Origin of the sequence: Kitasatospora sp. NPDC001547, assembly GCF_042894165.1 — a bacterium.
Classification (GTDB): Bacteria; Actinomycetota; Actinomycetes; order Streptomycetales; family Streptomycetaceae; genus Kitasatospora.
On the sequence record NZ_JBIAVL010000006.1, the window covers coordinates 54,679 to 111,097 of the forward strand.

53 protein-coding genes (2 of these 53 running past the window's edge) are annotated in these 56,419 nt (G+C 74.5%); 35 read left to right on the forward strand and 18 right to left on the reverse strand.

Features of this window, described 5'->3' with window-relative positions; translation table 11 throughout:
* The 4 genes from ACFY0X_RS13740 to ACFY0X_RS13755 all read right to left on the reverse strand — a co-directional run.
* Positions 1-644, reverse strand: partial view of a 4'-phosphopantetheinyl transferase family protein gene (locus ACFY0X_RS13740; protein ID WP_387753367.1) — the 5' portion only. It extends 34 nt beyond the left edge of the window; only the first 644 of its 678 coding nucleotides appear in the window; the start codon lies at positions 642-644; the stop codon falls past the left edge of the window.
* Positions 641-1,426 (reverse strand): hypothetical protein, encoded by a 786-nt coding sequence (locus tag ACFY0X_RS13745; RefSeq protein WP_387753370.1) that lies wholly within the window; start codon positions 1,424-1,426, stop codon positions 641-643. The genes ACFY0X_RS13740 and ACFY0X_RS13745 overlap by 4 nt, the downstream gene beginning before the upstream one ends.
* A gap of 4 nt (positions 1,427-1,430) precedes the next feature.
* Positions 1,431-1,721 (reverse strand): phosphopantetheine-binding protein, encoded by a 291-nt coding sequence (locus ACFY0X_RS13750; RefSeq protein ID WP_387753373.1) that lies wholly within the window; start codon positions 1,719-1,721, stop codon positions 1,431-1,433.
* A gap of 127 nt (positions 1,722-1,848) precedes the next feature.
* Positions 1,849-2,781: a 3-oxoacyl-[acyl-carrier-protein] synthase III C-terminal domain-containing protein gene (locus ACFY0X_RS13755; protein WP_387753375.1), complete on the reverse strand. Its 933-nt coding sequence runs from the start codon at positions 2,779-2,781 to the stop codon at positions 1,849-1,851.
* Between the two features lie 142 nt (positions 2,782-2,923).
* Between ACFY0X_RS13755 and ACFY0X_RS13760 the strand changes: the two genes are divergently transcribed.
* The 4 genes from ACFY0X_RS13760 (at position 2,924) to ACFY0X_RS13775 (ending at position 6,375) form a co-directional block, all read left to right on the forward strand.
* Positions 2,924-3,223, forward strand: coding sequence for a hypothetical protein (locus ACFY0X_RS13760; protein WP_387753377.1), 300 nt, complete (start codon positions 2,924-2,926; stop codon positions 3,221-3,223).
* Positions 3,220-4,365, forward strand: coding sequence for a glycosyltransferase (locus tag ACFY0X_RS13765; protein WP_387753380.1), 1,146 nt, complete (start codon positions 3,220-3,222; stop codon positions 4,363-4,365). The genes ACFY0X_RS13760 and ACFY0X_RS13765 overlap by 4 nt, the downstream gene beginning before the upstream one ends.
* Positions 4,366-4,592: 227 nt before the next feature.
* Entirely contained in the window at positions 4,593-5,567 is a 975-nt protein-coding gene (locus tag ACFY0X_RS13770; protein ID WP_387753382.1) for an ATP-binding cassette domain-containing protein, read from the forward strand.
* A 43-nt stretch (positions 5,568-5,610) separates the two neighbouring features.
* A complete protein-coding gene (locus tag ACFY0X_RS13775; protein ID WP_387753385.1) occupies positions 5,611-6,375 on the forward strand; it encodes an ABC transporter permease in 765 nt (254 codons plus the stop codon).
* 102 nt (positions 6,376-6,477) lie between these two features.
* Here ACFY0X_RS13775 and ACFY0X_RS13780 read toward each other — a convergent pair whose 3' ends face one another.
* From ACFY0X_RS13780 to ACFY0X_RS13795, 4 genes are all read right to left on the reverse strand, one after another.
* A complete protein-coding gene (locus ACFY0X_RS13780; protein WP_387753387.1) occupies positions 6,478-7,764 on the reverse strand; it encodes a PLP-dependent aminotransferase family protein in 1,287 nt (428 codons plus the stop codon).
* Positions 7,761-8,696, reverse strand: coding sequence for an alpha/beta hydrolase (locus ACFY0X_RS13785; protein ID WP_387753390.1), 936 nt, complete (start codon positions 8,694-8,696; stop codon positions 7,761-7,763). Before ACFY0X_RS13785 ends, ACFY0X_RS13780 begins: the two co-directional genes overlap by 4 nt.
* A gap of 26 nt (positions 8,697-8,722) precedes the next feature.
* A complete protein-coding gene (locus ACFY0X_RS13790; RefSeq protein ID WP_387753393.1) occupies positions 8,723-9,499 on the reverse strand; it encodes a class I SAM-dependent methyltransferase in 777 nt (258 codons plus the stop codon).
* A gap of 109 nt (positions 9,500-9,608) precedes the next feature.
* Positions 9,609-10,775 (reverse strand): alpha-hydroxy acid oxidase, encoded by a 1,167-nt coding sequence (locus ACFY0X_RS13795; RefSeq protein WP_387753396.1) that lies wholly within the window; start codon positions 10,773-10,775, stop codon positions 9,609-9,611.
* A 114-nt stretch (positions 10,776-10,889) separates the two neighbouring features.
* Between ACFY0X_RS13795 and ACFY0X_RS13800 the strand changes: the two genes are divergently transcribed.
* The 11 genes from ACFY0X_RS13800 (at position 10,890) to ACFY0X_RS13850 (ending at position 22,816) form a co-directional block, all read left to right on the forward strand.
* Positions 10,890-12,317: a class I adenylate-forming enzyme family protein gene (locus tag ACFY0X_RS13800; protein ID WP_387753398.1), complete on the forward strand. Its 1,428-nt coding sequence runs from the start codon at positions 10,890-10,892 to the stop codon at positions 12,315-12,317.
* Positions 12,318-12,402: 85 nt separating this feature from the next.
* On the forward strand, positions 12,403-12,678 hold the full coding sequence (locus tag ACFY0X_RS13805) for a phosphopantetheine-binding protein (RefSeq protein WP_380449672.1): 276 nt from the start codon (positions 12,403-12,405) through the stop codon (positions 12,676-12,678).
* Positions 12,675-12,941 (forward strand): acyl carrier protein, encoded by a 267-nt coding sequence (locus ACFY0X_RS13810; protein WP_387753400.1) that lies wholly within the window; start codon positions 12,675-12,677, stop codon positions 12,939-12,941. Before ACFY0X_RS13805 ends, ACFY0X_RS13810 begins: the two co-directional genes overlap by 4 nt.
* Entirely contained in the window at positions 12,938-14,095 is a 1,158-nt protein-coding gene (locus ACFY0X_RS13815) for a beta-ketoacyl synthase N-terminal-like domain-containing protein (protein WP_387753403.1), read from the forward strand. The genes ACFY0X_RS13810 and ACFY0X_RS13815 overlap by 4 nt, the downstream gene beginning before the upstream one ends.
* A gap of 11 nt (positions 14,096-14,106) precedes the next feature.
* On the forward strand, positions 14,107-14,676 hold the full coding sequence (locus ACFY0X_RS13820; protein ID WP_387753406.1) for a beta-ketoacyl synthase N-terminal-like domain-containing protein: 570 nt from the start codon (positions 14,107-14,109) through the stop codon (positions 14,674-14,676).
* A gap of 208 nt (positions 14,677-14,884) precedes the next feature.
* Positions 14,885-16,501 carry a class I adenylate-forming enzyme family protein gene (locus ACFY0X_RS13825; RefSeq protein WP_387753409.1) on the forward strand — a complete coding sequence of 539 codons (1,617 nt, stop codon included), beginning with the start codon at positions 14,885-14,887 and terminating at the stop codon, positions 16,499-16,501.
* 73 nt (positions 16,502-16,574) lie between these two features.
* On the forward strand, positions 16,575-17,831 hold the full coding sequence (locus ACFY0X_RS13830) for a beta-ketoacyl-[acyl-carrier-protein] synthase family protein (protein WP_387753411.1): 1,257 nt from the start codon (positions 16,575-16,577) through the stop codon (positions 17,829-17,831).
* Between the two features lie 82 nt (positions 17,832-17,913).
* Positions 17,914-19,896, forward strand: coding sequence for a 4-hydroxyphenylpyruvate dioxygenase (hppD, locus tag ACFY0X_RS13835; RefSeq protein ID WP_387753413.1), 1,983 nt, complete (start codon positions 17,914-17,916; stop codon positions 19,894-19,896).
* Positions 19,893-21,005, forward strand: a complete 1,113-nt coding sequence (locus tag ACFY0X_RS13840) for a thiamine pyrophosphate-dependent dehydrogenase E1 component subunit alpha (RefSeq protein ID WP_387753415.1) — start codon at positions 19,893-19,895, stop codon at positions 21,003-21,005. Before hppD ends, ACFY0X_RS13840 begins: the two co-directional genes overlap by 4 nt.
* Positions 21,002-21,970 (forward strand): alpha-ketoacid dehydrogenase subunit beta, encoded by a 969-nt coding sequence (locus ACFY0X_RS13845; RefSeq protein ID WP_387753418.1) that lies wholly within the window; start codon positions 21,002-21,004, stop codon positions 21,968-21,970. The genes ACFY0X_RS13840 and ACFY0X_RS13845 overlap by 4 nt, the downstream gene beginning before the upstream one ends.
* A 60-nt stretch (positions 21,971-22,030) precedes the next feature.
* Positions 22,031-22,816, forward strand: a complete 786-nt coding sequence (locus ACFY0X_RS13850; protein WP_387753421.1) for a DUF3050 domain-containing protein — start codon at positions 22,031-22,033, stop codon at positions 22,814-22,816.
* A 70-nt stretch (positions 22,817-22,886) separates the two neighbouring features.
* Here the strand turns inward: ACFY0X_RS13850 and ACFY0X_RS13855 are convergent, their stop codons facing one another.
* The gene (locus ACFY0X_RS13855) at positions 22,887-24,236 is read right to left on the reverse strand and encodes an acyltransferase (RefSeq protein ID WP_387753424.1); all 1,350 of its coding nucleotides are present in this window, start codon (positions 24,234-24,236) and stop codon (positions 22,887-22,889) included.
* Positions 24,237-24,394: 158 nt separating this feature from the next.
* Here ACFY0X_RS13855 and ACFY0X_RS13860 point away from each other — a divergent pair, with 158 nt between their 5' ends.
* From ACFY0X_RS13860 to ACFY0X_RS13880, 5 genes are all read left to right on the forward strand, one after another.
* Complete coding sequence (locus ACFY0X_RS13860) at positions 24,395-26,839, forward strand: FHA domain-containing protein (RefSeq protein WP_387753426.1); 2,445 nt, start codon at positions 24,395-24,397, stop codon at positions 26,837-26,839.
* A gap of 7 nt (positions 26,840-26,846) precedes the next feature.
* Complete coding sequence (locus ACFY0X_RS13865) at positions 26,847-27,407, forward strand: hypothetical protein (RefSeq protein WP_387753429.1); 561 nt, start codon at positions 26,847-26,849, stop codon at positions 27,405-27,407.
* An 86-nt stretch (positions 27,408-27,493) separates the two neighbouring features.
* Positions 27,494-28,492 (forward strand): protein kinase, encoded by a 999-nt coding sequence (locus ACFY0X_RS13870; protein ID WP_387754056.1) that lies wholly within the window; start codon positions 27,494-27,496, stop codon positions 28,490-28,492.
* Positions 28,489-28,863, forward strand: a complete 375-nt coding sequence (locus ACFY0X_RS13875; protein ID WP_387753431.1) for a DUF1304 domain-containing protein — start codon at positions 28,489-28,491, stop codon at positions 28,861-28,863. Before ACFY0X_RS13870 ends, ACFY0X_RS13875 begins: the two co-directional genes overlap by 4 nt.
* Before the next feature lie 172 nt (positions 28,864-29,035).
* Complete coding sequence (locus ACFY0X_RS13880) at positions 29,036-29,449, forward strand: hypothetical protein (RefSeq protein WP_387753434.1); 414 nt, start codon at positions 29,036-29,038, stop codon at positions 29,447-29,449.
* Positions 29,450-29,540: 91 nt separating this feature from the next.
* Here the strand turns inward: ACFY0X_RS13880 and ACFY0X_RS13885 are convergent, their stop codons facing one another.
* Entirely contained in the window at positions 29,541-30,881 is a 1,341-nt protein-coding gene (locus ACFY0X_RS13885) for a streptophobe family protein (protein ID WP_387753437.1), read from the reverse strand.
* A gap of 530 nt (positions 30,882-31,411) precedes the next feature.
* Between ACFY0X_RS13885 and ACFY0X_RS13890 the strand changes: the two genes are divergently transcribed.
* A complete protein-coding gene (locus ACFY0X_RS13890; protein WP_387753439.1) occupies positions 31,412-32,677 on the forward strand; it encodes a DUF6777 domain-containing protein in 1,266 nt (421 codons plus the stop codon).
* A 98-nt stretch (positions 32,678-32,775) separates the two neighbouring features.
* Here the strand turns inward: ACFY0X_RS13890 and ACFY0X_RS13895 are convergent, their stop codons facing one another.
* The gene (locus tag ACFY0X_RS13895) at positions 32,776-33,219 is read right to left on the reverse strand and encodes a winged helix-turn-helix transcriptional regulator (RefSeq protein WP_387753441.1); all 444 of its coding nucleotides are present in this window, start codon (positions 33,217-33,219) and stop codon (positions 32,776-32,778) included.
* A gap of 142 nt (positions 33,220-33,361) precedes the next feature.
* Between ACFY0X_RS13895 and ACFY0X_RS13900 the strand changes: the two genes are divergently transcribed.
* A complete protein-coding gene (locus ACFY0X_RS13900) occupies positions 33,362-34,648 on the forward strand; it encodes an MFS transporter (RefSeq protein ID WP_387753444.1) in 1,287 nt (428 codons plus the stop codon).
* Between the two features lie 22 nt (positions 34,649-34,670).
* Here the strand turns inward: ACFY0X_RS13900 and ACFY0X_RS13905 are convergent, their stop codons facing one another.
* The gene (locus ACFY0X_RS13905; RefSeq protein ID WP_387753447.1) at positions 34,671-35,093 is read right to left on the reverse strand and encodes a DUF4259 domain-containing protein; all 423 of its coding nucleotides are present in this window, start codon (positions 35,091-35,093) and stop codon (positions 34,671-34,673) included.
* A 121-nt stretch (positions 35,094-35,214) separates the two neighbouring features.
* Between ACFY0X_RS13905 and ACFY0X_RS13910 the strand changes: the two genes are divergently transcribed.
* The 8 genes from ACFY0X_RS13910 to ACFY0X_RS13945 all read left to right on the forward strand — a co-directional run bounded on the left by ACFY0X_RS13910 (position 35,215) and on the right by ACFY0X_RS13945 (position 42,900).
* The gene (locus ACFY0X_RS13910) at positions 35,215-36,024 is read left to right on the forward strand and encodes a nucleotidyltransferase domain-containing protein (RefSeq protein WP_387753450.1); all 810 of its coding nucleotides are present in this window, start codon (positions 35,215-35,217) and stop codon (positions 36,022-36,024) included.
* 175 nt (positions 36,025-36,199) lie between these two features.
* Positions 36,200-37,216 carry a LacI family DNA-binding transcriptional regulator gene (locus tag ACFY0X_RS13915; protein WP_387753453.1) on the forward strand — a complete coding sequence of 339 codons (1,017 nt, stop codon included), beginning with the start codon at positions 36,200-36,202 and terminating at the stop codon, positions 37,214-37,216.
* Positions 37,213-38,733 carry a sugar ABC transporter ATP-binding protein gene (locus ACFY0X_RS13920; RefSeq protein WP_387753456.1) on the forward strand — a complete coding sequence of 507 codons (1,521 nt, stop codon included), beginning with the start codon at positions 37,213-37,215 and terminating at the stop codon, positions 38,731-38,733. The genes ACFY0X_RS13915 and ACFY0X_RS13920 overlap by 4 nt, the downstream gene beginning before the upstream one ends.
* On the forward strand, positions 38,723-40,669 hold the full coding sequence (locus ACFY0X_RS13925) for a substrate-binding domain-containing protein (protein ID WP_387753458.1): 1,947 nt from the start codon (positions 38,723-38,725) through the stop codon (positions 40,667-40,669). Before ACFY0X_RS13920 ends, ACFY0X_RS13925 begins: the two co-directional genes overlap by 11 nt.
* Before the next feature lie 81 nt (positions 40,670-40,750).
* The gene (locus tag ACFY0X_RS13930; protein ID WP_387753460.1) at positions 40,751-41,656 is read left to right on the forward strand and encodes a ribokinase; all 906 of its coding nucleotides are present in this window, start codon (positions 40,751-40,753) and stop codon (positions 41,654-41,656) included.
* On the forward strand, positions 41,653-42,042 hold the full coding sequence (gene rbsD / locus ACFY0X_RS13935; protein ID WP_387753463.1) for a D-ribose pyranase: 390 nt from the start codon (positions 41,653-41,655) through the stop codon (positions 42,040-42,042). The genes ACFY0X_RS13930 and rbsD overlap by 4 nt, the downstream gene beginning before the upstream one ends.
* Before the next feature lie 145 nt (positions 42,043-42,187).
* Positions 42,188-42,679 (forward strand): DUF2975 domain-containing protein, encoded by a 492-nt coding sequence (locus ACFY0X_RS13940; RefSeq protein WP_387753470.1) that lies wholly within the window; start codon positions 42,188-42,190, stop codon positions 42,677-42,679.
* Positions 42,679-42,900: a helix-turn-helix domain-containing protein gene (locus tag ACFY0X_RS13945; protein ID WP_387753472.1), complete on the forward strand. Its 222-nt coding sequence runs from the start codon at positions 42,679-42,681 to the stop codon at positions 42,898-42,900. Before ACFY0X_RS13940 ends, ACFY0X_RS13945 begins: the two co-directional genes overlap by 1 nt.
* A gap of 97 nt (positions 42,901-42,997) precedes the next feature.
* On the opposite strand, the gene ACFY0X_RS13950 is transcribed toward ACFY0X_RS13945, so the two are convergent.
* The 4 genes from ACFY0X_RS13950 to ACFY0X_RS13965 all read right to left on the reverse strand — a co-directional run bounded on the left by ACFY0X_RS13950 (position 42,998) and on the right by ACFY0X_RS13965 (position 46,413).
* Entirely contained in the window at positions 42,998-43,483 is a 486-nt protein-coding gene (locus ACFY0X_RS13950) for an iron chaperone (protein ID WP_387753475.1), read from the reverse strand.
* A gap of 59 nt (positions 43,484-43,542) precedes the next feature.
* Entirely contained in the window at positions 43,543-44,235 is a 693-nt protein-coding gene (locus ACFY0X_RS13955; RefSeq protein ID WP_387754059.1) for a glyoxalase, read from the reverse strand.
* A gap of 196 nt (positions 44,236-44,431) precedes the next feature.
* Positions 44,432-45,109 (reverse strand): response regulator transcription factor, encoded by a 678-nt coding sequence (locus ACFY0X_RS13960; protein ID WP_387753478.1) that lies wholly within the window; start codon positions 45,107-45,109, stop codon positions 44,432-44,434.
* Positions 45,106-46,413, reverse strand: coding sequence for a sensor histidine kinase (locus tag ACFY0X_RS13965; RefSeq protein WP_387753481.1), 1,308 nt, complete (start codon positions 46,411-46,413; stop codon positions 45,106-45,108). The genes ACFY0X_RS13960 and ACFY0X_RS13965 overlap by 4 nt, the downstream gene beginning before the upstream one ends.
* A 124-nt stretch (positions 46,414-46,537) precedes the next feature.
* Here ACFY0X_RS13965 and ACFY0X_RS13970 point away from each other — a divergent pair, with 124 nt between their 5' ends.
* From ACFY0X_RS13970 to ACFY0X_RS13980, 3 genes are read left to right on the forward strand one after another with little or no spacing between them, the layout of a single operon-like run.
* On the forward strand, positions 46,538-47,485 hold the full coding sequence (locus tag ACFY0X_RS13970; RefSeq protein WP_387753483.1) for an ATP-binding cassette domain-containing protein: 948 nt from the start codon (positions 46,538-46,540) through the stop codon (positions 47,483-47,485).
* Positions 47,482-49,044 carry a hypothetical protein gene (locus ACFY0X_RS13975; RefSeq protein WP_387753485.1) on the forward strand — a complete coding sequence of 521 codons (1,563 nt, stop codon included), beginning with the start codon at positions 47,482-47,484 and terminating at the stop codon, positions 49,042-49,044. Before ACFY0X_RS13970 ends, ACFY0X_RS13975 begins: the two co-directional genes overlap by 4 nt.
* Positions 49,041-49,877 (forward strand): ABC transporter permease subunit, encoded by an 837-nt coding sequence (locus tag ACFY0X_RS13980; protein WP_387753487.1) that lies wholly within the window; start codon positions 49,041-49,043, stop codon positions 49,875-49,877. The genes ACFY0X_RS13975 and ACFY0X_RS13980 overlap by 4 nt, the downstream gene beginning before the upstream one ends.
* Before the next feature lie 97 nt (positions 49,878-49,974).
* Here ACFY0X_RS13980 and ACFY0X_RS13985 read toward each other — a convergent pair whose 3' ends face one another.
* Both ACFY0X_RS13985 and ACFY0X_RS13990 read right to left on the reverse strand, forming a co-directional pair.
* On the reverse strand, positions 49,975-50,868 hold the full coding sequence (locus tag ACFY0X_RS13985; RefSeq protein WP_387753489.1) for an SDR family oxidoreductase: 894 nt from the start codon (positions 50,866-50,868) through the stop codon (positions 49,975-49,977).
* A 187-nt stretch (positions 50,869-51,055) separates the two neighbouring features.
* Positions 51,056-52,435, reverse strand: coding sequence for an erythromycin esterase family protein (locus ACFY0X_RS13990; protein WP_387753492.1), 1,380 nt, complete (start codon positions 52,433-52,435; stop codon positions 51,056-51,058).
* Between the two features lie 569 nt (positions 52,436-53,004).
* On the opposite strand from ACFY0X_RS13990, the gene ACFY0X_RS13995 reads away from it, so the two are divergent.
* Together ACFY0X_RS13995 and ACFY0X_RS14000 are read left to right on the forward strand one after the other, a co-directional pair.
* On the forward strand, positions 53,005-53,712 hold the full coding sequence (locus ACFY0X_RS13995) for a DUF4232 domain-containing protein (RefSeq protein ID WP_387753495.1): 708 nt from the start codon (positions 53,005-53,007) through the stop codon (positions 53,710-53,712).
* Positions 53,713-54,008: 296 nt separating this feature from the next.
* Positions 54,009-56,419: the 5' portion of a LodA/GoxA family CTQ-dependent oxidase gene (locus ACFY0X_RS14000; protein ID WP_387753498.1), read on the forward strand. 1,876 nt of this gene lie beyond the right edge of the window; 2,411 of the gene's 4,287 nt are visible here — the first part of the coding sequence; its start codon is at positions 54,009-54,011; its stop codon lies off the right edge, out of view.

The following is a 56,419-nucleotide window of genomic DNA, read 5'->3' on the forward strand; positions in this document are numbered from 1 at the left end:
ATCGGTGAATCCCCGAGGGCGGCGACGGCAGCCCGGAACGGCTCGGCGACGGGGACGTCGCAGAGCCGGGCCGGGCCGGTGCCGAGCCCGCCCGGATCGGCCACCAGCACCGGCGACGGACCGGACACGGGCACGCCGAACGACTGCGCGAGCCGCCCGCCGTACGCCTTCACGCAGGCCTCGCGGCGGCACCACAGCGCGGTGAACCGCGCCGCCCGCTCGGCCGGTTCGACGGGCTCGGCGACGAACCGCGCCTCCTCGGCCGGGAACCAGCGGGCAGCCATCCGTTCGGCCGTCCGGGGATCGTGGAGCCGCTCGACGTCGACGCCGACCGCCCGCCCCTCGGCGAGGGCCAGCGCCGCGAACGCCTCCGAGGCCGACCAGTTGACCCGCAGCCCCCGGCCCTCCGCCGGCTCGGGCTTGCCGTGCGGCCCGTACCGCCAGACCAGCTCGGCCGGGTGCACGCCGAGCCGGGCGGCGACCAGTTGCCGGACGGCGCCGCGCACCACGGCGAAGCGGTGGCGCGCTTCCGGGTCCATCCGCACCGCCCTGGCGCGTTCGTCAGGGGCCAGCAGCCGCCACAACCCGGCGGCCGCCGAGGCCGGTTGACGCGTATCGATCAGCCAGAGGTCGACCGCCGTCACGGCAGGGTCAGCGTGCTGAGCACGCCGAGCCGCCGGTCGTACCCGGCCAGCAGCGCGGGCCGGCCGTCCGCCCGCCAGCGCGGCAGCTGGTCGGCCAGCTCCGCCCAGAGTCCGGTGAACGGCTGGACCGGCGCCGGTTCCCCCGCCTCGAAGCCGGGGCCGAGCAGCAGCGCCGCCTCGGGCCCGAGCTCCTCCGCCTCGGCCCGGACCGTCTCCGCCGGGGAGGTCGCGCCCCGGGTCTGCCGGACGACCAGACCGTCGCCGGGGGCCTCCTCGCAGACCAGCACCACCACCGCGTGCCGTTGCGGCAAGGGCACCGGCCCGGGTGGTTCGTAGTGCAGCGCGGTCTGCTCGGCGAGCACCACCACGGCCCGGCGGCAGCCGCCGGTGCGCTGGTGGCCGGCGGCCAGCCGCAGGGCGGTGAAGGCCGCCGCGCCGCCCTGGTCGCAGACCGCGAAGGCGAGCGGGCTCCCCGGTACGGACCGGCTGAGCGCCAGCGAGGACGGCGCGCCGGGCCGTACGTCCGGGGTGTCGAAGGCCAGGACCAGCAGGTCCGCCGGCTCATCCTCGGCGAGCGCCTCGCGCAGCGGTCCGGCGGCCAGTTCCTCGTAGGAGTGGCCGGCGCCCTCGCCCAGCAGGTCCTCGCGCAGCGGCAGGCCGTAGGGGCGGACCAGGTCGGAGACGAAGACCCGCAGGTCCGGGTCGAGCGAGGTCTCCGAACGGCCGTCGGAGCGGCGGGCCAGCGCCCGGGTGATCCGCAGGCCGGTGGGGCCGGGGGCCACCCGGTCAGTCCTCGGGGATGACGTGCCCGGCGACGTAGTCGGCCAGCCTGGTGACCGACCGCAGGTCGTCCTCGGTGATCTGCTCGACGTCGACCTGGATGTCGAGCGTCTCCTCCAGCTCCAGGATCAGCTCGATGGTGCCGGCCGAGGTGAGCCCGAGGTCGTCGAACAGGCAGGCGTCCTGCGGGATCTCGGGCAGTTCGCGCTTGAGCACGCGCGGCAGGAGCTCGCCGATGCCGTGCAGGACGCGCTCGCGCAGTTCGGGGTCAGTGGTCTGGACCACGGCTTCTGACATGGGTGTCCCGTCCCGTCGTACGTGGGATGTGTGCTCCGGGGCCTGCGGGCGCCCGGGGGCTCTAGAGGTGGTGCGGGGATCCGACGTCGCGGTGCGGACGGCGGCCGCCGACGCGACCGGCGGGCCGTCAGTACCGCATCGCCATCGCGGAGAAGGTCGCTCCGACACCGGCGGCGGCGATCAGGTAGTGGTCGCCGCGGCGGAGCAGCCCCCGTGTGATGGCGGTGTGGAGATTGATGAGGCTGTCCGAGGCGAAACTGTGCCCGACCGACCGCACGTTGTCCAGCACGACTTTCTCGACCGGGTAGCCGATCCGGCGCGCGATCATCCGCCAGGAGGCCTGGTTGACGTTGTGCGGCAGGATCGCGGCCAGGTCGGAGAGGTCCAGACCGGCCTGGTCCAGGGCGGCCTCGATGGTCTCCACCATCACGTTCGGGTACTCGCGCTGGTAGCGGGCGAGCAGGTCCGGGTCCTCGGCCAGCCGGCCGTCGAACTCCGGGCGCTGGCGCACCACGAAGGAGAGCATCCGGTGGCGCTCGCCGCCGGCGCTGACCAGGCAGGCGGCCGCGCCCTCGGCGAAGATACCGGTCTCGGGCACCACCTGGGCGTCCCTGGTGAAGGTCTTCTCGCCGGTCAGCACCAGGGCGAGCGCCGCCGGGTCGGGGTCGGACGCGAGCAGCCGGCCGGCCAGGTCGATGGCCAGCAGGCCCACCGCGCAGGCGTGGTGGGTCACCGTGAAGGCGTTGGCGTGTGCCAGTCCACGGGTGTCGAGCAGGTCGTGCAGCGGGTTGAGCGGGTGGGGCACCGCCACCGGCATGCTGCGGGCGTGGATCACGAAGCGGATGTCGTGTTCGCGTCCGCGCAGCTCCGGCAGGTCGTCCAGGGCGGCGTCGAGCAGGTCGGGCAGCGTCCCGGCCGGGTCCAGGCGCAGCTGGTCCAGGCCGTGGAAGCGGCGGAAGAGACGGAGTTGACGTGGGGTCAGGCCGATGCGCTCGCCCACAGCCTCGATCGGAACGGCGTGCGGGGGGAGGTGAACGGCCACTGCCTCCAGTGCGGTCACGCGGGCTAGTATTCCGACGCCCGCCGGGTCGCACAAGTGATCTCGGGCCCTCCTCCGTCGCCGCCGCCCCCCGGAATCCGTCAACCGCCTTCCAGCGCGGCCGCGTTCACCCCCGTGCCGTCGAGCAGGTGGGAGATCTCTCATGCCGAACCCTGAACCCCGCTACCCCGGAGCCCCGTTGAACCAGGAGCTGGTGGCCCTGCTGGTCGAGGTGGCCGGTGCGCCGCCCGGCTGGGCGCGCCACGTCACCCCGGACGCCCGGCTGGACGGCGACCTGCTGCTGGACGAGGACGAACTCGCCGACCTGGCCGAGCGGCTGCGCGAGTGGTTCGGCCCGCGGGCCGACCTCGCCGCGCTGCGCGCCGGGCTGGACCTGGCCGCCCTGGAGGCCCTGACCGTCGCCGACGTGCAGCGACTGCTCCCCGAGGAGGACACCCGATGACCAGGTACCTGCTGGTGGTGCCACCCCTGACCGGACACGTCAACCCGGCGGCGGGCATCGCGGCCGAACTGACCGCCCGCGGACACCAGGTGGCCTGGACCGGCACCGAGTCGGTGCTGCGCCCGCTGCTCGGCCCGCGCGCCGAGGTGCTCGGCACCGGCACCCGGGCGTTCCGGGCCCAGGGCGGACACGGGCTGGCCGCGCTGCGCTCGCTCTGGGAGGGCTTCATCGTCCCGTACACCCGCTTCACCCTGAAGCCGCTGGACGCGATCGTGCGGGAGTGGCGGCCGGACGTGCTGCTGGTCGACCAGCACACCCCGGCGGGCGCACTGGTCGCCCACCGGCACGCGCTGCCGTGGGCGTCCTTCGCCCCCGGGGCGATGGAACTGGGCCGCCCCTACCGGGCGTTGCCGCAGGTCGAGGCGTGGATGACCGGGCTGCTGCGCGGGCTGTGGGAGCGCGCCGCACTGCCCGCCGCGGAGTACCTGGACCCGCGCTTCTCCCCCCACCTGCTGCTGGCGACCACCGGCCCGGCGCTGACCGGCTCGGCCCCGCCGCCGGAGCACGCGCTCGTCGGGCCGGTGATCCCGGCCCGACCGCACGATCCGGAGTTCCCGTGGCAGCGGCTGCTGCCCGGCCGGCGGCGGGTGCTGGTCACCATGGGCACGCTGGCCGGCGGGCTGGGCGCGGACTTCCTGGCCCGGTCCGCGCGGGCGCTGGAGCTGTACGGCGAGGACGTGCAGCCGGTGTTCGCCGGGCCTCGCGAGCTGCTGCCCGAACTCCCCTCGCGGGCCGTGGCGGTGGACCGGGCGCCGGTGCTGGAGCTGATGGCGCGCGGCGAGCTGGACGCGGTGCTCTGCCACGGCGGGATGAACACCGTGGGCGAGGCACTGGCGCACGGCCTGCCGCTGGTCACCGCGCCGATCCGGCACGACCAGCCAGTCGTCGCCCGCCAGGTGGCGGCGGCGGGCGCGGGGCCGCGGGTGCCGTTCGCGCGCGTCACGCCGGAACGGCTGGCGGACGCGCTGCGGGCCGTACTCGACACCACGGGGCACCGGGAGCGGGCGGTTCAGGTCGGGCGGGAGCTGCTGGCCGGGGGCGGCGCGGCGGCCGCGGCGGACCGCCTGGAGGCACTCGGCTGAGCGGGCCCGGACGGCCTTCCCCCTCCTCGGACCGGCCTCCGACCGGCCCGGACCCGCCCCTTCGGCCCCGCCCCTTAGCAGACCGGCAGAGCCCACGTCCATTGGTCTAGGCCATTGTTTCCGGGGCGGGGTTCACCCTAGGGTGTCGCAGCAGCACCGCCCTCCGCAGGTGCCCAGCCCCGCCTTCCCAGGTGCCGTGGCAGCCCATCCCCGCACGGGAGTTCCGGTTGATCGAGACCACGGGACTGCGCAAGTCCTACCGCAAGAAGACCTCCCGCCGCGGCGGCGAGGACCCCACCGTCGACGCCGTCCGCGGCATCGACCTGTCGGTCGCCGCCGGGGAGATCTACGGCTTCCTCGGCCCCAACGGCGCCGGGAAGACCACCACCCTGCGCATGCTGGCCACCCTGATCCGCCCGGACGGCGGACAAGCCGTCATCGCCGGGGCCGACCTGTTCACCGACCCCGCCGGGGTCCGGCGGCGGATCGGCTACGTCGCCCAGGGCGGCGGCACCACCGACAACGTCAGCGGCCGCGAGGAACTGGTGCTCCAGGCCCGGATGTACGGCGCGGCCAAGGCCCAGGCCGTCCAGGCGGCCGCGGACGCGCTCAAGGCCTTCGACCTCACCGAGTTCGGCGACCGCCCGTGCGCCACCTACTCCGGCGGCCAGCGCCGCCGGGTGGACATCGCGCTCGGGGTGATCCACCAGCCGCGGGTGCTGTTCCTGGACGAGCCCACGGTCGGGCTGGACCCGGCCAGCCGGGCGTACGTCTGGGAGGAGATCCGCCGCCTGCGCACCGAGGGCATGACGGTGGTCGTCACCACCCACTACCTGGACGAGGCCGACGCGCTCTGCGACCGGGTCGCCATCGTCGACCACGGCCGGGTGGTGGCCGAGGGCACCCCCGAGGTGCTCAAGCGCGAGATCTCCGGCGACGTCGTCCTGGTCGGACTGGACGGCGGGGAGGCCGCCTTCGAGCGCGCGGCCGAGGTGCTGCGCCCCCAGCCGTACCTGCACCGGCTGGAGCAGAACGGCGACGAGGGGCTGCGGCTGTACCTGGAGGACGGCGCCGCCGCGATCCCGCGGCTGCTGCGCGCCCTGGACGCGGCGGGCCTGACGCCCGGCACCGTGCAGCTCCAACGGCCCAGCCTGGACGACGTGTTCCTGGCCCGCACCGGCCGCTCGCTCCGGCAGTCCTGACTCCGCCGAACCACCCGGACCCGCACACCTCCCTGGGGAGACCGTGAAGCTCGCCCGCGACACCTGGCTGGTCTTCCAGCGCCAGCTGCTGCTCATGATCCGCACCCCGATCTGGATCGCCGTCGGCATCATCCAGCCGGTGTTCTACCTGCTGCTGTTCGCCCCGCTGCTCAAGAAGGTGCTCGCCCCGGAGGGCGCGAGCAGCTACGCCGACGCCTACCAGGTGTACGTGCCGGGGCTGTTGGCGGTGCTGTGCATCTTCGGCGGGCTGTTCACCGGGTTCAGCCTGCTCGGCGAGCTCAAGGCCGGCATCATCGAACGTTCCCGGGTGACCCCGGTGAGCCGGCTGGCGCTGCTGCTCGGACGGGCGATGCGGGAGATGGTGGCGCTGCTGGTGCAGGCCGTCCTGATCACCCTGATCGCGCTGCCGTTCGGGCTGCGGGTGAGCCCGCTGAACCTGCTGCTCGCCTACCTGCTGCTGGGCCTGCTGGCGCTGATGACCTCGGCGATCTCCTTCGGCATCGCGCTGATGGTGCCGACCGACGCGGCGATGTCGCCGGTGGTCAACACCATCGCACAGCCGATCGCGCTGCTCTCCGGGGTGCTGCTGCCGCTCACCCTGGCACCGGAGTGGCTGCAGCAGGCCGCCAGGTGGAACCCCTTCTACTGGGCCGTGGAGGGCATGCGCGCGCTGTTCTCCGGGCACGCCGGGGACAGCGCGGTCTGGCAGGGGCTGCTGGTGGTCGCGGTGATGACCGTCCTGGCGGTGTACTGGTCGGCCCGGCTGTTCTCCACCCGGGTGCGCTGACGGACGGAACGACGCAGGAGCACGGCGCGGGAACACCGCGCAGACACACGGTCGAGGGGCCCGGCTCGCGATGAGCCGGGCCCCTCGGCCGTCCCCGTGGCCTCAGGCGGCCATGAAGGCCGCCAGCTTCGCCACACCGTCGATGATCTGCGCCTGGGTCAGCGAGCTGACCGACAGCCGCAGCCGCCGCTCGCCGCCGCCCGCCGGGTAGAACGGCGCCATCGGCGTCCAGAGCACCCCGAAGTCGTGGGCGCAGCGCTCCATGGCCGCCTCGTCGGCGAGGAACGGCACCGTCAGCACGGCGAAGAAGCCGCCGTCCGGCCGGGTCCAGGAGATGCCCAGCCGGCGCCGCACGGAGGCCGGGAAGTGCCGGTCCAGCTCCCGCAGCAGGGTGTCCATGCCGGCCGCGTAGTGGGCGGTGGCACGGGCGTTGGCGGCCCGCAGGTTGCAGTCGTGGGCCAGCAGCATGCCGCCGATGACGGCCTGGCTGAGCGCGGGCGTGTTGACCGTCGTCATGCTCTTCAGCCTGGCCAGCTCGTCCGCGAGCAGGCCGCTCCGGCCGTCGGGGCCGGCCACCTCCTGGTCGGCGACCAGGTAGCCGACCCGGGCCCCGGGGAAGCAGGTCTTGGCGAACGAGCCCAGGTAGACGACCTGGCGGCGGCGGTCCAGCGCCTTGAGGGTGGGCCGCGGCCCCGGGGTCCGGGAGAAGAAGCCGTACGGGTTGTCCTCGATGACGAGTACGCCCTCCTCGGCCGCCGCCTCCAGCAGCGCGGTGCGGGCCGCGACCGGCATGCTGGCGCCGGAGGGGTTGGCGAAGTCCGGGACGACGTAGAGGGCGCGCGGACGGCGCCCCTCGGCCCGCACCGCGCGGGCGGCCCCCCGGACCGCCGCCGGGTCGGGGCCGCCGTCCCGGCCCTCGGGGACGGGCCGGACGGTCAGATCGAGCAGCCGGGCGGCGCCGGTCACGCCGACGTAGCAGGGCGAGCTGACCAGCAGGACGTCGTCAGGTCCGGCGCACAGGGCGCGCAGCGTCAGCAGCATGCCCTCCTGGGCGCCGACCGTGACCACCAGGGCCTCCGGATCGACGGTCAGGCCCTCGTCGTTGGCCAGCGAACGGGCGACCAGCTCGTTGATGACGCCCTTGGTCGGGCCGTACTGGAACAGCGCGGTGCGCACCGCGTCCCGGCCGAGGCCGCGGTCCGCCAGGTGGGCGAGGTAGGTCTCCAGGTGGCCCGCGACGTCCTCGGGCTCGAAGAAGCCCTCGTAGGGGCGGCCGGGGGCGAAGGAGACGGCGTCCGGGTAGCGGGTGGTGACCTCGTTGAGGAAGGTCATCGCGTCGAGCAGCGGATCGGCCAGGGAGGCGTGCAGGTCGTCCAGGGAGAGCTTCACCGCAGCGCCCTCCGGAGGCGGTCGGCCGCGAAGGCCTGGGCCTCGGCCGCCGCGTCCAGGGTGCCGGTCATCGCGAAGAAGCCGTGCGGCATGCCCGGGTAGCGGCGCAGCTCCACCGGGACCCCGGCGGCGCGCAGCGCCTCGGCGTACTGCTCGCCCTCGTCCCGCAGCGGGTCGTACTCGGCGGTCAGGACGGTCGCGGGCGGCAGTCCGGCCAGGGTGGCGGCGCGCAGCGGGGAGGCGTACGGGCTGGCACCGTCGCCCTGGTCGGCCAGGTAGTGGCCCCAGTACCAGGCCACCGAGCGGCGGTTGAACAGCGCCGGGTCGTCGTGGGCGCGCAGCGACGGGGTGTCGGCGCCGTGGTCGGTGTTGGGGTAGACCAGCAGCTGGTGGCGCAGGGCGGGGCCGCCCTCGGCGCGCAGCAGGAGGGTGAGCGCGGCGGTGAGGTTGCCGCCGGCGCTGTCGCCGCCGACCGCGAGCCGGTCCGGGTCGATGCCGAACTCCTCGGCCCGTTCGACCAGGTGCAGCAGCGCGGCGCGGCAGTCGTGCAGCGCCGCCGGGAAGGGGTGTTCGGGGGCGAGCCGGTAGCCGACGGAGGCGGTGACGCAGCCGACGGCGTTGGTGAGCCGGCGGCAGATCGCGTCGCTGGTGTCGGGCGAGCCGAGCGTCCAGCCGCCGCCGAACAGGTAGAGCAGGGCGGGCAGTCGGCGGCCGGACGCCTCGGGGCGGTAGAGCCGCAGGGCGAGTTCGCCGCCGGGGCCGGGGATGCGGTGCTCCTCGACGGCGGCGACCGGTTCGGGCGTGCCGGCCGCCGCGCGGATGTCCGCGAGGTCGGCGGCCCGGGCCTCGGCGAGGGTCAGGGTGTAGAGCGGTGGGGTACCGCTGCCGGCGCGCCGGGCGCGCAGCGCCTCGGCCTGGGGGTGCAGGGGCATGGGCGGGTCCGTTCGGTGCGGAGGTGTCAGCGGTCCGCCTCGACGTAGATGGTCTCGTCGGTGCGGAAGGCCGTGTCGAGGTCGGCGACGTCCGGCCGGGTGCCCTGCCGGTAGGCGCACTGGCGGATCCGGTCGGGGTCGAAGCCGGCCTGGGTGAGGACGTGCCGCAGCTCGTCCCCATCGTAGATCCACTGGTGCCCGAAGTACCGGAAGATCTGGTTGACCAGGAAGGCCGGGCGTGCGGGCATCGGCGGGCCGAAGCCGAGGGTGGTCAGCCGGCGCCGGTGCCTGGCCAGGAAGCCGTCGCCGGTGGCGTAGCCGAGCAGGTAGCGGGCGAGGTCGGGGGTGGTCAGGCGCAGGACGCCGCCGGGGCGCAGCACCCGGCGGGCCTCGCGCAGCCAGTTGACGGCGACGGGCATGGTGACGTGCTCGATCAGGTGCTCGGCGTACACCCAGTCGACGCTGTCGTCGGCGAAGGGCAGCGGTTCGGCGATGTCGAGCCGGGTGAACCAGCGGTCGCCGTCGACCCGGTAGAGGGTGCCGGGCTCGGTCGCCGTGTCGGGGCTGCGCAGGGTGGCGAGGTCGGTGCCGAGGCCCTCCGGGTGGGCGGTCCGGAAGGCGGCGAACTCGATGCCGGTGATGCCGAGTTCCCGGAGGCCCATGTGGTCGCGCGGCAGACCGCCGGGGTACGCCTGCAGCGTGTCGCAGGTGGCGACCCGCGCGCTGAAGGCGTCCAGCCGGGGGGCCAGCCCGTCGGGGTCGTCCCAGTCCCAGCCCGGAAATCTCTCGCTCTGCTCGGTCATGTGTCGGACCCTCCTGATGGGAGAACGCGGTTCGGGTACGGCGCGGTTCAACGGCCGCGCCCGCGGGGGCCGGGGCCCAGGTTCGGTCGGCCGCTCGGGGGTTCGGGTGTCAGCCGGCCGGGCAGGGCCAGGGCGCCAGGGCCGTGCGGTCCAGGTCGGCGAGCCGGGGGCGGCCCAACAGGGCCATGGTGTGCTCCAGTTCCTCGCGCAGCAGGTCGAGCACCCGGTGCACCCCGGCCTCGCCGTCGGCGGCCAGGCCCCAGAGGGCGGGGCGGCCGACCAGCACGGCGCGGGCGCCGAGGGCGAGGGCGATCGCGAGGTCGGTGCCGCTGCGCACGCCGCCGTCGAACAGCACCGGCAGCTCGGCGGGCACGGCCTCGACCACCTCGGGCAGGGCTGCCAAGGCCGGTACGCACCCGTCGAGTTGACGGCCGCCGTGGTTGGAGACCAGGACGGCGTCGACACCGTGCTCGACGGCCAGCCGGGCGTCCTCGGCGGTGAGGACGCCCTTGAGGACCAGCGGCAGCCGGGTGCGTTCGCGCAGCCAGGCCAGGTCGGACCAGGTCAGGGTGGGGTCGAACTGCTCGCGGGCGTGTTCGGCGATGCCCGAACTTCCGCCGGTGGCGTGGTGGCTGGCGGCCATCAGGGACTGGTCCAGGTTGACCGCGCGGACGTCGGGCGGGACGGCGAAGCCGTTGCGCAGGTCGCGCAGCCGTCGGCCGATCCTGGGAGCGTCCACGGTCAGCACCAGCGCCCAGTAGCCGGCCGCCTCGGCACGTTCCACCAGGGCGGCCAGGGCGGCACGTTCGCGCAGCCAGTACAGCTGGAGCCAGAGCGGGCCGGTGGCCGCCGCGGCGATCTCCTCCACCGTCCGGCTGGCGAACATCCCGGCGACCAGCAGGGCTCCGGCCCGGCCGGCGGCGCGCGCGGTGGCGGTCTCGCCCTCCGGGTCGACCAGCCGGTGGTAGGCCATCGGGGCGATTCCGAGCGGCAGGCGCAGCGGCGCGCCGAGGAGGGTCAGAGCGGGGTCGCAGGCGGAGACGTCGACCAGGGTGCGCGGGCGCAGCGCATGGCGGCCGAACATCTCCCGATTGGCCGTCAGGGTGCGTTCCGCACCGCTGCCGCCTTCGATGAAATCCCGGATTTCCGGGGGGAGTCGGGCGTGCGCCGCACGCTCGATCCCGGCGAGCGTGAGAGCTCCCACGGGCATTCCTCGTTCCAGGACGGCCACGCGCGGGCCGGTCCTGGTTGGGCAGCGTAGGAGCAACGACCACATTGGTATAGACCTTGATTTGACCAAACGTCTGTGCCATGGTCTGGCCACGGAATTGACCGTTGGGTTTGTTTTAACGGCGTTCATGTCAAATCCCCTCACTTGTGTGGAGCCGCGTTGACCGGCTTTTCCCCCTCCGTACTTCCGGCTGCCCTCCTGCCGCACTCGGACGCCCCGGACTCCTGGGTCGACCGGCTGCTGCTGGCCGGCCCCGGCGGCGAGGAGTGCCTGCGCCTCGGCGCACCGCTCGACCGGGACGCCCTGCGCGCCCTGGTCGCGGAGCAGTCCGACCGGCTGGCGGCCGCCGGGCTCGGCCCCGGCGGGACGGCGGCGCTACGGCTGCCGCCCTCGGTGGCGTTCGTCGCGGTGCTGCTGGCATGCTGGCGACTGGGCGCCCAAGTCGCCCTGCTCGACCACCGGTTGACCGACCACGAGGTGGACGCCGCGGTGGCGCGGCTCGCCCCGCAGGTGCTGGTAGGCTCCGCCCATCGGTCCGCGGCGGCCCTGCGCGGCTTCTCCGAAGTCGAGCCGGTGGCCGTTCCGCTGGCGGACGGGCGCCCGGCCCGCACCGGGCACGCGTTGATCCAGCTCAGCTCCGGATCCACCGGTCCGGCCAAGGTCATCGCCCGCACCGCGTCCGACCTGCTGCGCGAACTCGACTGCTACCGACGGCTGGTGGAGTTCCCCGGCGAGGGCGAGCGGGTCGTCCTGCTCTCCTCGGTGGTGCATGTGCTCGGCCTGGTCGGCGGGCTGCTCAACAGCCTGTACGCCCGGGTCGCGCTCACCGTGCCGGAGCGGATGACGGCGGCGGGCATCCTCGCCGAGGTCGCCGCGAGCGACCGGCCGACCACCGTGATCGGGGTGCCGTTCCACGCCGAACTGCTGGCGGGGGCGGTCGCTCCCCCGCCGCTGCCCCGGCTGCGGCGGATGGTCGTGGCGGGCGAACTCGTCCGCCCGGGACTGCCCGCGCTGTTCACCGAGCGCTACGGCGTCCCGCTCGGCACCATGTACGGCATGACCGAGACCGGGGTCATCGCCACCGACCTCTCCGGTACGCTCCACCCGGCCAAGCGGCCCGTTCACGGCATGGAACTGCGCCTGGTGAAGGGTGAGTTGCAGATCGGTGCGACGTCCTCCCCGTACCCCGGGCTGGACGATCCGACCCGCTGGTCGGACGGCTGGCTGCACACCCGGGACGCGGCCGAGCTGGCCGCCGACGGCCTGGTCACCGTGCTCGGCCGGCTGGACTCCCAGGTCTCGATCGGCGGGCTGAAGGTCGACCTCACCGAGGTCGAGCAGACGCTCACCGCGCTGCCCGAGGTCCGCGAGGCCGTCGTGGTCTTCGACGGCGGCGCGATCGAGGCCTACCTGGCGACCGAGCCGGAGGCCGAACTCGCCTCCGTCCAGGAGGGGCTGGCCCGCCGCCTGGCCGCCTACAAGCGGCCGCGTCGGCTCGCCCGGCTGGACCGGCTCCCCCGCACCGCCACCGGAAAGCTGCTGCGCGACCCGGCCGCCCTGCGCGCGACCGCCGCCGCCCCCGACTGACCCGCCCCCGACTGACCCGTGCGCGGCCGTCGCCGGCCGCACCCCGTTCCGTCCGCACCACCACCCCGACAAGGAGCCCACCACCATGCAGGACCGCATCCGCGCCTTCGTCCTGGCCGCACTCGCCGAGATGCAGTACGACGTCTCCGAGGTCACCGGGGACACCGACCTCGGCCCGGCCGGGCTGGACCTCGAATCGCTCGCGCTGGCCGACCTGTCCGTGCAGGTCGAGGACGAGTTCGGGATCAAGTTCGACCTGGACGAGATGGAGACCACCGCGCTGATGACGCTGGACGAGTTCACCGCCGACGTCGCCCGCCGGATCGACGCCCTCGCCACCACCTCCGGCAGCGCCGCGTGACCGGCTCCCCGCTCCCCGACGGCCTGCCGGACCGGGCCGAGGTCCTGACCATGCTGGCGGCGTTCGGGCAGCGCGCCGTCGACACCGTGCCCGAGGACCTCGGCTCACTCGAACTGACCTGGCTCGTCGCCGAGTTCGAGCAGCGGTACGGGCTCCAGCTGGACCTGGACGACGACCGCTTCGGCGCGGTGCGCACCGTCGACGACGCCACCGGCCTGCTGCGCGAGGCCGTCCTCGCCGACCGCGCGGGCGCACGGCCGTGATCCCCGCCCGCACCGGCTCCGGGCCGCCGGGCCGGGCGCCCGGCCGCCCGGTGCTCACCGGTGCCGGGGTGCTCAGCGCCGCCGGGCGCGGGCTCGACGCACTGACCGAGGCCACCGCCCACGGCAAGTCCCTGTTCGGCCCGGTCACCCGCTTCGACGTGAGCGCCCGCCGCACCACCCGCGCCGCGCTGTTCCCCGACACCGGCCCGCCGGCCCGCCGCCACCCGCTGGCCGGGGCCGTGCTCGACGCGATCGGCCAGGCCTGCCGACAGGCCGGGCTGACCGCCGCCGAGGGCGCCGGCCTGCCCGTGCTGCTCGCCCTGCACAGCGACGGACACACCCGCGCGACCGCCGACGCGGTGGCCGCCGGAGTCCGGTCCGACTGGGGCGCGCCGGGCGTCACCCGGGTCTACAACGGCGCCTGCGTGGCCGCCGCGACCGCCGTCGCCGACGCGGGCGCCCTGGTGGCCGCCGGACGGCACGAGCGGGTCCTGGTCGCGGCCGGGCACCTCGTCGAACCGGGCGTCTTCGCGGTCTTCGACGCCGGACGGGCGCTGGCCCGGGACGGCGAGGCGCGCCCGTTCAGCGCCGGCCGCACCGGCACCCTGCTCGCCGACGCGGCCGCCGCCGTCCTGGTCGAATCCGCCCCCGCCGCCGAACGGCGCGGCGCACCCGCGCTCGCCCGGCTGGCGGGGTGGGGCCGGGCCGGGGACGCCCACCACGTCTGCCGCCCGGAACCGGAGGGGGACGGGGCGGCCCGGGCGATCGGGGCCGCGCTCGCGCGGGCGGGCGTCGATCCGGCCGAGGTCGGCTACGTCAACGCCAACGGAACCGGCTCCACCCTCGCTGACCGGGCCGAGGCCCGCGCCCTGCGGCGGGTGTTCGGCACGCACACCGACCGCCTGCCGGTCAGCTCCAGCAAGTCCGTGCACGGGCACGCCCTGGAGGCCTCCGCACTGCTCGAACTCGTCGTCACGGTCGGCGCGTTGGGCACCGGACTGCTCCCGGTCAACGCCGGCTGGCTCGGCCCGGACCAGGACCTCGCGCTGGACCTCGTCCTGGACGGCCCGCGCGCCGCCCGCCCCTCGTACGCCCTCAGCCTCAACTCCGCCTTCGGCGGCGCCAACACCGCGCTGCTGCTGGCCCCGGGATGACAGCCACCGCCATGACCACCTCTGCCGACCACACCCACGGACTGCGGATCCTCGCCGAGGCCCGCCGCCCCGCCCCCGGCCTGGACGGACCGCCGCCACCGCTGCCCGGCTTCGCCGCCTCCGGCTTCAACCCGCTGGTCGCCGACACCGCCGAGCGCTGTCTGCGTGCCCACCACGGCGATCCGCCCGCCCCCGGACGGACCGCCCTGCTACTCGCCAGCGCGAGCGGCGACCTCGACACCGCGCGGGCCATCGAACGCAGCGCCGAACCCGGACAGCGGACCGGCCCGCTGCTGTTCTTCCAGTCCAACCCGAACGCCGTCCTCGGGCACGTCTCCGCGCGCTGGGGCCTGACCGGCCCCGTCGTGGCGGTTTGCCCGGCCGAGGCCGACCCCGGTCGCGTCCCGGCCGAGGCGTTCGAACTCGCCGCACTGCTGCTCGAGGACGGCGACGCCGACCTGGTGCTGGCCGTGGCCGTCGAGCGGACGCCCGACGGGGACCACCGGGCCGCCGCCGTCCTGCTCGCCGGTCCGGGCACGGAACCCGACCGGGCTGAACCACCCGGGCACCGCCGGCCGTAGGAACCATCGAGGCCCGGCGCCTGACGCAGCCGCACCCGGCACACCAGCGCCCCTCCCGGGCATCGCCTCGCACCCGACACCCGCCGCCCGAGCGGCACACCGCCCCGGCCGCCCGCGCGGCACACCGCCTCGCCGCCCCGCGCGGCCGACCCGCCACCCGATCAGCCGCCCGGGCCGTCCACCGGCCCCGAGGGAGGGACCCACCCCCGTGACCATCCGCAGCCTCCGCACCCAGCTCGCGGACGACCCCGACGTCGGCGCCGGCAACGTCCTGACCGCCCGGATCGCCCTCGGGCTCGACCTGGACGTGCCGCTGCTCAGCTTCGACACCCCGGTGGACGACCACCCCGCCTGGCAGCCGTTCACCCTGCGCGAGCTGGACCGAGCCGTCCGGGCCCGCGCCGCCGCCCTGCACGGCCTGGGCATCACCCGGCGCGACCCGGTGGTGGTGTACGCGAGCGACGCCGCCGACCACGTGCTCGCCTTCCTCGCCCTGACCCGGCTCGGCGCCGTCCCCGCGCTGCTCAACCCCAATCTGGACGGCGAGCGCGCCGCCCGCTACATCGCCCGCCTCGGCGCGGCCGGGGTCCTCGCCGACCCCGCCCACCTGGCCGCGCTGGCCGGCCACCAGACCGGCGCGCCGCTGCTGCCCGAGATCGCCGCCCTCGGCACCGGCGACCCGGACGCCGCCCCGGAGCCGTACCGGCACTGGTCCGGCGACCCAGTGGCGATCACCCACTCCTCCGGCACCACCGGGATGCCCAAGGCCGTCGTCCACTCGCACGCGAGCCTGTACGCGGCGATCCGTCACCGGCTGCGGCTGCCCCGCCCGCAGGGCCAGGACCGGATGCTCAGCGCACTGCCCGCCCCGCACGCCGCCACCCTGATCGCCCTCAACCTCGCACTCAGCTCGCACACCGAACTCGCCGTGCTCTCCCGGCAGTCCGGCGACGGCGTGCTGGCGGCCGTCGAGCGCTGGCGGCCCACCGGAGTGATCGGTTTCGCCGCCACCTGGGCCGACCTCGCCCGGCACGACCTCGCCACCCGCGACCTGACCTCCGTCGCGCTCTGGTGGAACACCGGCGACTGCGCCCACGAGGTGCACATCCGCCGCCTCATCGCCACCGGCAGCCGGGAGACCGTCACCCGCGACGGCCGCACCCGGGTGCCCGGCTCGCTGTTCGTGGACGGCCTCGGCTCCACCGAGATGGGCCACTCCCACTTCTTCATCACCCACGGCCCCGGCACCGAGCGCTACGGCCGCTGCGTCGGCCGCCCGCACGCCTTCGTCGACTGCGAGGTGGTCGGCCCCGACGGCGAGCCGCTCGGGCCCGGCGAGGTCGGCGAACTCGCCACCGCCTCGCCCACCCTGGCACTCGGCTACTGGAACGACTCGGCCACCACCTTCCGCACCCGGCTGCGCGGCCGCTTCCTCACCGGGGACCTGATGTACCGGGACGAGGAGGGCTACTACTACCACGTCGACCGGGCCGTCGACTCGGTCGAACTCGCCGACGGCCGACGGCTGTTCACCGCGATGTCGGAGGAGCGCGTACTCGCCGCCTGCCCGGACGTGCTGGACTGCACGGTGGTCGCGGTACGGGACGGCGACCGCGTGGTCACCGACGTGCTGCTGCTCCTCGCCGCGGGCGCCGACGAGGCCGCGGACCGCACCGCGGCGGTCGTCGCCGCCCTGGACGAGGCCGCCGCGGCGACCGTCCGCAAGGTGCTGGTGGTCTCCCCCGACGACATCCCGCTCGGCCCGACCGGCAAGGTCCGCAAGGTCCTGCTGCGGGAGAACCACCTCGCGGCGGTGGGCGCGTGAACGGGCGAAGCGGGCGAACCGTCCGGAGGTTCGCGTTGCGCGAAGCGGCCGCCGAGCGAAGCGAGGTGGGCGCATGACCCCGCGACCCGGCGCCGTCGTCACCGGTATCGGCCTGGTCTCCCCGCTCGGCCGCGAACCCGCCGAGGTGTTCGAGGCGCTGACCGCCGGCCGCTCCGGCCTGCGGGCCGTCCCCGAGGGCCACCCCGCGCACGGCTGGCTGCCCGCCGCCGGGATCGCCCCCGCCGTGGACGGCCGGGAGGTGCTGCCGCCCACCGAGACCCGCTGCGTCGACCGCTTCGTGCTGCTCGCCCTGGCCGCCGCCGACGACGCGCTCGCCGACGCCGGCCTGGCCGTCGGCCGGGACGCCGACCCGCACCGCACCGCCGTGGTGCTGGCCACCGGCGGCGGCGGACTGGAGACCTTCGAGCAGCAGTCGCACCGCCGGCTGGAACGCGGCCGCCCCGGCGTCAGCCCGTACCTGCTGCCCGGGATGCTCTCCAACATGGCGGCCGCCCGGATCGCCATCAAGCACGGCATCCGGGGCTACAGCTCCGCCGTGGTGACGGCCTGCGCGGCCGGCGCCCAGGCGATCGCCGAGGGGCTGCGGCTGATCCGGGCCGGCGACGCCGACGTGGTGGTGTGCGGCGGCACCGAGTCCTCGCTGCACCCGACGATCGCCGCCGCCTTCACCAACGCCCGGACCCTGGCACAGGGTTGGGAGGATCCGGAGCAGGCGAGCCGGCCCTTCGACGCCCGCCGCAACGGCTTCGTGCTGGGCGAGGGCAGCGCCGTCCTCGTACTGGAGCGGGCCGAGCACGCCGAGGCGCGCGGCGCCGCCGGGTACGCGGACGTCCTCGGCTGGGGCGCCTCCACCGACGCCCACCACCCGACCTCGCCGCGCCCGGACGGCACCGGCGCCGCCGACGCGATGCGTGCCGCACTCGCCAACGCGGGCCTGGCCCCGGGCGACATCGACTACGTGAACGCCCACGGCACCGGCACCCGGCTCGGCGACGTGGCCGAGACCGCCGCGCTGCACGCCGTGTTCGGCGCGCGGCCGCCCGCAGTCAGCTCCACCAAGGGCGCCACCGGCCATCTCCTCGGCGCCGCGGGCGCGTTGGAGGCGGTGGTGACCGCCCTGGCGGTGGCGCGGGGGACGCTGCCGCCGACCCTCAACCTGACCGATCCCGACCCGGCCTGCAACCTGGACCACGTCCGGGGAGCCGCCCGGACCGGCCCGGTGCGCGCCGCGCTGAGCAACGCCTTCGCCTTCGGCGGCCACAACCTCAGCCTGGTCCTCGGCCCGGCCTCCACCCGCTCGGCCCGGTAGTCACCGTCCGCTGCCGCCGCCCACCGCCGCGCGGCGGCAGCCCGCCGATCCTCGATCCGCCATCCCTCCGGGGGAGATCCCGTTGTCCATCCAGACCATCACCCATGTCGAGTTCCACTGCGCGGACGCCGACAAGACCGCGGCCGGACTCCAGGCCGACTACGGCTTCACCGCCGACGCCCCGGCCACCGCGCCGGACGGCACCCGCACCGTCGGGCTGCGCCAGGGCACCATCCGGCTGCGGCTGACCTCCGCCACCGACCCGGAGCACCCGGTCGCCGAGTACGTCGCCCGGCACGGCGACGGCGTGGCCGTCCTCGCGCTCGGCTGCACCGACCCGGCGGCCGCGCTGGAGCGGGCCGAACGGCACGGCGCCCGGGTGCTCGACCGGGCCTGCGCGCTGATCGAGGGCTTCGGCGACACCGCCCTGCGCCTGGTGCCGCTGCCCGCCGCCGAGCCCGCACCGGAGACCGCACCCGAGCCCCGGCTGCTGGACGGGCTCGACCACGTCGCCGTCTGCCTGCCGGCCGGCACCCTCGCGGCCACCGTACGGTTCTGCGAGACCGCGCTGGGCTTCCGCACGGTCTTCGAGGAGTACATCGAGGTCGGCGAGCAGGCGATGGACTCCAAGGTGGTGCAGAGTGCCTCCGGCGGCGTCACCTTCACCCTGATCGAGCCCGACCCCACCCGCCGTCCCGGCCAGATCGACGAGTTCCTCGCCGCCCACGGCGGGGCCGGCGTCCAGCACCTCGCCTTCAGCACCCGCGACATCGCCGGCGCCGTCCGGACCGCCCGGGAGCGCGGCGTGGAGTTCCTGACCACCCCCGCCGCCTACTTCGACGCCCTGACCGACCGCCTCGGCGGGCCGGCCATCCCGGTGGGGACCCTGCGCGACCTGCACGTCCTGGTCGACCAGGACCACGGCGGCCGGCTGTTCCAGATCTTCGCCCGCTCCACGCACCCCCGGCGCACCTTCTTCCTCGAACTGATCGAGCGGCAGGGGGCGGGCACCTTCGGCACCGCGAACATCAAGGCCCTCTACGAGGCCGTCGAGCGGCACGGCCCCATCGCCCTCGACCGCCCCACCGGCGCCGACCGCCCCACCACCGTCGACCGGCCCGCTCCCGCACATCCGACGGAGGCCCGTCCGATGGCCGCCGCCCCCGCATTCCATCTCACCGAGGCCGAGCGCGCCCTGCTGCCCACCCCCGAGGAGGTGGCGCACTACCGCGAGCACGGCTGGTACCTCTCCCGCAAGCTCCTCGGCGACGAGGAACTGGACACCCTCCAGGCCGCCACCGAGCGGTACTACGCCGGCCACCGCGACCGCGAACTGCCCGTCCGGCCGCCCCGGCTGGCCTCCTGGCGGCCCGGGGACGGGCCGGTCCAGCGGCACAACGACTACGTGCACTTCGAGAGCGACGCGATCGGCGCGATCCTGCGCAAGCCGCTGATCGGCGCGGTGGCCGCGCTGCTCGCCGGCGCCGAGGAGATCCGGATCTTCCAGTCGACGCTCATCTACAAGCCCCCCGTGCCCGAGGAGCCCAGCAACCGGGTGCCCTGGCACTTCGACAAGCACTACTGGCAGACCTGCACCTCGGAGGAGATGCTCACCGCCTTCATCCCGTTCCACGACTGCCGCGAGGAGAACGGCACCATCACCATGGTCGACGGCAGCCACCGCTGGCGGGAGCTGCCCTCGGGCGAGGACTCCACCCGGCACTTCGCCGACCGCGACCGCTCCGAGCTGGAGGGCATCCTGGCCGCCAACGCGGCGCACAACGGGCAGCGGGTGCGGAAGGTCCCGATGCTGATCCCGCGCGGCCACATGTCCTTCCACCACTGCCTGACCTACCACGGCAGTGGCCCCAACCTGGCTTCCCACCCGCGCCGGGCGGTCTCGCTGCACCTCCAGGACGGCGCCAACGAGTACCGCCGGCACGACCGGCCGGACGGCGAGCCGGTGGTGTACAACCACGACGTGCTGGTGCGCCGCACGGACGACGGCCGCCCGGACTACGCCGACCCGCGGTTCTGCCCGACGGTCTGGCGGGGACGGCCGTGACCGCTCCCGCGCACACGGCCGACGGGCACGCGGTGCCGCCCGGCGGCCCTGGTCCCGCCCCGTTGGACACCCCGGCCGAGCGCTACCGGATGCTGCGGCTGATCCGGGGCTTCGAGGAGCTGGCGCTCGGCCTGGTGAAGTCCGGCGCGGTCCCCGGCGGCATCCACCCGTACATCGGGCAGGAGGCCGTCGCGGTCGGCGTGTGCTCGGCGCTCGGCCCGGGCGACCGGCTCACCAGCACCCACCGCGGCCACGGCCACGTGCTCGCCCGGGGCACCGCGCCGCACCGGCTGCTCGCCGAGCTCCTGGGACGGGTCGGCGGGTCGAACGGCGGCCGGGGCGGCTCCATGCACGCCGCCGACTTCTCGCTCGGCATCCTGGGCGCCAACGGCATGGTCGGCGCCGGCGCCCCGATCGCGGTCGGCGCCGCGTGGGCGGCCCGGGCCGCCTCGGCCGCCCCACCACTCGAACGGGCGGCGCCCGACCGGGTGACCGCCGCCGGTTCCGCCGCCGACCCCGCGCCGGTCGGCCGGACCGCGGTCGCGGTGGCCTTCTTCGGCGACGGAGCGCTCAACCAGGGCGTCCTGCTGGAGTCGCTCAACCTCGCCGCGATGTGGCGGCTGCCGGTGCTGTTCGTCTGCGAGGACAACGGCTACGCCACCACCCTGCCCGCCGCCACCGCCGTCGCGGGCAGTGCCGCCGGCCGGGCCGCCGCCTTCGGCATCCCCGCCGAGGAGGTCGACGGCATGGACACCGAAGCCGTCCGCGCCGCCGCGCTGCGCGCCGTCGAGCGGGCCCGGAACGGCCGCGGCCCCGGCTTCCTCAACTGCCGCACCTACCGCTACGAGGGCCACCACACCATGGAGCGCCGGATGAAGCTGCGCTACCGCTCCGCCGAGGAGGTCGGGGCGTGGCGCGAGCGCGACCCGCTCCCCCGCGCCGCCGCCCTGCTCGACCCGGCCACGGTCGCCGACCTGGACCGTTCGGTGGCCGAACAGCTCGCCGCCGCCGAGGAGTTCGCGCTTGCCTCGGCGCACCCGGACCCGGCCGGCGCGCTGGACCACCTGTACGCCGACGGGCTGCGGCCCAGGGCGGGAGTGACCTCGTGACCAGGCTCTCGTACACCAAGGCGCTCAACCGGGCGCTGGCCGACGAACTCGCCGCCGATCCGGCGGTCTGCGTCTTCGGCGAGGACATCGGCGCCGGCCTGGCCGGGCCGACCCTCGGCCTGCTGGACCGCTTCGGGCCGGAGCGGATCGTCGACACCCCGCTGTCCGAGCAGGCCTTCACCTCGATGGCGGTCGGCGCCGCCCTGGCCGGCCGGCGCCCGGTGCTGGAGTTCCAGATCCCCTCCCTGCTGTTCCTGGTCTTCGAGCAACTCGTCAACCAGGCCCACAAGTTCTCGCTGATGACCGGCGGCCAGGCCGCCGTCCCGCTGACCTGTCTGGTGCCCGGCTCGGGCTCCCGGGACGGCTGGGCCGGGCAGCACTCCGACCACCCGTACAGCCTGTTCGCGCACGCCGGGGTGAAGACCGTGGTGCCCGCCACCCCGACCGACGCCTACGGGCTGCTGCGCTCGGCGATCCGCGACCCGGACCCGGTCGTGGTGTTCGCGCCGGCTGCCGCGATGCCGGTGCGCGAGACCGTCACCTGGGACCTCGCCCCCGTCCCGCTCGGCCGGGCCCGGATCCACCGGCCGGGCACCGACGTCACCGTGGTCGCCCTCGGGCACCTGGTGCACGACGCCCTCGCGGTGGCCGAGGAGCTGGCGCCGGACCTCTCGGTGGAGGTCCTCGACCCGCGCACGGTGTACCCCTTCGACTGGCAGGCGCTCGCCGACTCGCTGGAGCGCACCGGACGCCTGGTCGTCCTGGACGACTCCAACCGCAGTTGCGGCTTCGGCGCCGAGGTGCTGGCCACCGCCGCCGAGGAGATGCGCCTGACCGCCCCGCCCCGCCGGATCACCCGCCCGGACGGCGCCGTACTGCCGTTCGCCCCCGTCCTCGACCGCGCCGTCCAGCCCGGCCGCGAGCAGCTGCGTCACGCGCTGGACCTCGTGATGAAGCACCGCTGACCGCACGGATTCGAGCCCCCGCAGGCCCCCATGTTCCCATGACCCGACCGAGGAGTCGCATTGTCCACGAACCGCTACCACTGGGACCGCTCGCACCCCGGGCTGACCAGCCTCCAGCAGGCCGTCGACCCGCTGCGCCGCGAGGTGGTCGAGCACTCGGTGTACCGCGCACTCACCGGCATCGAGCGCGTCCGCACCTTCCTCGGCAGCCACGTCTTCGCCGTCTGGGACTTCATGTCGCTGCTCAAGAGCCTCCAGCGCGACCTCACCTGCGTCGACGTGCCGTGGGTCCCGAACGGCCCGACCGCCAGCCGCCGGCTGATCAACGAGATCGTGCTGGTCGAGGAGAGCGACGAGCTCGGCGAGGGCTACACCAGCCACTTCGAGCTGTACCTGGACGGCATGCGGCAGGCCGGGGCCGACCCGCGCCCGATCGAGGACTTCCTGGCCCTGCTGGGCTCAGGCACCGCCGTGCCGGATGCCCTGAAGCGCGCCGGAGTGCCGCAGCCCGCCCTGGACTTCACCTCCACCACCTGGTCGATCGTGGAGAACGCGCCGGTGCACGGCCGGGCCGCCGCCTTCGCCTTCGGCCGTGAGGACCTGATCCCGGACATGTTCACCCAGGTCGTCCGGATCGACGACCCCGAGGGCTCGCTCACCGTCTTCAAGGACTACCTGGCCCGCCACATCGAGGTGGACGGCGAGCAGCACACCCCGATGGCGATGCAGATGCTGATCGACCTGTGCGGCGACGACCAGGCCAAGTGGGACTCCTGCGCCGAGACGGTCCGCAGCGCACTGCGCGCCCGGCTCCAGCTGTGGAGCGCGATCGAGCGTTCCTTCTGACACCCGCGACGGTACGGTCGCGCGGCGGCCGCTCCCGGCGACCACGGCGTCCGTGGCCGCCGGGAGCGGCTCAGATCACCTTGGGCAGGACGGCCTCCGAGGCGGGCGGCCGGTCCTCGGCCCGCCGGAAGCGGTGCAGTGCCGCCCGGCCCTGCGCCCCGCGCACCCGGGCGGCGAGCCGGGCCGGCAGCACCACGGTGGCCAGCCGGCCCTCGCCCCGGAACCCCTCGACCGTCCAACTAACCCAGGGGATCGGGTAGTTGGCGGCCGGACTGAAGAACACCGGGCGCCGGCCCTGGAAGCTCACCGCATAGGCGCCGAAGCCGCTCCAGTTGGAGAAGCTGAACCGGCGCGCGCCCGGGTCGAAGCCCAGCGGCACGCAGTCGCGCAGCCGTGAGCGGCCGAGGGTGGCCAGGAACCACAGGTTGGCGCGGAGGTTGAGGTGCGCGGCCGGAAACTCCTCGACCGCCGTGCGCAGCGCGTCGGCCAGTACCGCCGGGCCGTCCGCGGGGCGGTACGGCAGATGGACCTCGCTCAGCAGGTTGCCCACCAGTGCGGGCGACAGGCCCAGCCAGCGGCGCGCGTTGACCGGCACGGTCAGCATCCGCTCGGCGTGGTCACCGTCCAACTCCCGTAGCGTGCCGACGAGATGGGCGCAGAGCACGTCCCCGGCGGAGAGCGGCCGACCAGCCGCGGCACCGAACTCCTCGCGCATCCGGGACACTTCGGCGTCGGTGAAGGCGATCTGGACGATCCGGTTGGCGCGCGGGCCGACCGCCACCTCGTGGGCCAGCAGCTCCGCCTCCGCCGCCGAGGGCACCCGGAACCCGGGCCGCCCGCAGTCCTCGGCCGGGAGCACTTCGTTCAGCAACTCGTCCTGGTCGTCGACCAGTTCGGCCTCCGGCAGGGGCTCGCCCTCGACCGCCGCGGACCAGCTCCGCAGCAGCAGCATGAAGCTGTGCAGATCGCCGACCGCGTGGTGCCAGGAGCAGCCGAGCACCGTCCCGCCGTCGGCCGTGCGGGTCATCCGCACGGTGAGCAGCGGGACGCCGCCGTGGCGCGCGGCGGGGGCGTCCAGCGGGGCGACCAGTCCGGAGCCGGGCGCCGTCACCCGGCCCATCGCCTCGGCGAGCGTGCCCTCCACGGTGTAGACCTCGAACGGCACGCCGGTGTCGTCGCAGACCGCCTCCAGGACGCCCTCGACGGTGCGCAGCCGTCCGGCGAAGACCGGCACCCGTTCCAGCGCGCGCGCCAGGCCGGCGGCGAGCCGCTCGTCGTCCAGCGGGTGCTCGAAGCAGAGCACGACCGAGACGGCGAGGTCGGCGAGCATGGTGTCCATCAGCCCGCAGCGCAGCACCCGGTCGGTGGCGCGTCGGGCCCGGACGGTCCGGGACCGTCGCAACTGCGGCCAGATGCTCATGGTTTCCGTTCCGAAGCATTCGACGACCTCCGGCGCCGCGCGATCCGCGGACACGCCGAACGATAGTGGCGTACGGAGGCAGTGGTCCAGTCCAATCCCGCACTCCGGTACGGCCTTCCGAGCGCCGCGCCGGCAGCGGCGGCGATAGAATGCCGAGCATGGGAGAGCGCCCCGGCGCACCCTCCGCGCCGCCCCTCGTACTGGTCACCGACACCGACTCGCAGCTGATCGACCCGGCCCGGGCCTACCGCCTCGGCCGCGACCCGACCAGCGAGATCGTGCTGGACGACCCCCGGGTCTCCTGGCACCACGCGATCCTGCGCGCCACCGACGGGCACTGGCGGGTGGAGGACGTCGGCAGCACCAACGGCACCTACGACCACGGGCTGCGGGTCAGCAGCGAGGACGTCGGTCCGGGCACCCGGCTGCGCTTCGGCGATCCGGCCGCCGGCCCCTGCGTGACCTTCGCCGACCCGGCCGATCCGGCGCCCGCGCCCGCCTCCGCCCCCTCGGCCGCCCTCGACGCCGCGGATCCCGTACTCGCGGCGCGGGAGCGCCCGTCCCTGGTCGCCCCCCGGCTCTCCGGCACCTTCCGCAGCCCGAGCGCCGTCCTGCAGCTGCCCGGGCACACCGTACGGATCGGCCGCTCGCCCGACAACGACCTGGTCCTGGACGACCTGGTGGTCTCCCGGCACCACGCCGAGCTGCGCGAACTGCCCGACGGCGGCCACGAGATCGTCGACCTGGACAGCCACAACGGCACCTACCTCAACGGCCGCCCGGTCCGCCGGGCCCCGGTCGGCCCGGCCGACATCGTCGGCATCGGCCACTCCGCGCTCTGCCTGGCCGACGGCCGACTGGTCGAGTACACCGACACCGGCGAGATCTCCCTGGACGTCCGCAACCTGGTGGTCCGGGTCGGCCCCGACCACCGGGTGCTGCTGGACGACGTCGGCTTCCCGCTCGCCGAGAAGGCGCTGCTCGCGGTGGCCGGCCCCAGCGGCGCCGGCAAGTCCACGCTGCTCAACGCCCTCACCGGGCTGCGCCCCGCCGACGAGGGCACGGTGCTGTACGACGGCCGCGACCTCTACCGCGACTACGCCGAGCTGCGCCGCCGGATCGGCCTGGTGCCGCAGGACGACATCCTGCACACCCAGCTCACCGTCCGCCGCGCCCTGTCCTACGCCGCCGAGCTGCGCTTCCCGGGCGACACCGATCCGCAGGAGCGGGAGGCCCGGGTCCTGGAGGTGATCCACGAGCTGGGCCTGGACGCCCGGGCCGACCAGGTGATCGCCAGCCTCTCCGGTGGCCAGCGCAAGCGGGTCAGCGTCGCGCTGGAGCTGCTCACCAAGCCGTCCCTGCTCTTCCTCGACGAGCCGACCTCCGGCCTGGACCCGGGCATGGAGCGCTCGGTGATGCGGATGCTGCGCGGGCTGGCCGACGACGGCCGGACGGTGGTCGTGGTGACCCACAGCGTGCTCAGCCTGAACGTCTGCGACCGGCTGCTGGTGCTGGCCCCGGGCGGGCGGACGGCGTTCTACGGGCCGCCCGGCGAGGCGCTGGAGTTCTTCGGCTTCGAGGAGTGGCCGGAGGCCTTCGAGGCCTTCGAGAACGAGGACCACGCGGCCTGGCAGGATCGGTTCCGGCAGTCCCCGCAGTACGCGCGCTACGTCGCGGCCGACGACGGGGCGGCGCCGCACCGGGCCCCGCAGCCGGCCCCGCAGCCGGCCCCGCAGCCGTACGCGTCCCAGCCTGAGCCGGTCGCGCCCGCGATCGGCCGGGAGAAGCCGCAGAGCTGGTTCTCCCAACTGGGCACCCTGGTGCGCCGGTACACCTCCGTGCTGGCCGCCGACCGGCTCTTCCTGACCATCATGGTGGTGCTGCCCTTCGTGATCGGCCTGATGTGCCGGGCGATGGCCGGCTCCCGGCTCTCCCCCGAGAACGCCGTGAACTGCCTGCTCACGCTCTGCATCGGCGGGCTGCTCACCGGATCCGCCAACTCGGTGCGCGAACTGGTCAAGGAACGCGCGATCTACCAACGGGAGCGGGTGGTCGGGCTCTCCAGATCGGCCTACCTGGTCTCCAAGGTGGTGGTGCTGGGCACGGTCACGGTGGCCCAGGCCGTCGTCCTGACCGTGGTCGGCCTGGCCGGGGTGGACCTGTCCTTCGCGGTGCCGACCGGCGTGGTGATGCCGCAGCTGCCCGAGCTGATCATCGCGGTCGCGCTGCTCGCCTTCTCGGCGATGATGCTCGGCCTGGTGGTCTCGGCCCTGGTGGACAAGGAGGAGGCCACCATGCCGCTGCTGGTGCTCCTCTCGGTGGTGCAGATCGTCTTCAGCGGTCTGATGCTCAAGCTGCACGGCGTCCCGGGGCTGGAGCAGTTCGCCTGGCTGATCCCGTCCCGCTGGGGCCTGTCGGCGATGGCGCGCACCGTCGAGCTGCACGGCATCTTCCCGAACGCGATCACCGCCGACCCGATGTTCCGCCACCAGCGCTCCGGCTGGCTGCTGAGCATGGTGCTGCTGCCCGCGCTGTCGCTGCTGTACGGCCTGGTGGTGCTGGCCCTGCTGCGGCGGCACGAGCCCAGCATCATGCGGCGGTGACCCGCCCATGGACGAGTTCGCCTTCCGCCCCACCCATGTCGCCCCGCCGGACGGGCTGGCCTCCTGGGAGGCACCGGACCCGGGCCGGCCCGCCACCCGCCTCGACCCGCTGCTGCCGCTGCGGCTGCTCGACCGCCGGGGCGACTGGGCCCGGATCCTCTGCTCCAACGGCTGGACCGCCTGGGTGGACGGCCGGCTGCTGGTCGCCCTGCCGCAGACACCGCCCACCGCCGGGGCCCCGCCCGCGCGGACCGCCGACCCGCGCCCGGCGCTCGCCGAGGCCGGGGGCGCACTCGCCCGCTACCGCGCCCTGCTGGAGGACCTCGCCACCGGCGCCCTCGACCTGGAGGCCTTCCGGGAGCGCACCCGCGGCCTGCGGATCGGCCTGGTGGTCGACGGCGAGGCGGTCTGGCTGTTCGATCCGGTGCACGACCGCTGGTGCTACGGCGACGGGCTCCAGCTCCAGACGTACGCGGCCACCGACCACCCGGTGGCGCCCGCCTCCCCGCGGACCGGCCCGCCGCCCGTGCACAGCCCGTCCGCCCCCACCCGGACCGGTGAGCCGTGACCTCCGCCGACCGGCCGTCCGCCGAGGGACCCACCGCCGGAAGGCCTGCCGTCGACCCGTCCACCGCAGGGCGGGACGCCCCCGTCCTGCCCTCCGGGCTGGTCGGGCGGCAGGTCGCCGGCTACCGGCTGGAGCAGGAGATCGGGCGCGGCGGCATGGCCGTGGTCTACCGGGCCAAGGACCTGCGGCTCGGCCGGACCGTCGCGATCAAGCTGCTCGCCCCGGAGCTGGCCCGCAACGAGGTGTTCCGGCAGCGCTTCATGCACGAGTCGGAGGCCGCCGCCGCGATCGACCACCCGCACATCATCCCGGTGTTCGAGGCGGGCGAGCAGGACGGCATCCTGTTCCTCGCGATGCGCTACGTCGAGGGCGGCGACCTGCGCGCCCTGATCAACCGCTCCAGCCCGCTCCCGGTCGGGCGGGCCGTCCGGCTCGCGCTCCAGATCGCCTCGGCGCTGGACGCCGCCCACGGCCACGACCTGGTGCACCGGGACGTCAAGCCGGGCAACGTGCTGGTCGCCGCCGGAACGGACAGCGAGCACCCGGAGCACCTCTACCTGGCGGACTTCGGCCTGACCAAGAAGTCCCTCTCGCTCAGCGGCCTGACCAGCGTCGGCCAGATCGTCGGCACGCTCGACTACGCCGCACCCGAGCAGATCTCCGGCAAGCCGCTGGACGGGCGCTGCGACCAGTACGGCCTCGGCTGCGTGGTGTTCGAGATGCTCGCGGGCGCCCCGCCGTTCCGCCGGGAGAGCGACCTCGCGCTGCTCTGGGCGCACCTCAACGACCCGCCGCCCGGGCTGCGCGAGCACCGGCCCGAGCTGCCGGCCGGCGTCGAGGCGGTGGTGGCCCGGGCGCTGGCCAAGCGGCCCGGGGAGCGGTACCCGAGCTGCCTGGGGTTCGTCGCCGAGCTGCGCGCGGCGAGCACCGCCGGCGCGCCGGAGCCGTGGCGCGCGGACGGGCCGCCCACCCGGGTGGTCCCGGCGCTCGCCGCCGACCCTCCGGCGGTGCCGCGGCCGCCCGCCTGGGCCGCGGCGGTCGTCCACCCGCCGCCGTACCCGTCCGGAGGGAGCCGTCCGCCATGAACGCCCTGAGTCAGGTCTTCGCGGTGGTCGCCGCGGCGGTCCACCTGATCGTCTGGCCGCTGGAGAGCTTCCTGTACGGGCATCCACGGGTGCGCCGCCTGCTGACCGGCAGCACGGCGGACGCCCCGGAGGTCCGGCTGTGGCGCGTCAACGTGGGCTTCTACAACCTGTTCCTGGCGCTCGGCCTGGTCACCGGCCTGGTCCTGCTGCACACCGGGCACCCGGCTGCGGGGCGGGCGATGGTGCTCTACATCGCCGCGTTCATGGTCGCGGGCGGGACCACCCTGTTCGTCTCGGAACCCAGGCTGTGGCGCGGGGCGCTCGGTCAGGCCGTCCCGGCGGCCGTCATCCTTCTGGCCGAGGTTTTCTGACTCCGCGTCACCGGTTTCACCGCCGTCCGGCGGGGCTACACTCCGCCTACCCCGCGAAGGTCGCGGAGGCTGGGGGTGGCGGACAGCAGTGGTCAGGATCCCGATCACCGACCGGTACGTCGTCGGTCTCGGTTGCCGAGTGTGCGTCGAGCACGGGCCCACCGTGACGAAGGTGAACTGGCACGTCGCGCACCTGCCGGAGGGCGGCTCGCCCCGGCCCACCGGCGGCAACCAGGAGATCGGCCTGATCTGTCCGCGCTGCACGCGGTCGTTCTCGGTCCGGGTGGAGACCGCCGCCAGGGCGCGGGTCAAGCAGCGGGTCCAGCGGGTGGTGGGCTGGCTGCTGGTGCTCTCGCTGCTGGCCACCGTCCCCCTGCTGATCCAGCTGGGCGGCCGAACCGTCGAGGAGGGCGACGACCAGACGGTCGACAACATCGGCCTGCTCCTCGGCCTGGCGGCCGCGGGCGTGATCGTCGGCCCGTCGCTGCTGTTCGGGGCGAGCATGCACGACGGCGTCGGGAAGCTCCGGCAGATCCGGACGGACGGCCGCAAGACCAGATGGGTGCAGGGCCACCGGCTGTTCTGAGCCGGGGCCGCGCCGCCTGCCGGCCCGCGCACCGGCCACCCCCTGCTCGGCAGCTCGCGCCGGTCACCCCGGGCCCGTCACCCCGTGCCCGTCACCCCGGGCCCGCCGGCACCTCGCCGCGGTGCCGCACCCGGGTGGCGAGCAGGGCGCCGAGCGCGCCGGTGAGCAGCCCCCAGCCCGCCGCGAGCGGCACCGCCGTCCAGAGCACCGGGCGCAGGGTGAGGCTGCCGCTGCCCAGCCCGGACAGCGGGTTGTCGCCGCCGAGCACGGCACCCAGCAGGTCGCCCAGGCCGCCCTGGCCCAGGCCGACGCCGAGCACGGAGAGCCCGTAGTCGGCGTCCACCCGGGTCCACAGGCCGACCAGCAGCACGGTGACGGCGGTGGCGAGCCCGAACCGGACGGCGTGCTGCCAGAGCCGGACGGTGCGCGGCGAGCGGCGGGCCGCCAGGAAGGCGGCCGCCAGCAGCAGGACGGCGGCCAGCGGCAGCAGCCACCAGCTGCGCGCGTCCTGCTCCGCGAGGGTGCCGAGGTCGATGGTCGCCGGGCCGCCCCCGGGGGCGCGCAGCACCGTGCTGAGCGGTTTGGGGACGGGCAGGCCGAGCGCGCCGACCAGTCGGCCGTGCCATTCGGCGCCGAGCCCGACGCCGAAGGCCAGCCAGACCAGGTCGGGCAGCGCGAGCAGGACCACGGCCAGGGTCTGCCGGGCGTTGCCGTGCACGACCGCGGTCAGCACGCCGGCCACCGCACCGATCGCCAGGTACGCCAGCAGGACCGTCCAGAGCGCGAACGCGGCCGGCCGGACGGCGAGTTGGTAGCGCACCAGGGCGGGCGGCAGCGGGGCGCGCCGGGACACCGCGAAGGTGACCGCGAGCACCAGCAGCAGCCAGGCCAGCCCGATGCCGACGGTGGTCGGGCCGTCCGCGTGGAAGCCGACCTCCGGGGTGAGCCCGAGCGCGCCGCTGAGCGACTGCGCGAGGTCGCCGCCGAGCGGGACGACGAAGCTGTGCCGGGCGCCGACGGTGAGCAGCACCAGGGCGAGCAGCCAGACCAGCACCGTCCGGCCGATCCGCCCGAGCAGTTCACCGCCGCCCGCGACCGCGCGGAAGCGCAGCTGACGCAGGAACACCTCGGCCATCACGACCGCGCCGACCACCGAGACGCTCAGCGGCATCGCGCTGATCCCGGCCTCGATGGACGCGAAGTTCCCCGCTCCGCCGTCGAGTTGGACGTCGCCGCCGACGGCGAGCGCGAGCGTCGCGGCCAGTACGGCGGGGAAGCCGCCGTCCGGGAGGTCGTCGGCGCCGGCCAGCCAGAGGCCGAGCGCGGCCACCGCCGCCATCGCGACCAGCCCGGCCAGCACGACGGCGAGCGCGTCCAGCCAGCCGCGCACGGCGCCGGGCGGGCCCGCGGCCCGGGTGGTGGGCTGCTGCATGCCGCCTCCTCGTCGCTCGCGGGGTGCCCCGGATCCGGCCCGGGGCCCGGGCTCGAACGGCCGCCGGAGGACTCCCGTCCGGCTGCCGACCGGCTTCCGGTGGGGTTTCCAGGGTGGCCGACGTTCGGTGGCCACGCTCGGCGACGCCCGGAGCACCTGCTGTTGCGACGAAGGGGTCGGCGGGGGACAAAGGGAAGCCAGTGGCAGGAGCTTCCCGGGTCGGCCGTTCGGCCGGCCACCTGCGAAACGGAGCATCGATGACGTCCCAACCGCCTCCGTCCGGCGCGGCCGGCGAACCCCCGCACGGTCCCCCGTCCGGTCCCCCCTCCGGGCCGCTGGCCGGTCCACCGTCCGGCGGGGGTGCGTCCGGACCGACGTCCACGCCTCCGCCGCCCTCAGGTCCGTTCGGGGGCTCCGGCGCCTCCGGCTCAGGCGGCGGCGGGCGGCCGGGCGGGCCCGGCGGGTCGTCGGCGGGCGGCCCCGGGCGCGGCGCGCGCACACCGTGGTGGCGCTCCCGGAAGGGGCTGGCCGTGGCCGCGGGCGCGGTGGCGGCGGCCGTCGTGGCCACCGTGCTGATCACCAGCAACAACAAGGGCGGCCACGACACGAGCGTGCCGACCGCGAACGAGGTCGCCCTGCAGACCCCGGCCGACCCCGGGCCGGCTCCCTTCACCCCGTCGGTGGAGACCCAGGGGGTGAGCGCACCCGCACCCGCCCCCGCCACCCCGACGGCGCAGCAGCCGGGCGGCACCTCGCCCAAGAGCACTTCGCCGGCGGCGCTCCACAGCGTCGAGGGCGGCTCCGCCGGACTGTACGGCGGGACGATGAACAAGCCGAGTTGCGACACCGAGCGCCTGATCGGGATGGTCTCGACCGGGGACGCCGGGCGTGCCTGGGCCTCGGCGGCCGGCATCGCGCAGGCCGACATCCCCGGCTACCTGCGCTCGCTGACCTCCGCCTACCTGCGGGTGGACACCCGGGTGACCAACCACAGCTACAAGAGCGGCGCGGTGGTCGAGTACCAGTCCGCGCTCCAGGCGGGAACGGCCGTCCTGGTGGACTCCCAGGGCGTGCCCCGGGTGCGCTGCTCCTGCGGCAACCCGCTGAAGCCGCCGAAGCTGGTGAGCAACGCCAAGTACACCGGCAAGCCGTGGACGGGCTTCCAGCCGACCACGCTGGTCGTGGTCGTACCCGCCCCGCGGCCGGTGACCGAGATCGTCCTGGTGAACATCGAGACCGGCGGGTGGTTCGCCCGGCTGACCGGCCGGATCGAGATCGTGGACCGGCACGTCGAGCCGCCAAAGGGGCCGCTGGTGCCCGGCATCCCGGCGCCCGGCCCCTGGAAGCCCTCCACGCCCTCGGGTTCGGCGACGGCCTCCGGCGCCACCACCTCAGGGGCCACCTCGTCCGGGCCGAGTTCCTCCGGCGCCACGTCGTCCGGGCCGAGTTCCTCGGGCGCGACGAGTTCCGGGGCCACCTCGTCCGGGCCGAGCTCGTCGGGCGCGACGAGTTCCGGGGCCACGTCCTCGACCGGTTCGGGCCAGCCGTCCGGGTCGACCGCCACGACGGGCACGCCCTCCTCCTCGACCGGCACCTCGACGGCCACCCGGTCACCGACCGGCACCACCTCGAGCGCCCCGACGGCGACCGGCACCGGCACGACCAGCGCGGGCACGACGACCACCGGTACGACGACCACCGCCACCGGCCCGAACACCCCGACCGCGACCTGCGCGACCACGGCCCCGTCCACCCTGCCGCCCTGCCCGACCGCGTCGGCCGCCACCCAGAGCTGACCCGACGCGGAACCGAACCGGTGCGGAGCCGACCCGGCCCGACGCGCCACCACCCCCGCTGCCACCGGCCACCCTCCGGCCGGTGGCAGCGGCACGCCTCAGGGAAGCAGCACCCGCGCGTCCTCGGGCCCGAGCACCCGGCCGTCCGCCGAGCGCACCTCGACCGGCGCGACGGGGGCGCCGGACTCGCGGTCCACCAGGCGCGCCCGGGGCTCACCCTCCTGGAAGAACCACTGGTCACCCCACTGCCGCAGCGCCGTGATCACCGGGAACAGCGCGCGCCCCTTCTCCGTGAGCACGTACTCCTGGTACGGGCTGCCGTCGGCGGCCGGCGCGAGAACGAACACGCCGTTGGCGACCAGGTTGGCCAGCCGGGAGGACAGGATGTTCTTGGCCAGGCCGAGGTTCTTCTGGAACTGCCCGAAGCGGCGCAGCCCGTCGAAGGCGTCACGGACGATCAGCAGCGTCCACCCGTCGCCGACGACGTCGAGCGGACGGGCGACCGGGCAGGTCGATTCCTCGTGCGTGGTGCGTCTCGGCACTTCTCCCACCTCTCAGCTGTCGCCCGTCACCGGTCGGCGCCCAGCGTACCGATCATGACGTGGTTGCTTATCAAAACCAGAATATGCCATGGTGCTGCGGTAGCACTTTGAAACCACCGCGCCCTTCGAGGGAGTCCCGCCCATGACCTCTCCCGCCCGCAGCGCCACCTCCGCCACGTCCGACACCGCCCTGACCGCTGCCGGCTCCGTGACTGCTGCCACGTCCGACACGGCCGTCACGTCCGAGACCGCCTCCGGGGCCCCACCGCGCGGCCTGTCACCCGTCGTCGCCTGGCTGCTCTCCGTCGCCTGCGGCCTCGCCGTCGCCAACGTCTACTACTCGCAGCCGCTGCTCGACCTGATCGGCCGGGACTTCGGCATCGCCCCGGCGACCATCGGCCTGGTCGGCACCCTCACCCAGACGGGCTACGCCCTGGGCCTGCTGCTGCTCGTGCCGCTCGGCGACCACGTCAACCGCCGCACCCTGATCACCGCCCAGCTCGGGCTGTCCGTCCTCGCCCTCCTCGCCGTCGCACTCGCCCCCTCCGCTCCGCTGCTGCTCGCCGCGATGGCCGCCGTCGGCGTCCTCGCGGTCGTCGCCCAGGTGGTCGTCGCCTACTCCGCCCAACTCGCCGCTCCGGGCGACCAGGGCCGCGTGGTCGGCACCGTGACCAGCGGCATCGTGGTCGGCATCCTGCTCGCCCGCACCGTCGCCGGAACCATCGGCGACCTGGCCGGCTGGCGCGCCGTCTACGTCGCCTCCGCCGTCGCGACCGCCGCCATGGCCCTCGCCGTCGCGGCCGCCGTCCCGTCCGAGCGGCACCGGACGGCCGAACGGATCGGCTACCCGCGCCTGGTCGGCTCGGTGTTCGTGCTCTTCGCCCAGGAGCGCGTGCTCCGCGTCCGAGCCGTCCTCGCGCTGCTCAGCTTCACCTCCATCACCGTGCTGCTCACCCCGATGGTGCTCCCGCTCGCCGCACCGCCCTTCGACCTCAGCCACACCGAGATCGGGCTGCTCGGCCTCGCCGGCGCCGCCGGAGCCCTCGGCGCCGGGTACGCCGGCCGCCAGGCCGACCGCGGCCGGGCCGAACGCACCGCCGGAACCGGCCTCTCGGCGATGCTGGTCGGCTGGCTCCCGGCCGCCCTGCTGCCGCGCTCGGTCTGGTGGCTGGTGCTCGCCATGGTGGTGATCGACTACGGCCTGCAGTCCGTCCACGTCGCCAACCAGCACCTCCTGTACCAAGTCCGCCCCGAGGCGCAGAGCCGCCTGACGGCCGGCTACATGCTGCTCTACTCCGCCGGGTGCGGCGCGGGCGCGATCCTGTCCACCGTCGCCTACGACCACGGCGGCTGGACGGCCGTCTGCCTGCTCGGCGCCGCCACCAGCCTCACCGCGCTCGGCTACTGGTGGGCGGCGGCCCGCCGGTGACCGCCGCCCGGCTCCGCACCGCTCAACTCCCCTCCGCCGGCGCGGCCGTGGCGAGGACCTGGCGCAGCACCCGTATGCCCTCCCGCCACGCCGGGCCCTCCGCCGTCTCGTCCCACAGCTCGGCGAGCTCCGACTCCTCAGCGACCACCCGGTCGAGCGCCTGCACCGCGAGCGGGCGCAGCTCTTCGGCGAGCGGCGGCAGCGGCTCCTTGGGGCCGTAGGCCGTGGTCACCGCCGCCCCGCCGGGGCACTGCGCCGCCACCAGCGCGGCGGCGGCGACCGCCTCGCCCGCCTCGTCCGAGTCCAGGAAGTCCTCCGCCCGGACGGCGCACAACAGCGCCGACCGCAGCAGCGCCTCGCGCTCGCCCGGCGCCGCGTCGTCCAGGCCGCCGCCGAAGTCCGCCGCCGTGTCGTTGTCGAAGTGCCCGATGTCCCAGGTGCCCATTGCCGATCCCCTCACGCCGCTCGTGTTCGTGTGCGACGGATGCTTGCACACCCCACTGACAATCCGCCGGGCCGACGGATATTCGCTGGTCAGCGCGGCACTGATGGGGCATCGTACGGTCATGACGACCACGCAGGGGCTCGACCGGGACGGGTACATCGCGCGGGAGGGCTCGCTCGACCGGGTGCCGCCGGCGTTCGCGCCGGTGGTCACCGCCGCCCGCGAGCGGATCAGCGGGGCCTTCGGTCCGGAGCGGCTGCACAGCGCCTACCTCTACGGCAGCATCCCGCGCGGCACCGCGACCCCCGGCGTCTCCGACCTCGACCTGCTGCTCGCCCTGCACCACGAGCCCACCGCCGCGGACCGGGCGGCCGCCGACGCCCTGGAAGCCTCGCTCGACGCCGGGTTCGCCCAGGTGGACGGCGTCGGCGTGCTGCTCTTCGGCACCGGCACACTGCTCGGCGAGCTGGAGCGCCACGACCTGGGCTGGTTCGTCGCCTGCCTCTGCACCCCGCTGCTCGGCGAGGACCTCGCCACCCGGCTGCCCCGCTACCGCCCCACCTCGCTGCTCGCCCGGGAGACCAACGGCGACCTCGCCCTGGCCCTCCCGCACTGGCGCGAACGCCTGGCCACCGCCGGCACCGAGGCCGACCTGCGCCGCCTCGCCCGCGTCGTCTCCCGCCGCCTGGTCCGCACCGGCTTCACCCTGGTCATGCCCCGCTGGGGCGGCTGGACGAGCGACCTCGCCACCTCCGCCGAGGCCTTCGCCGGCTACTACCCGGACCGCGCCGGCCAGTTGCGCCTGGCCGCCGACACCGCCCGCACCCCCACCGTCGACCGCACCGCCCTGGCCGTACTCATCGACGACCTGGGCCCCTGGCTCGCCGCCGAGTACGCCGCCGTCCACGGCGTGAAGGCGCCCCGCCCGTAACGGCGTCCGACGGCCGCTCCGCCGCCCGGGCCACCGGGACGGTGAGGACGTCGGCACGGCGTTCATCACGATCAGGTTTCAGCCACCGGCCCAGGGCTTGCCCGACGGCCATGTAATCGATTCCAATCGTCGAAACGCATCGATGTAATCGATTCCACAAGGAGGTGGGGCGGCTGTGACGAGCATCAAGGACGTCGCCGCCGAGGCAGGCGTGTCCGCCGCCACTGTCTCGCGTGTCCTGAATGAGCACCCTTCGGTGAGCGAGGACGCCCGGGCGCGGGTGCTGGCCGCCGTCGCGTCGCTCGGGTACCGGCCCAACGCGGTGGCACGGTCGCTGCGTACCGATCAGACCCACACCCTGGGCCTCGTGATCAGCGACGTGCTCAATCCGTACTTCACCGAGCTCGCGCGCTCCGTGGAGGAGGAGGCGCGGGCGCTGGGGTACAGCGTGATCATCGGGAACGCCGACGAGCGGCCCGAACTGCAGGACCACCACGTGCGGACGCTGCTGGACCGCCGTATCGACGGGCTGCTGGTCTCGCCCACCGACGGCGGGTCGCCGCTGATGCTGGACGCCGCCCGGGCCGGGACGCCGATGGTGTTCGTGGACCGGTGGATCCCCGGCGTCGACGTTCCGGTGGTGCGGGCGGACGGGCGGGGTGCCGTACGGGACCTCGTCGTGCACCTGCACCGGCTGGGGCACCGGCGGCTGGCGATCATCGCCGGGCCGGCGGCCACCACGACCGGGCAGGAGCGGGTGGAGGCGTTCCGCGAGGCGCTGGAGGAGTGCGGCCTCGACCTGCCGGACCAGTACATCGGCCAGGGCGACTTCCAGGCCGCCAGCGGCCGGCGGGCGACCGAGCGGTTCCTCGACCTCGCCGAGCCGCCGCAGGTCGTGTTCGCGGCGGACAACCTGATGGCGCTGGGTGCCCTGGACGCCGTACGCGCCCGCGGTCTGCGGGTGCCGGACGACATCGCGCTCGCCGCGTTCGACGACATCCGCTGGTTCGTGCACACGGACCCGCCGATCACCGCGATCGCCCAGCCCACCGGCGAGCTGGGCCGGGCCGCCGTGCGCGCGCTCGTGGACCGCATCGAGGGGCGGGCGCCGCGCTCCGTGACGCTCCCCGCCCGCCTCGTCGTCCGCCGCTCGTGCGGCGAGGTCCCCGCAACGGAGAGGAGCCGGTCGTGAGCGACGCGGACGAGTTGCTGCGCATCGAGGGCGTGCGGAAGACCTTCCCCGGGGTGGTCGCGCTGGACGGCGTCGACTTCGACCTGCGGCGGGGCGAGGTCCATGTGCTGCTCGGTGAGAACGGCGCGGGGAAGAGCACCCTGATCAAGGTGCTCTCCGGTGCCCACGCACCCGACGAGGGCCGCGTCCTGGTCGGTGGCGAGGAGGTCCGCATCCACGGTGCGCGGGACTCCGAACGGCTCGGGATCGCCACCATCTACCAGGAGTTCAACCTCGTCCCCGATCTGACGGTCGCCGAGAACATCTTCCTGGGACGCCAGCCGCGCCGGTTCGGGATGATCGACCGCAAGAGGATGGAGGCGGACGCTTCGGCGCTCCTGGAGCGCGTCGGCGTCAGCGTCTCGCCCCGCGCGCGGGTACGTGAACTCGGCATCGCGCGCCTGCAGATGGTCGAGATCGCGAAGGCGCTGAGCCTGGACGCGCGGGTCCTGGTCATGGACGAGCCGACGGCCGTGCTGACCTCCGAGGAGGTCGAGAAGCTGTTCGTGATCGTGCGCCGGCTGCGCGAGGACGGCGTCGGGATCGTCTTCATCACGCACCACCTGGAGGAGATCGCCGCCCTCGGGGACCGGGTCACGGTCATCCGGGACGGCAGGTCGGTCGGACAGGTGCCCGCCTCCACGCCGGAGGAGGAGCTCGTACGGCTGATGGTGGGCCGGTCCATCGAGCAGCAGTACCCGCGCGAGCGGACCGTCCCGGGCGCCGCGCTGCTGTCCGTGGAGGGACTGTCCCGGGACGGTGTCTTCCAGGACGTCAGCTTCGAGGTGCGGGCCGGCGAGGTCGTCGGCGTGGCGGGGCTGGTCGGGGCGGGCCGTACCGAGGTGGTCCGGGCCGTCTTCGGGGCCGACCCGTACGACCGCGGCACGGTCCGCGTCTCCGGGGCCTGCCTGAAGCCGCACGACATCGGCGCCGCCATGACCGCGGGCATCGGGCTGGTGCCCGAGGACCGCAAGGGTCAGGGGCTGGTGCTCGACCAGTCGGTCGAGGAGAACCTCGGACTGGTCACCCTCAGGTCCGCGACCAGGGGCGGGATCGTCGACCTCGGGGGCCAGCGCGACGCCGCCGCGAGGATCGCCGGGCGACTCGGCGTACGGATGGCCGGGCTCGGTCAGCGGGTGCGCACGCTGTCCGGCGGCAACCAGCAGAAGGTCGTCATCGGCAAGTGGCTCCTGGCCGACACCAGGGTGCTGATCCTCGACGAACCCACCCGCGGCATCGACGTCGGCGCCAAGGTCGAGATCTACCGGCTCGTCAACGACCTGACGGCCGCCGGGGCCGCCGTCCTCATGGTCTCCAGCGATCTGCCCGAGGTGCTCGGGATGAGCGACCGGGTGCTGGTGATGGCCCAGGGCCGGATCGCGGGCGAGCTGTCCGCCGAGGAGGCCACGCAGGACGCGGTCATGTCGCTGGCCGTGAGCAACCCCACTACCGAACTGGAGGCCACCCGTGGCCGCTGAAACGCTCAAGAGCGGTACGGGCGCCGGTGGCGCCGCGACGTTGCGCCGTCTGCTGCTCGACAACGGCGCGCTGACCGCGCTGATCGTCCTCCTCGTCGCCATGTCGGCGCTGTCGGGCGACTTCCTCACCACCGACAACCTGCTCAACGTCGGCGTCCAGGCGGCCGTGACCGCCGTCCTCGCCTTCGGCGTCACCTTCGTGATCGTCTCGGCGGGCATCGACCTCTCGGTCGGTTCGGTGGCCGCGCTGTCGGCGACCGTGCTGGCGTGGAGCGCCACGTCGCACGGGGTGCCGGTGGCCGTCGCGGTGCTGCTGGCGCTGGCGACGGGCGTGGCCGCCGGCCTGGTGAACGGCTTCCTGGTCTCGTACGGCAAGCTGCCGCCGTTCATCGCGACGCTCGCGATGCTGTCGGTGGGGCGCGGTCTGGCGCTGGTGATCTCGGACGGATCGCCGATCGCGTTCCCGGCCTCGGTCTCCCACCTGGGTGACACGCTCGGCGGGTGGCTGCCGGTGCCGGTGCTCGTCATGGCGGCCATGGGCCTCGTCGCGGCGTTCGTCCTCGGCCGTACGTACCTCGGCCGCTCGATGTACGCCATCGGCGGCAACGAGGAGGCGGCCCGGCTCTCCGGCCTGCGGGTGCCCAGGCAGAAGCTCGCGATCTACGCGCTGTCCGGTGCGTTCGCCGCGGTCGCCGGCGTGGTCCTGGCCTCCCGGCTGTCCTCCGCGCAGCCGCAGGCCGCCACCGGGTACGAGCTGGACGCCATCGCCTCCGTCGTCATCGGCGGCGCCTCCCTCGCCGGGGGCACGGGCCGGGCTTCGGGGACGCTGATCGGCGCGCTCATCCTCGCGGTGCTGCGCAACGGGCTGAACCTGCTGAACGTCTCCGCGTTCTGGCAGCAGGTCGTCATCGGTGTCGTCATCGCGCTGGCCGTGCTGCTCGACACGGTGCGGCGCAGGGCCGGGGCCGCACCCGCGGCGGTCGGGGGGCCCGGCGGCGGACGGGGCAAGCAGGTGGCCACGTACGGGCTCGCGGCCCTCGTCGCGGTGGCGGTCGTGGGTGCGACGTCGTTCCTGCACGACGGTGCGAAGTCCGGCAGCCAGAAGGTCGGCCTCTCGCTCTCCACGCTCAACAACCCGTTCTTCGTGCAGATCCGCTCGGGTGCGCAGGCCGAGGCGAAGCGGCTGGGAGTGCAGCTGACGGTCACCGACGCGCAGAACGACGCCTCGCAGCAGGCCAACCAGCTGCAGAACTTCACCAGTTCGGGGCTCGGGGCGATCGTCGTCAACCCGGTGGACTCCGACGCGGCGGGCAACCCCGTGGCGGCCGCGGGCAAGGCGGGGATCCCGGTCATCGCCGTCGACCGCGGCGTCAACAAGGCCGGTGTGAACGCACTGGTCGCCTCCGACAACGTCGCCGGCGGTGAGCAGGCGGCGAAGGCTCTCGCCGACAAGCTCGGTGGCAGCGGGAGGATCGTGGTCCTCCAGGGGCTGGCCGGTACCTCCGCCGCGCGCGAGCGGGCCGAGGGCTTCGCCAAGGGGCTCCAGGCGTATCCGGGGATCGAGGTCGTCGCGCAGCAGCCCGCCGACTTCGACCGGACCAAGGGCCTCGACGTCATGTCGAACCTGCTCCAGGCGCACCCGGACGTCCAGGGCGTCATCGCCGCGAACGACGAGATGGCGCTCGGCGCGGCGAAGGCGCTCGGGTCCAGGGCCGGCGAGTCCGTGCAGGTCGTCGGCTTCGACGGGACTCCCGACGGGCTGACGGCGGTCGAGCAGGGGACGCTGTACGCGTCCGTGGCCCAGCAGCCGTCGCAGCTCGGGAAGATCGCCGTGGACAACGCGGTCAGGGCGATCAAGGGGGAGAAGGTCGAGGAGACCATCAAGGTGCCGGTGAAGGTGGTCACGAAGGAGAACGTGGCCGGGTTCAGCGGCTGAGACGGGTAAAGGGGTGGCCGGGGTGCCCGCGCGAGCGGGGCTCCGGCCGCCCCGTTCCGGATTTCCTGATTGGGGAGTGTGATGTACGACTACGACGTGCTGGTGGTGGGGTCGGCCAACGTCGACCTCGTGATCGGTGTCGAGCGCAGGCCCGGCGCCGGGGAGACGGTGCTCGGGTCGGACCTCGCCGTCCATCCCGGCGGCAAGGGTGCCAACCAGGCGGTCGCCGCCGCGCGGCTCGGGGCGCGCACCGCGCTGCTCGCGCGGGTCGGGGACGACGCGAACGGACGGCTGCTGCTGGAGTCGCAGCGCGAGGCGGGGGTCGACACCGAGGGCGTCCTGGTGGGCGGGGCCCCGACCGGCGTCGCCCTGATCACCGTCGACCCGTCGGGGGACAACAGCATCGTGGTGTCGCCCGGCGCGAACGGACGGCTCACGCCGGAGGACGTCCGGGCCGCCGGGCCCCTGTTCCGCGCCTCGCGAGTGGTCTCGGCGCAGTTGGAGATCCCGTTGGAGTCGGTCGTGGAGGTCGTGCGGCAACTGCCGTCCGGCACGAGGTTCGTGCTGAACCCCTCTCCCCCGCGGGCACTGCCGGCCGAGGTCCTGGCGGCCTGCGACCCGCTGATCGTCAACGAGCACGAGGCCCGGGTGATCCTCGGCGGCGGGGCCGTCGGCGACGATCCCGCCGCATGGGTGCGGGACCTGCTGGCGAGCGGGCCGGAATCGGTCGTGGTGACGCTCGGTTCGCAGGGCGCGTTGGTGGCGTCCGCCGGGGAGGAGGTCGTCCGGGTCGCGCCGGTGAAGGTCGACGCCGTCGACACGACGGGTGCCGGCGACTCCTTCACGGCCGCCCTGGCCTGGAAGCTGGGCGCGGGGGCCCCGCTCGCGGAGGCCGCCGCGTACGCCGCCCGGGTGGGCGCCGTCGCCGTGACGCGGCGGGGGGCGCAGGAGTCGTTCCCCACCGCCGAGGAGGTCGAGGCGCTGTGAAGAAGGGCGGGATCCTGAACCGCCATCTCGCCGGAGCCGTCGCCGAGTTGGGGCACGGCGACCGGGTGCTCGTGTGTGACGCGGGGATGCCGGTCCCGGACGGGCCCCGGGTGGTCGACCTCGCCTTCCGGGCGGGGATTCCGTCGTTCCAGGACGTCCTGACCGGGCTCCTCGACGAGTTGGTGATCGAGGGCGCGCTCGCGGCGCAGGAGGTACGGGAGGCGAACCCCGCCGCGCACGGGTTGCTGACCGGCTCCTTCGCCGAGCTCGCGTACGTGCCGCACGACACGCTGAAGGAGCTGAGCGCGGGGGCGCGCCTGGTGGTGCGCACCGGGGAGGCCCGGCCGTACGCGAACGTGCTGCTGCGGTGCGGAGTGTTCTTCTGAGTCGGGCCGCCGGACCACCTCGCCGTGCCCCGGCGGCATCCCGGTACGGCGCGAAGCCGCCGACCGCCCGCCCCTGCGATCCGATCTTTGCCCCGTCTATCGAAAATCGATAGATTGCTATCGTAGCTCGATGGAAGGGTAAGTCATGGGAAAGCTGGCAGTGCGCGCCCTGCGCGCCGTGCTCGCGGTGGTGCTCACCGGCACCGTGCTCGTACAGGCATTGATGGTGTGGGTTCTGGTCAGCGGGAGCGACCCGGAGGACGGGTCGCTCCCGCTGACCCCGCTGCGTGTGATCACGGTCCTGGGCCTCGGGACGGCCCAGGTCACCCTGGCCTGCGTATGGCGCCTGGTCACGATGGTGCGACGCGGGACCGTGTTCTCCCACGCCGCCTTCCGGTACGTGGACGTCATCATCGGCGCCATCGTCGCGGCTGCTCTCCTGTGGTTCGCGGTCACCGCCCTGAACGCGCCCGGCCAGCGGGACGACCCCGGCGTCACCGTCATCATGGGCGGGATCGGCGTGGCCGTCCTGGGGGTCGCGCTCATCGTGCTCGTCCTGCGGACGCTGCTCGCCCAGGCCGTCGCCCGCGACGTCGAAGCGTCGCGGATGCGGGCCGAGTTGGACGAGGTGATCTGATGCCGATCACCGTCGACATCGACGTGATGCTGGCCAGGCGGAAGATGTCCGTGGGCGAGCTCGCGGAGCGTGTGGGGATCACACCCGCCAACCTGGCGGTACTCAAGAACGGCCGCGCCAAGGCAGTGCGCTTCACGACGCTCGCCGCGCTCTGCGAGGTGCTCGAGTGCCAGCCGGGCGACCTGCTCCGCTGGGAGGCCGAGGACACCGCGGGCGAATGAACCGCGCCTGCCTCCGGCGGCACGAGCGTGTGCCGAGCCTTCGCGGCCCCGGATCCCGTGAACTCTCGCACCGCTGCCCGCGACCACCACGCCGGCCTCAGCTGACCGCCTTCCTGACCAGCGCGCTGATGCGCTGTTCGTCGGCTGCGGTCAGCTCCCTCAGGGCGTACGCGGTCGGCCACATGGCGCCGTCGTCGAGTGCCGCCTCGTCGCTGAAGCCGAGCGTGGCGTACCTCGACTTGAACTTCTCCGCGCTCTGGAAGTGGCAGACGACCTTGCCGTCCCTGGCGTACGCGGGCATCCCGTACCAGAGCTTGGGCGCGAGGCCCGGAGCGGCGGCCTTGACGATGGCGTGGATCCGCTCGGCGAGGATGCGGTCCGCCTCCGGCATCTCGGCGATCTTCGCGAGCACGTCCCGCTCCGCCGCCGCCTCCCTCTCCACACGGGACGAACCGCGCCGCGCCGCCGCCTTCTTCTGATCCCGCGCGTGCTCCTTCATCGCGGCCCGCTCCTCGGCGGTGAAACCGTTGTACTGCTCGGCAGTCGTGCCGGAGGTCTCGGCGGACGTCTTCGTGGTCTGCATGGCGGGTTCCTCTCGAACAGGGATGGAGTCGGGTGGCGGCGGGAGCTGACAGTCGGGGGTCAGGACGCCGCGGACGGCGCCGGGGCGATCGGCGCGGCGGCTTCCCAGGCGAACCCGTCCGCGTCGGTGAAGGGGCTGGTGGTGCCGCCGAGGACGATGCGGTGCGAGCCGGTGCCGTCGGCGGGGACGCCGAGGTCCCTGGCCAGACCGCGGCGCTTGTACAGGGCCAGCTTGACGGGGCTGGACTGGCCGGGGGCGAACTCGGCGTACTTGCCGCCGAAGCTCTTGGTCACGGTCAGGCCCCGGCCGGCGTAGAACCGCTTGGTGGCCTTCACGTCGTCGACGCCGAGCAGCAGGACGACCTCGTCGATCTCGCGGGTGGCGGGGCCGGTGTCCTTCCTGGCCGAGGTCGCGACCTTCCAGATCGTCCCGTCCGGGGCCTGGACGACGCCGCCGTAGCCCCACAGCGACTTCGCGGCGGGCTTGAGCACCGTGGCGCCGGCGTCCACGGCGGCGGCCACGAAGGCGTCGACGGTGGCCGGCCCGGACACCGTGAGGGCCAGGGTGAAGCCGCGGAAGCCGGTGGAATGCGCCTCGGACGCCCGTAGGAGTACGTACGTGTCCACGCCGAAGGCGCTGTAGAAGCGGTGGGCGGCCTCCAGGTCGGCCACCTCGATGGTGACGGACGCGAGGGAGGTGAGGGCTGCGGTGGAAGCGGTGGTGACGGGGGAAGCGGTGGTTGCCATGACCATCACGCTAGGCCCCGTGCGGCGGCCCGTGCTTCTCGATTCCTGACCGGTCCTGCGACCTGCTTCGCCATGAACACCGGCATGGCCTCCACACCGGCATGGCCGGCCCCCGCATCCGCCCCCTGGCGCCGGAAGGCCCCGGGCGGCGGCCTACCGACCGGCTCGGTGGCGGGAAGCCGTTTCCTGCGAGATGCGTCTCTCAGCCGGGTGGGACGGCGGGGCCGATGATCCGGTACCCCACGCCGGGGGTGGTGGCGATGACCGGAGGGGCGCCGAGTTTGCGGCGCAGGCGGCTGATGGTCACCGTGACGGTGTTGGTGAACGGGTCGGCGTGTTCGTCCCAGACCTGTTCGAGGAGGTTCTCCGTGCTGAGGAAGGCGGGACTCGCGTCCAGGAGGGCTTCGAGTACCGCGAACTCCTTGACGGAGAGATCGAGTTGGCGGCCGTCGCGGCTGGCGGTGCGGCGCATCGGGTCGAGTTCGATGCCCGCCGTGCTCAACGTGCGGGACCGGGCGGCGGGGCGGCGGCGGGCCAGCGCACGGATCCGCAGGACGAGTTCGGGAAAGTGGAAGGGCTTGGCGAGGTAGTCGTCGGCGCCCAGGGTCAGGCCGCTGACGCGGTCACCGGGTGAGTCGGCGGCGGTCAGCATCAGGACCATCACGCGGCCGTCCCGCTCGGTGATCATCTGGCAGAGGGTGTCGCCGTGGATGCCCGGCAGGTCCCGGTCGAGCACGACGACGTCGTACGCGTTGACGTCCAGTTTGGCCGCGGCGGCGAGCCCGTCGTGGGCCACGTCCACGGCCATGCCCTGGTCGCGCAGCCCTTCGGCGACGACTTCGGCGAGGGGGCGGGCGTCCTCGACCACCAGGACCCTCAACGTGCCACGCCCGTCTCCGTGTCCGGGGATTGCGCCGTCGCCCTGCCGTCCGTACGGGGAAGGGTGACGGTGACGCGCAGGCCGCCGTCGGGGCGGGCGCGCAGGTGCAGGGCGCCGTGGTGGGCCTGGGTGACGGCCGCGACGATGGAGAGGCCGAGGCCGCTGCCCCGTCCGGTGCCGGTCCGGTCGGCGCCGAGGCGGCGGAAGGGCAGCGCGAGGTCCGCCACCCGCCGCTGGTCGAGGACCGGTCCGCCGGACTCGACGACGAGGGACACCGCGCCCGTGTCGTCTCCCTCGGCCCGTACCGCGACGCTGATCCAGCCCCCGGGCTCGTTGTGCGTGATCGCGTTGTCGACCACGTTGTCGACCGCGCGGCGCAGCAGCGTCCGGCTGCCCCGCACCCAGGCGCAGTCGTCGATCCGGTCCTCACGCACGGTCAGGCCCTTGGCCGCGATGTCCTCCGCCCGTCCGGTCAGGGCGGCCAGCGCGAGTTGGCCGAGGGTGAGCCGCGCCGAGTCGGTGAACCCGCCGTGCTGGGTGCGGGCCAGGACGAGGAAGCTCTCCAACAGCCGGTCGACCTGGTCGAGTTCGGCACGCATCCGGGCGGCCAGTGTGGCCATGGCCCCGGGTACCGGGCCCGGCTTGGCGAGGGCCACGTCCAGGGAGGCCCGCATCGTGGTGAGCGGGGTGCGCAGCTCGTGGGAGGCGTTGGCGACGAAGAGGCGCTGCGCGTCGAAGGATCCCTCCAGTCGGCCGAGGAGGTCGTCGATGGTGTCGGCGAGGTCCTTGACCTCGTCGCCGGGGCCGTCGATGGCCAGGCGTTCGTGCAGGCTGTCGGCGGTGATCCGGCGGGTGGCCGCGGTCATCACGCGCAGCGGGCGAAGCACCCGGCCGGCGACGAACCAGCCGAGGCCGACCGAGACCACCGCCATGACGCCGAGGGCGATGGCGGAGCCCAGCAGGACCTGCCGTGACTGGGTGTCGTGCGCCTGGGCCAGTTGCTGCTCCAGCTCGTCGATGCGGCCCTGGGCCCGTGCCGCCGTGGCGGGCAGACCGGTGTCGCCGTCGGGGGCGGTCCGGCTGGAGCGCGATCCGCCGGATGCCACCACGGCCGCAATGGCCAGCAGCGCCGTTCCCGACAGCAGGAACAGCGTCACGTACAGGGCGGTGAAGCGAGTGCGGGCGGTGCCACGGCGCAGGCCGAACCGGGCCGTGCGACCGCGCGGGCCGAGCCGGGCGGTGCCACCGCGCGGGCCGAACCGGGCGGTCAGACCCGTGAGCCTTCGGGGCGGGCCCCATTCCATCCGCATGCTCCCCTCTCGCCACCGCACCAGGACGCGTACCGGCCCAGGCTAGGCCGAGGCGCCTAACAGCGGGATGACAGGGGCCGTTCGGTCCCTGTAACCCGCTCCGTCACAGGGTGGGGCCATGAGCGATGAGAGTACGAAGGCGACGATCGAGGTCGTAGGTCTGCGCAAACGCTTCGGGCCACGACTGGCTCTGGACGGGATGACGTTCACCGTGCGCCCCGGACGGGTGACCGGCTTCGTCGGCCCGAACGGCGCGGGCAAGTCCACCACCATGCGCGTCGTCCTGGGCCTTGACGCGGCCGAGGAGGGAAGGGCGCTGGTCGGCGGGGTGCCGTACCGCACGCTGCGTCGCCCGCTCCGGCATCTGGGGGCACTGCTCGACGCCTCCGCGCTGCAGCCGAGCCGCACCGCCCGCAACCACCTGCTGTGGCTGGCCCACTCACAGAACGTGCCGTCCCGGCGCGTGGACGAGGTCATCGAACAGGCCGGCCTGGGCCCGGCAGCCCGGCGCAGGGCCGGGGGCTTCTCGCTGGGCATGCGCCAGCGCCTGGGGATCGCGGCGGCACTGCTCGGTGACCCGCCGGTCCTCATGCTGGACGAGCCGTTCAACGGCCTCGACCCCGACGGCATCGTGTGGATGCGCGGATTCCTGGCGGAGCTGGCCCGGCAGGGCCGCGCCGTCCTGGTCTCCAGTCACCTGATGAGCGAACTGGAGGGCACAGCGGACCATCTCGTGGTGGTCGGCCGCGGCCGGGTCCTCGTGGACACCGGTGTGTCCGAACTGCTCGCCGAGGCGTCCGGCGGACGAATCACCCTGCGTACCTCCGCGCCTCCACGTGCCGCCCAGGTCCTGCACGGCGCGGGCGCCACCGTTCTCACCACCGGCCCCGACACCCTCGGCGTCACGGGCCTGCCCGACGAGGAGGTCGTGGCCCTGCTCGCCCGGAACGGGGTGCCGTTCTCCCAGGTGTCCGCGCACCGGGCGACGCTCGAGGAGGCATACCTGGAGCTCACCCGGGACGCGGTGGAGTACCGGGGCGTCCCGGCGGCGGAGGCCACGCGATGACGGCCACCCCCACCCCTCGTCCCCCGGCCACCAGGCGCGCCGAGCCGAGCGGGTTCCTCAGGACGCTGCGCGCCGAGTGGACGAAGTTCCGTACGGTACGCGGCTGGGTGCTCGCCACGGCGGGGGCGCTCCTGGTGACGGTCGTGGTCGGCCTGCTCGGCACGGCCGCCCCCGCCCCCGGCGGTCGCGGCGCCGACTCCGCCTCGTACCCGACGGGCCCCGGCGGCGAGGCCGTCAACGACAGCTTCTACTTCGTCCACAGGGCGCTCACCGGGGACGGCGCGCTCACCGTTGCCCTGCGGTCCCTGACCGGTGTGGCCGACACCGGGACCGGCCGGCCGGTCCAGGGCGCCCAGCCCTGGGCGAAGGCGGGGATCATCGTGAAGGAAAGCCTCACCCAGGGATCCCCGTACGCGGCGGTCATGGCCACCGGCGGCCACGGCGTGCGCATGCAGCACGACTACACGCACGACACGGCCGGCCCTTCCGGCGCGGCCACCCCGGAGTCCCCGCGCTGGCTGCGCCTGGTCCGCTCCGGCGACAGCCTCACCGGTTACGCCTCCACCGACGGCTCCCACTGGACCGAGGTCGGCCGTGCCAGGCTGCCCGGGCTTGCGCGCACCGTGCAGGCCGGGCTGTTCGCCACGTCGCCGGAGGCGAAGCAGGCCACCCCGGCGGGCACGGGGTTCAGCCCCGCCGTGGCCACCGGCGCCTTCGGCCGTCCCGACCTCACCGGTGACTGGTCCCGGAGCGCGTGGAGCGGCACGCAGGTGGGCGGTGACGCGGGCACCTCCGGGAGTTACACGAACACCACCGGGGGCGGCTTCACCGAGAGCGACGGCGGCGGGTTCACCGTGACCGGGGCCGGTGACATCGCACCGGTCGTCGGCGGGCCCGCCATGGGCGTCGGCTTCTCCGTGGAGAACTTCCTGGTCGGCACGTTCGCCGGGCTGGTCGTGCTGATCGCCGTGGGCACGGTGTTCATCACCGGCGAGTACCGGCGTGGTTTGCTGCGCACGACCATGGCCGCAACTCCCCTGCGGGGGCGGGTGCTTGGCGCCAAGGCGCTGGTGGCCGGAGGCGTCGCGTCCGCCGTCGGCCTGGTCGCCGCCGCGATCACCGTTCCCCTCGGGGAACGCAGCGCGCGCGGCAGGGGCTTCCACGTCCTCCCCGTCACGTCGGCGACCGAAGTGCGCGTCCTGGTCGGAACCGGCCTGCTCTGCGCAGCCGCCACCGTGCTCGCTCTCGGCGTCGGTGCCCTGCTGCGGCGCAGCGGCACGGCGGTCGCCCTCGTCGTCGCGTCGATCGTGCTGCCCTTCCTGCTCGCCACCTCCGGCGTACTGCCCCCGGGCGTCTCGGAGTGGCTGCTGCGGGTGACCCCGGCCGCGGGCTTCGCCGTCCAGCAGACCGTGCCGCGGTACGCGCAGGTGCTCAGCGTGTACGAGCCGTCGACCGGCTACTACCCGCTGGCGCCCTGGGCCGGCCTCGCCGTGCTGAGCGGGTACGCCGCGCTCGCCTTCGGTCTGGCCGTGGTGCGGCTGCGCGGGAGGGACGTATGAGCCTCCTGAGCGGTGCGCGCCCCACGAGCACGGCTGACGGCGCGTGGCGCGGGGGCTTCGGCCGCGCCCTGCGTGCGGAATGGACGAAGCTGCGCACCGCGGGGGAAACGGGCAGGCTGCTCCTGCTCGCCGTCGCGCTGACCGTGGCCGTCGGCTGCGGCACCGCCAAGGCCGTGAAGTGCCCGGACGCGGGGTGCGGCCAGGACGCCGTCAAGCTCGCCCTGTCCGGCGTCACCGTCGGGCAGGCGGTCATCGCCGTGCTCGCGGTGCTGGCCGTCAGCGGCGAGTACGGCACCGGGATGATCCGCACCACGCTCATGGCGGTGCCGAACCGGATCATCGTCCTCACCGCCAAGGCGGCGGTCCTCACCGCGGTCGTCCTGGCCTCCGGGACGGTGGCCGTCCTGGTCTCCCTCCTCGCCGGCCGCCACGTCCTGCCCGGCAACGGATTCACCGGGGCGCACGGCTACGCACCGCTGTCCCTGGCGGACGGTCCGACCCTGCGCGCGGCCGTGGGCTCGGTCCTCTACCTCGTCCTGATCGCCCTGATCGGCCTCGGCGTGGCGACGGCGGTACGGGAGGCGGCGACCGCCATCGGGATCGTGCTCGGGCTGCTCTACCTCTTCCCGGTCGTCATCCAGGTGGTCCACGACCCGGAGTGGCAGCGCCACCTCCAGCAGGTTTCGCCGATGTCCGCCGGACTGGCCGTCCAGACCACCCTCGTCCTGCACGAGCCGCCCATCGGCCCATGGGCCGGCCTGGGCGTGCTCGCCGCGTGGGCCGCGGGCGCGCTGCTGGTCGCCGGCCTGCTGCTGCGCGGGCGCGACGCGTAGCCGGACCGAGGCTTCGCTCGTTGCGGATCGCCGGCACCGGCGCCGGTACGCCCGCCGGGCCTTCACGGACCCCTTCGAGCTCGGGTCAGGGCAGCGGTCAGGGCAGCGGGGTGCCGCCGGTGGCGTTCACGATCTCGGCGGTGATGTAGGAGGACTCCTGGGAGGCGAGGAAGACGTAGGCGGGGGCCATCTCGGCGGGCTGGGCAGCCCGGCCGAGCGGGGACTGCTCCCCGAAGTGCGCGACCTTCTCCGCGTCCATCGTGGCCGGGATCAGCGGGGTCCACACCGGGCCGGGGGCGACCGCGTTGACCCGGATCCCGTCGGGGGCCAGCTGCGTCGCCAGTCCCTGGGTGAAGGCGACGATCGCGGCCTTGGTCATCGCGTAGTCCAGCAGGTGCGGGCTGGGCTTGTACGCCTGCACCGAGGCGGTGTTGATGATCGAGGCGCCCTTCTCCAGGTGGGGAAGGGCGGCGCGGGTGGTCCAGAACATGCCGTACAGGTTGGTCCGCATGACGCGGTCGAACTGCTCGGTGCTGATCGCGGCGAGCCCGTCCGGCTGGGACATCTGGTAGGCCGCGTTGTTCACCAGCACGTCGAGGCCGCCGAGTTCACCGACGCAGCGGGCCACCAGCCGGGCGCAGAACTCCTCGTCGCGGAGGTCGCCGGCGATCGGCAGGGCGCGTCGCCCGGCGTCCGTGATGAGGGCGGTCGTGGTGTCGGCGTCGCCCGCTTCCTCCGGGAGGTGGCAGAAGGCGACGTCGGCGCCCTCGCGGGCGAAGGCGAGCGCGACTGCCCGGCCGATCCCGGAGTCGCCGCCGGTGATGAGCGCGATCCGCCCGGTCAGCCGGCCGCTGCCCCGGTAGGTCGTCTCTCCGTGATCCGGCTCCGGCCGCATGGCCTCGCCGCTGCCGGGGTGGAGCTGGGACTGCTCCGGGAACGGCGGGGTGGGGTGCTGCTCGGTGGGGTCGCGCGGAGTGTGCTGATCACTCATCACGGCGAACGGTCCCCTTCCCTGGTTGACGACCATCGGGTTCGGCCTGCTCGCGGGCGCCTGGAGGGGCGCTCCGCGTCGAGTCTCGCGCCCGTGCGATGCGACGGCAACCGGACGGCCGATGGAGGACAGGCAACTGCGGCTGGTCCATGCCCGGGCGGGCAGGCGGCCCGGTGGCTGTCCGGTGCTAGTTGAGCATGCGGGCCGCCTGGACCTGCCGGAGGTGGACGAGGACGTCGTGGGTCTGGGCGAAGCGGATCTGGGGGGCGTCCGCGATGCCGGGGTAGGTGGCGCCGATGTTCTTGGTCGTGTGCGGCTCGGCGAGCCAGCTGCGGGCCGGTTCGGGGGCGTTGCGCAGGTCGACCATGAAGTCGCGGTAGCGGACCTTGTCCAGGGTGTGCTCGGCGGTGCCGGGTTCGGCGGGGCCGACGGCGAAGCTGTCCGGGGCGCCGTCGTGGTTGAAGGCGTTGAACGCGCCGTGGTCGAAGGTGAGGCCGACGCTCAGGTAGCCGGCGCCCAGTCGCTCGCGCAGGAACTCGCCCTGGACGTGGGGGTGGCTGGCGGGGGCGTAGGTCTTGAGGGCGACGTGGGTGTTGTGGGCGGAGAGCATGGTCTTGCTGCCGGTGCGCTGCTGCCACCAGGCGATGTTGTCCGCCATCACGCGGTCGCGGTAGACCATGGCGGCGGGGATGTCCTGGGGGGCGTCCCAGTCGAAGGCGTACAGGGTGGTCATCTGGTGGATCGCGGTGGCGTGCTGGAGGGCCCAGGCATGGGCTTCGGCGTCGGCGCCGGGGTGCTGCCTGAGCAGGTCCACCGCCCGCCCGGTCCGTTCGGCGAGCTCCTTGCGGTCGGCGAGCGGCTTCGCGAGGTAGTCGTTGACGTAGGTCTCGGCGCTGGTGGTGGGCCGCAGTCCTCGGTACAGCTCGGCGATCTGCGCGGCGAGTTCGGGGCTGGACGCTGCCGCGAACGCGTTCACCCTGTCAAACAGCCCGGGGCCGGCGAAGCCGTTGTCGTCGCCGACGAAGCGCACCGGGTCGTCGGAGTGCTTCACGTTGTAGGCGCGCATCCACTGGAGCAGGTCGCGGGTCTCGGCGTTGTTCCACCACCGGTAGGTGCCCTGGAACTCCTCGTCCATGATCTGCTTCAGGTCGCCCTCACCGCGCGTGAGGTAGGCGTCGATCCGCAGTCCGCTGCTCCAGGCGGCTTCGAAGGCGAAGGTGCGGAAGCCCTTCTCCTCCACCAGGTAGCGGAAGACGCGGTGCTTGAGGGTGACGAACTCGTGCGAGCTGTGGGTGGCCTCGCCCACGCCCACCACGGTGGCGCCGCCGACCATCCTGCCGAACGGGCGCAGGTCGGCCACGCCGCCGCGGGGGTCGGTGGTGCGCAGCGGGTTCGCCACCCGGTCGAGGGCGGCCTCGGGGGAGCGGAACGCGGCGGCGTCGACGGAGGCCGTCGCGGCGGCCGGGGCGGGCGGGGTGAAGGCGGAGGCGGAAGCGGCCGGAGCGACGGCCAGGGTGGCACCGAGCGGGACGAGCAGAGCGGCGAGCAGGGCCTTGTGCGTGATCATGGACCCAACCCTCGCTTCCCCGGGGCACCCCGCACCATCCGCCGCACCCCCTGATCGGCCCGGGGGTTAGCCCCACCCGCCGATCGACGGGTGACCGGGACCAGGGTCCCGGTCGTGAGTCGGAGTCAGGTCGGACGACGGAAGCGGGGTACGGAGGCACGGGCGCCGACCGGTCGGCGTCGGCTGGCCGCGCCCGACGAGCCTCCTGCCTCGACCGCCGTCCCCGTCACTCCGGTCGCCGGGCCGGGACCGAGCGCGGCGCATCGTCGGGGTCGCGGTGTTGTCGCGGTCCGTGGGTCAAGGTCGTCCGGGTCACGGGTCTGTACCGGCGGCCGGTGACTCGCGCCGACGGTGCGCGGCGGCGCCGTGAAACCGGCATCCGGGCAGGTCGGCAGCGGGGTGCGGCAGGGCACGGCGGGCGACGGCGCGGGGGTTTCCGGCCGTACGTGTCACAGCACTGTCCTGGGGGCGGCCCGGGCGGAACGGTTCGTCCGGGAAGGCGGTCCCGGTCTTCGGAAACCCGCTCGCACCGAGCACCCGGCACCGCCGCCCATCCGGAGGAAATCACCGTGCGCGTCCGCAAGCTCACCTTCGCCGCCCTGGCCGTCGCCGCCGCCCTCTCGCTCACCGCCTGCCAGGACGACGGGACGGGCACTGCCCAAGGCGCCCCGACCGCGGCCCCGACCACGGCCCCGACCGCCGCCCCGGCCGCGGCCACCGGTGGCTCCTCCGGCGGCGCTCCGGCCTCCGGCGGTCCGGCTTCGGGCGCTCCGGCCTCCGGCGGCCCGGCTTCGAGCGCCCCGGGGAAGCCCGGCACGCCGCCCACCACCGCACCGGCCGGCTCCACCGGGGCCGGGAAGACCGCCAAGTGCCGGACCGCGGACCTGACCATCACGGCCGCGGACCGCACCATCACCGGCGACGCCGACAACACCGTCGTGGTCGAGCTGAAGAACCACAGCGGGAAGGACTGCACGCTGTCCGGATACGCGGGCGTCGACCTGAAGACCTCCGCGGGCCCGGTGTCCGCGAAGCGGTCCGGCGAGCCGGTCGTCGAGGGCGTCGTGGTGAACGGCAAGTCGACCTACTTCGGCATCAGTTACCCGGCCAACACCTCGGGCGGCTCCGGCGTCCGGGTCACCGGCCTGGTGGTGACCCCGCCGGACGAGACCCAGTCGGTCACCCTGCCCTGGCCGGGCGCCGGCTCCCTGCCCGTCACCGACGGCAGCGGATCCCCGGTGAGGATCGGCCCGATGGGGAGCGCCGGCCAGGGCTGAGGATCGTCCTCACCGCGGGACCGGCGCATCGGTGCGGGGCCTCGGCGGTGTCCGGCGGGGCGCCGGGCACCGCCCGGCCCGGGCCGGGACCCGACGACGGTGCCCCCGGTCCCACGGGGTGCGACCGCTGCTGGCCGATTGGAGTGAGCCGCCCGGCCGCGGCCCGGCCGTGTGCTCGGTTCGGGCGTACCTCGGCGCGCCGGGGATCACCGGCCTGTGCAGGCTGGACCGGGTGGGTGGACACAGGCGCGTGCCTCCGGACCACCGGCCCGGCACCGCACTGATCGGAGCACAGGATGATCGGAACCCCCGCACCCTTCGCCGGGAACCACGGGAACCACGGCAGTGACAGGACCGGCGGGAACGCCGGCCCTCCGCAGCCGGCGGACTGCGCCGAGGACCCGGCCGCCGCCCTGAAGCAGATGTTCGTCGACCTGACCCAGGGCGCCCGGATGTCCCGCGGCCAGGACCCCGTCAGACGACCGGTGTTCCTCAAACCGCACGGCGTCGCCCGCGGAGTGCTGACGGTCTCCCCCGACCTGCCGCCCGACCTGCGCGTCGGGTTCCTCGGGACCGCCCACGAGCGGCCCGACGGCCTGCCCGCCTGGGTGCGCTTCTCCAGCGACACCGTGCCCGGCAGCCCCGACCTCGACACCACCCTCGGCATCGGCGTCAAACTGTTCGGCGTTCCCGGCCGAAAGCTGCTGGACGGCGAGACCGAGGCCGGCACCCAGGACCTGCTGCTCCAGAACCACGACGTGTTCTTCGTCGACACCGCCCAGGACATGTGCGAGTTCACCAGGGCCGGTGTCGTCGACGGCGACTACGAGCGGTACCTCCAGGACCACCCGGTCACCCGCGAGATCCTCGACGCGATGGCCCGGTTCGAGGAGAGCGTGCTCACCGCCGACTACTGGAGCGTGCTCCCCTACGCCTTCGGTGCCGAGCGCTTCGTCAAGTACAAGCTGGCGCCGGCCGGTTGCGCGCCGGGCGACCCGGCGGCGGTGCCGCCCGACGAGAACCCCGCGTACCTGGCCGCCGACCTGCGCCACCGGCTCGCGGCGGGCGCGGCGGCCTTCGACCTGATGCTGCAGTTCCGCACCGACCCGCAGCGCATGCCGCTGGACCGGGCCACCGTACGGTGGGACGAGACCGCGAGCGAACCGGTGACGGTGGCCCGGCTGACCCTCCGGAAGCAGGACGTCACGGCGCGGGGCCAGGCCGCCTACGGCGAGAACCTCGCCTTCAACCCGTGGCACGCCCTCGCCGAGCACCGCCCGGTGGGCAGCATCTCCGAGGTCCGCAGGACCGTCTACCGGGCGTCGGCCGAGCAGCGCCGCGACGTCAACGGCGTCCCGGCGGCCGAACCCGGCCCGGCCCGCGAGCAGATCACGCCGCCGCCCGGCCGCGACACCAGGATCGTCCGGGCCGCCGTGCACCCGGCGATCGGGGTGGCCAGGGTCGGCGACAGCGCGGAGGGATTCGTCCTCGCCCCCGAGGTCGACCAGCCGGCCCCGCTGCCCGCCGGGAGCTACAAGGACGCCACCGGTGCCCTGAAGCGGCAGGCCGTCCGGTTCCGCGTCTACGGCTACAACGCGGCCGGCGAGCCGGTGGCCGAGCTGACCGCCGACAACGCGGACCTGCGCTGGACGGTGCACGTCGCCAACCGGAAGGCCGCCTGGTACCAGTTCCAGCTGGCCCTCGACATCCCCGAGGCGGAGCAGACCGAGGACAGCAACCTGCGCAACCCCAAGGTCCCGGCCGACCGGCGCGACCGTCTGGTCATCGACCCCGGCCCCCGGTCGGTGCGCGGCCGCAACCGGTCCGGCGGTCCCGAGCACACCTTCGACACCGGCACCTTCCTGGACCGGCCCGTCTACCTCGGGGAGCTGCGGACCGACGAGAGCGGCCGGCTCCTCTTCCTCGGCGGCCGGGGCGTCTCCGCGTCCGCCACCGACACCCCCGCCGACACCTTCGCCAACAACGACGGCTGGCACGACGACGTCTCCGACGGGCCGGTCACCGCCGAGGTCAGCATCGACGGGCGGCCGGTCCCGGTCGAACCGGGCTGGGTGGTCACCGCACCCCCCAACTACGCGCCCGAACTCACCTCGGTGCGCACGATGTACGACCTCGTCCGCGACGCCTTCGTCACCGCCGGCCTCCTCCCGGAGCCGCCGCGGCCGTCGTTCACCCGGGACGTGCTGCCCGTGCTGCGCCGCCTGTGCGACCTCCAGTGGGTCAACCAGGGGGTGGCCGTCCAGCTGGGTCACGGCGGGCGGGAGGACCTCCTCGCCCCAGCGCGCCTCGCCGCGCTGGCGGACCCCTCGCCCGTCCAGCGGGAGCTGCGCCGTCAGGTCTGGCTGACGATCCGCGACTACGACCGTGACGGCCTCTCCCCCGTGCCGTGGCCGGGCGTGTACGGCGATGCGATGAACGTGCCGGCCCAGTCGGTCCGCCAGCACGTGACGCTCTCCCCGCTCCAGTACCGCCTGCTGCGGCGCTGGGCCCGCGGGGACTTCGTCGCCGACTACGACCAGCACGCCGTACCACCGGCCTCCCTCGACGAGGTCCCGTTCGCCGAGCGGCCCCGGACCCTGGACCGGGCGGCGCTCTCGTTCTGTCTCGCCGACGCCTTCCACCCCGGCTGCGAACTCACCTGGCCGATGCGCCACACCACCCTGTACAGCAGCCCCTTCCGGGTGCG

Excerpts from the sequence above, each read along its gene's own strand:
- ACFY0X_RS13750 (WP_387753373.1), bottom strand. The coding sequence starts at position 1,721 with ATGTCAGAAGCCGTGGTCCAGACCACTGACCCCGAACTGCGCGAGCGC.
- ACFY0X_RS13760 (WP_387753377.1), top strand. The coding sequence starts at position 2,924 with ATGCCGAACCCTGAACCCCGCTACCCCGGAGCCCCGTTGAACCAGGAG.
- ACFY0X_RS13765 (WP_387753380.1), top strand. The coding sequence starts at position 3,220 with ATGACCAGGTACCTGCTGGTGGTGCCACCCCTGACCGGACACGTCAAC.
- ACFY0X_RS13785 (WP_387753390.1), bottom strand. The coding sequence starts at position 8,696 with ATGCCCCTGCACCCCCAGGCCGAGGCGCTGCGCGCCCGGCGCGCCGGC.
- ACFY0X_RS13790 (WP_387753393.1), bottom strand. The coding sequence starts at position 9,499 with ATGACCGAGCAGAGCGAGAGATTTCCGGGCTGGGACTGGGACGACCCC.
- ACFY0X_RS13795 (WP_387753396.1), bottom strand. The coding sequence starts at position 10,775 with ATGTGGTCGTTGCTCCTACGCTGCCCAACCAGGACCGGCCCGCGCGTG.
- ACFY0X_RS13805 (WP_380449672.1), top strand. The coding sequence starts at position 12,403 with ATGCAGGACCGCATCCGCGCCTTCGTCCTGGCCGCACTCGCCGAGATG.
- ACFY0X_RS13820 (WP_387753406.1), top strand. The coding sequence starts at position 14,107 with ATGACCACCTCTGCCGACCACACCCACGGACTGCGGATCCTCGCCGAG.
- ACFY0X_RS13830 (WP_387753411.1), top strand. The coding sequence starts at position 16,575 with ATGACCCCGCGACCCGGCGCCGTCGTCACCGGTATCGGCCTGGTCTCC.
- ACFY0X_RS13855 (WP_387753424.1), bottom strand. The coding sequence starts at position 24,236 with ATGAGCATCTGGCCGCAGTTGCGACGGTCCCGGACCGTCCGGGCCCGA.
- ACFY0X_RS13860 (WP_387753426.1), top strand. The coding sequence starts at position 24,395 with ATGGGAGAGCGCCCCGGCGCACCCTCCGCGCCGCCCCTCGTACTGGTC.
- ACFY0X_RS13865 (WP_387753429.1), top strand. The coding sequence starts at position 26,847 with ATGGACGAGTTCGCCTTCCGCCCCACCCATGTCGCCCCGCCGGACGGG.
- ACFY0X_RS13875 (WP_387753431.1), top strand. The coding sequence starts at position 28,489 with ATGAACGCCCTGAGTCAGGTCTTCGCGGTGGTCGCCGCGGCGGTCCAC.
- ACFY0X_RS13885 (WP_387753437.1), bottom strand. The coding sequence starts at position 30,881 with ATGCAGCAGCCCACCACCCGGGCCGCGGGCCCGCCCGGCGCCGTGCGC.
- ACFY0X_RS13900 (WP_387753444.1), top strand. The coding sequence starts at position 33,362 with ATGACCTCTCCCGCCCGCAGCGCCACCTCCGCCACGTCCGACACCGCC.
- ACFY0X_RS13905 (WP_387753447.1), bottom strand. The coding sequence starts at position 35,093 with ATGGGCACCTGGGACATCGGGCACTTCGACAACGACACGGCGGCGGAC.
- ACFY0X_RS13910 (WP_387753450.1), top strand. The coding sequence starts at position 35,215 with ATGACGACCACGCAGGGGCTCGACCGGGACGGGTACATCGCGCGGGAG.
- ACFY0X_RS13930 (WP_387753460.1), top strand. The coding sequence starts at position 40,751 with ATGTACGACTACGACGTGCTGGTGGTGGGGTCGGCCAACGTCGACCTC.
- ACFY0X_RS13940 (WP_387753470.1), top strand. The coding sequence starts at position 42,188 with ATGGGAAAGCTGGCAGTGCGCGCCCTGCGCGCCGTGCTCGCGGTGGTG.
- ACFY0X_RS13945 (WP_387753472.1), top strand. The coding sequence starts at position 42,679 with ATGCCGATCACCGTCGACATCGACGTGATGCTGGCCAGGCGGAAGATG.
- ACFY0X_RS13950 (WP_387753475.1), bottom strand. The coding sequence starts at position 43,483 with ATGCAGACCACGAAGACGTCCGCCGAGACCTCCGGCACGACTGCCGAG.
- ACFY0X_RS13955 (WP_387754059.1), bottom strand. The coding sequence starts at position 44,235 with ATGGTCATGGCAACCACCGCTTCCCCCGTCACCACCGCTTCCACCGCA.
- ACFY0X_RS13965 (WP_387753481.1), bottom strand. The coding sequence starts at position 46,413 with ATGGAATGGGGCCCGCCCCGAAGGCTCACGGGTCTGACCGCCCGGTTC.
- ACFY0X_RS13970 (WP_387753483.1), top strand. The coding sequence starts at position 46,538 with ATGAGCGATGAGAGTACGAAGGCGACGATCGAGGTCGTAGGTCTGCGC.
- ACFY0X_RS13975 (WP_387753485.1), top strand. The coding sequence starts at position 47,482 with ATGACGGCCACCCCCACCCCTCGTCCCCCGGCCACCAGGCGCGCCGAG.
- ACFY0X_RS13980 (WP_387753487.1), top strand. The coding sequence starts at position 49,041 with ATGAGCCTCCTGAGCGGTGCGCGCCCCACGAGCACGGCTGACGGCGCG.
- ACFY0X_RS13985 (WP_387753489.1), bottom strand. The coding sequence starts at position 50,868 with ATGAGTGATCAGCACACTCCGCGCGACCCCACCGAGCAGCACCCCACC.
- ACFY0X_RS13990 (WP_387753492.1), bottom strand. The coding sequence starts at position 52,435 with ATGATCACGCACAAGGCCCTGCTCGCCGCTCTGCTCGTCCCGCTCGGT.